This window comes from Pseudomonas gingeri (assembly GCF_013385425.1).
Taxonomy (GTDB): Bacteria; Pseudomonadota; Gammaproteobacteria; order Pseudomonadales; family Pseudomonadaceae; genus Aquipseudomonas; species Aquipseudomonas gingeri_D.
Map to the genome: position 1 here is coordinate 345,847 of NZ_JACAQA010000002.1, position 57,671 is coordinate 403,517.

Consider the following 57,671-nt stretch of genomic DNA (forward strand, 5'->3'; position numbering starts at 1 on the left):
CCAGCAGCGTCTGACTGTGGGAGAAGGTATAGAACTTATCCTCGAAGATACTGGACAGGTAAGTAGCATCGACCCTGACAAAGCGGGCACTTTGCAAGTCCTGGCCGCTGTTGATCTGTCTTTCCAGCGCCTGGACCAGAAGTGGCGTACAGAACACATCAATCTTCTGCAACTGCGCCATGATCCGCCGGACTTCATGTCTCGACGTTTCCAGGGCCAGCAGATGTTCGCGAAATAACAGGCGTATTTCCGGAGCGGCTCGGTAGAGCCAACTGGGAATCTTCTCTTTGATCGTATCGAAATGAATACCTGCCTCGGCAGGTATCCGGCTGTACTCAACGACGTTTGTTTCTTCCATGGCAATCAACCTGGATATCCATTAGAGATTCCAGCTTATTGAGTGTTTGCCATGGAGGGGGGGGTACTTATTTGAGGGTCGGATGGTTTCTGTCCGAGACGATTGACAGAAACCATCGAGGTAGCGGTTTACCAGAAACGTTGCTGGGTCAAACGACTCCACCCATTGACCAGCACACGCTCCAGCGAGCTGCTGGCCGCCAGCCCGACGCGCTCTTGCAGGCTCTTGCGTTCGGCATAGTGCAGATGGAACAACTCGGCATGTTTTGCGCGGTCGGACAGGTATTCATCGCTGGTCTTCAGTTCGTCCACCAACTGCTTGTCCAGGGCCGCGACACCCAGCCAGATTTCGCCGGTGGCCACTTCATCGATGGCCAGTTGCGGGCGGTACTGCGAGACAAAGTTCTTGAACAGGCGATGGGTGATATCCAGGTCCTGCTGAAACTTCTCACGGCCTTTTTCAGTGTTTTCGCCAAACACGGTCAAGGTGCGCTTGTACTCGCCGGCGGTCAGCACTTCAAAATCGATATCGTGCTTCTTCAGCAGCTTGTTGACGTTGGGCAACTGCGCCACCACGCCGATAGAACCGAGAATGGCAAAGGGCGCGCTGATGATCTTGTCGCCGATGCAGGCCATCATGTAGCCGCCGCTGGCCGCGACCTTGTCGATGCAGATGGTCAGCGGTACGCCGGCCTCGCGGATACGCGCCAGTTGCGAGGAGGCCAGGCCATAACTGTGGACCATGCCGCCGCCGCTCTCCAGGCGCAACACCACTTCATCCCTGGGCGTGGCCAGGCTGAGCAGTGCGGTGATCTCATGACGCAGGCTTTCAGTGGCCGAAGCTTTGATATCGCCGTCGAAATCCAGCACGAATACCCGTGGCTTGGACTCCGGCTGCTTCTTGTGTTTTTTCTCGCTCTTGGCCTGCTGCTTGCGCAGGACCTTGAGCTGGTCCTTGTCGAGCAGGCTCTGCTCCAGGCGCTCGCGCAGACCCTTGTAGAAATCGTTGAGCTTGCTGACCTGCAACTGCCCCGCCGACCGGCGCCGACCTTTGCTGCGTAGCGTGGCCGCGGTCACCAGGACCACGACGATCGCGATAACCAGGGTAACGGTTTTAGCCAGAAAACTTGCGTACTCGGCAAGAAACTCCACGGTGACTCCTTACAAAATCAGGCGGCCCCCGTCTGTGGGGGCTCACGACCGGTCCAGCATACCGTCGAGGCGGCCTTGCGGCCAGTTGTGGCACCGCCTGAATTGTGTCTCTAACAAACATTTCAAACGAGCGTATGTTTTTTTATTGACAGGCTTCCGCCATCCTCATAACCTCGCCAGACCTTCAACGTACCGGGACGACGCGGACGTGGGCAGCATTTATCTGATTCGACATGGCCAGGCCTCCTTCGGTGCGGACGACTACGACGTGCTCTCGCCGATCGGTATTCGCCAGGCCGAGGTCCTCGGTAAGCACCTGGCCGACCTGGGCCTGAGCTTCGACCGTTGCCTGGCCGGCGACCTGCGCCGCCAGCAGGATACCGCGCTCACCGCCCTGGCGCAGTGCGACGGCGCCGGCCTGTTGGTCCCGCCCCTGGAAACCGATACAGCCTTCAACGAGTTCGACGCCGACGCGGTGATCCGCGCGCTGTTGCCCGGCTTGCTGCCGGATGAACCCGAAGCCCTGCACATCCTGCGCAACGCCGCGCAAAACCGTGGCGAGTTCCAGCGCCTGTTCGCCCTGATCATCGAGCGCTGGCTCAGTGGCCAGCATGACACCCCGGAGCTGGAAAGCTGGCTGGGGTTTGTCGCCCGGGTCGAGGGCGGGCTGCGGCGGATTCTCGAACAGGCCGACAACAGCCAGAAAATCGCCGTGTTCACCTCCGGCGGAACCATCACCGCCCTGCTTCACCTGATCACCCGAATTCCAGCCAGGGAAGCCTTCGAGCTGAACTGGCAGATCGTCAACACCTCGCTCAACCAGCTCAAGTTTCGCGGTCGCGAGGTGGCCCTGGCGTCCTTCAACAGTCAAGCGCACCTGCAACTGCTGAAGGCCCCGGAGCTGATCACCTTCCGATAAGCTCCGGCCCACCGTGACCCTTGTGGGGTCGTCGCCGTATTTACCCATAAAAGGATCGAACCATGACCTCTGTAGCCCATGCTGCAAAAGCAATGAAAGACAAGTTCAAGCCGGCCGCCGCTGCCGGCCTGGACGTTGTCTTCGGTTTCCGTATCGACAATGACCAGCACTTCTCGCTGATCGTCAAGAACGGTACCTGCGAACTGCTGGAAGGCGAAAACCCGGACGCCAACGTGACCCTGGTCACCGACGGCGAAACCATGAAAGGCATCGTCAGCGGCGAAACCGATGGCATGCAGGCATTCATGGGCGGCAAACTGAAAGTTGAAGGCGACATGATGCTGTCGATGAAGCTGAGCGAACTGTTCTCGGACTGATCCACGCCAGCAAGCGATTGCAGCAACAGCCGAGCCCCATGTGGGAATGGAGCTTGCCCGCGAAGCTTTTGGCCGCCTCAAGGGCCTCTTCGCGGGCAAGCTCCGCTCCCACATGGGTTATCCGTTCCTCAGTGAACAACAGCGCACACCTCCCATTCCCCCCGCTCTTGCCAAGCAGCGCTTTCCCTCTACGCTGGCCTATCAGGCACGCTGATCATCCTGCAACACCCCGGCCTATAACAGCGGACCGCGCTTGTAGGCAGACAGGGCGAGCATTAGATTAGTCAATAATCTCTGGCCTCCAGAATAAGCAGAAGGGATAAGCATGACGCTTACTGACCAGTCCACCCGTATCCGTGCCGGCGAAGAGCTGGATGCCGGTTTGATAGACCCGTACCTCAAGGCCCATATTCCGGGCCTGCACGGCCTGCCGACGATCAGCCAGTTCCCCGGCGGCGCCTCGAACCTGACCTACCTGATCCGCTACCCGGAACAGGAATTTGTCCTGCGTCGGCCGCCGTTCGGTCACAAGGCCAAGTCCGCCCACGACATGGGTCGCGAGTTCCGCATCCTCAACCAGCTCAAGGACGGTTTCCCGTACTGCCCCAAGGCTTATGTGCACTGCACCGACGAGTCGGTGATCGGCGCCGAGTTCTATGTGATGCAGCGGGTCGAGGGCATCATCCTGCGCTCCGACCTGCCACCGCAGCTGGGCCTGGATGCCGCGCAGACCGAAACCCTGTGCAAGAGCTTTATCGACCGTCTGGTCGAACTGCACCAGGTCGACTACACGGCCTGCGGCCTGGCTGACCTGGGCAAACCCGAGGGTTACGTCGAGCGGCAGATCCGTGGCTGGAGCGAGCGTTACGAAAAAGCCCTGACCCCTGACGCCCCGAGCTGGGAAGCGGTACGGACCTGGCTCAAGGACAAGATGCCCGCCGACCATCCGACCTCGAGCATCGTGCACAACGACTATCGCTTCGACAACGTGATCCTCGATCCCCACAACCCGATGCAGATCATCGGCGTGCTCGACTGGGAACTGACCACTATCGGCAACCCGCTGATGGACCTGGGCAACACCCTGGCCTACTGGATCGAGGCGGGCGACCCGGCCCCGGTGCAATTGATGCGCCGCCAGCCCAGCCACGCCCCCGGCATGCTGACCCGCCGCCAGTTTGTCGACTACTACGCCGAACGCTCGGGGATCGCCATCGACAACTTCGATTTCTACTACACCTACGGCCTGTTCCGCCTGGCCGGCATCGTGCAGCAGATCTACTACCGCTTCTTCCACGGCCAGACCCAGGACAAACGCTTTGCGCAGTTCATTCACATGAACAAGCTGCTGGAGCAGATGAGCCTGAAAGTCATCCAGTCGTCCAGCCTCTGACCGCGCCTACAACCAGGAAAATCACCATGTCCAAGACCCAGTTGTTCGACCTCGATGGCAAGATCGCCTTTGTTTCCGGCGCCAGCCGTGGTATCGGCGAGGCCATTGCCAAGCTGCTGGCCCAGCAAGGCGCCCATGTGATTGTCTCGAGCCGCAAGCTCGAAGGCTGCCAGCACGTGGCCGATGCGATCATCGCCGACGGCGGCAAGGCCACCGCCATCGCCTGCCATATCGGTGAAATGGAACAGATCAGCCAGGTCTTCGCCGGTATCCGCGAGCAGTTCGGGCGTCTGGACATCCTGGTCAACAACGCCGCTACCAACCCGCAGTTCTGCAATGTGCTGGACACCGATCTCAGCGCGTTCCAGAAAACCGTCGACGTGAATATCCGCGGCTACTTCTTCATGTCGGTGGAAGCCGGCAAGCTGATGCGCGAGCACGGCGGTGGCAGCATCATCAACGTGGCCTCGATCAACGGCATTTCCCCGGGCATCTTCCAGGGCATCTACTCGGTGACCAAGGCCGCCGTGATCAACATGACCAAGGTCTTCGCCAAGGAGTGCGCGCAGTTCGGCATTCGTTGCAACGCCCTGCTCCCGGGCCTGACCGACACCAAGTTCGCCTCGGCCCTGGTCAGCAACGAAGCGATCCTCAAGACCGCCCTGCAACAGATCCCCCTCAAGCGCGTCGCCGCGCCGAGCGAAATGGCCGGGGCCGTGCTGTACCTGGCCAGCGATGCCTCCAGCTACACCACCGGGGTAGCGCTGAACGTGGACGGTGGTTTCCTGTCCTGATCACGAAATAAAAATTCCACCAGTTGAATTTATTGAATTTAAATTCTATAAATAGCCCTTCCTGAAAATAATAATCAGAGGGCGTGGTGATGGACGAGTTGGGAATAGGCTTGATCGGCACGGGCTTTATGGGCCGTGCCCACGCGCTGGCATTTCACAATGCCAGCGCCGTATTCGAACTGCCGCTGAAGCTGCGCCTGGTGGCACTGGCGGATGCCGACGCCCGGCGTGCCGAATCCTGCGCCCAGGCCTGGGGTTTCGAGCAGGCCTACGGCGACTGGCAACAACTGATTGACGATCCTCGGGTCGGGGTGGTGGCGATCACCACGCCCAATCACCTGCATTTCCCCATGGCCATGGCCGCCCTTGCGGCGGGCAAGGCGGTGTACTGCGAAAAACCCCTGGCGGTCGACCTGGATCAGGCAACGCAAATGCGTGACGCGGCCCGACAGGCCGGCGTGGTCACCCGCGTGGGCTACAACTATCAGCACAACCCGATGATCGACCTGGCCCGGGAGCTGATACAGAGCGGCGAACTGGGGGAAATCGTCGGCTTCCAGGGCGAATTCAGCGAAGACTTCATGGCCGACCCCGCCTCGCCCTGGTCCTGGCGTTGCGAAGCCCAGCATGCCGGCGGCGCCCTGGCCGACCTGGGCAGCCATCTGCTGGCCATGGCTCGTTATCTGCTCGGCGATATCAGCGCCGTGTGTGCCGACACCCGCACCGTCCATGCACAGCGCCCGGCCAGTGCCGGCAGCCTGGAGACCCGTGGGATTGCCGTCGACGACCAGGTCCACGCCCTGCTGCGCTTCGCCAATGGCGCCCGGGGCACCTTCAGCAGCAGCTGGCTCAAGCACGGCTACAAGAACCACCTGAGCTTCGAGATCAGCGGCACCCGGGGCACCCTGGCCTTCGACCAGGAGCGCCTGAACGAACTGCAACTCTGCCGCGCCGGCCAGAGCGGTTTCCAGCGCCTGCTGGCCGGGCCGCATCTACCGCGTTACGCAGCCTTCAGCCCGGCCGCCGGCCATCAGTTGGGTTACAACGAACTCAAGGCCCTGGAGGTCCAGGCATTGATCGAGGCGCTGGCCGGTCGAAGCCAGACGGGGACCGACTTCGAAGAGGCCTGGCAAGTGGAGCGCCTGGCGACAACAATTCGCCGGGCGGCCAGGGAGCAGCGCTGGGTCGATGTCAGCGAGCTGTAGAACCTGTGGACTGCAGAACCTGTAGAACCTGTGGGAGCGGAGCTTGCCCGCGAAGAGGCCCGTCAGGACGCCAGAAGCTTCGCGGCGGTGCGGCGATCCGACAAGCTCCGCTCCCACACACCCACACAGAACGATGCATTACTTGAGGCTGGCGGCAACCTTGTTGGCCACATCCACGGGCAACCAGGCCTTCCAGACCTCCGGATGCCCCTTGAGGAAAGCCTCCGTCACCTGGCGTGGCGGCAGGCGCTCCTCGCTCATTTTCGCCAGCGCCTGGTTCAACACATCAATCGGCAGGTCGACCTTGGCGAAAAACGCCAGTATCTGCGGGTATTGCGTCTTGAACGGCGTAGACACGCCAATGCTCAGCTTCGAAGCCAAAGAACGACTCGGCTTGGGATCGGGATTCTCCGGGTCGGTCAGGGTCTTCCAGGCCTCGGCATCAAAGGCCGGCTCCTGCAACTGGACCAGCTTGAACTTGCCCAACAGCGGCGTCGGCGACCAGTAATAGAACAGGATCGGTTTGCCACGCCGGATCGATGAGGTGATCTCCGCATCCAGCGCCGCTCCGGAGCCACTGCGAAAGTTCACATAACTGTCGGTCAGGCCGTAGGCCTTGAGTTTCTGCTGGTTGACGATTTCCGATGTCCAGCCGATCGGGCTGTTGAGAAAACGACCCTTATCCGGGGACTCAGGGTCGCGGAACACATCCTTGTAGCGGGCCAGGTCCGCGACCCCGTGCAGATCCGGCGCCAGGGGCTTGATGCCACGCTCCGGATCGCCCTTGATCACGTACTCCGGCACCCACCAGCCCTCGGTGGCACCCTTGACGGTATCGCCAACGGCTGCAACCTCACCCGCCGCTTCAGCCTTGACCCACACCGGACTGCGTCCGGCCCACTCTTCGCCAATCACCTGGATATCATTCTTGGCCAGGGCCGTTTCCAGGGTCACCGTGGTGCCGGGCAGCATATCGGTCGGCAGGCCGTAACCTTTTTCGACGATATACCGCAGGATGTCGGTGATCAGGCTGCCACTTTCCCAGTTCAGGTCGGCAAAGTGGATCGGCTGGGGCGCGGCTCGAACCGCCAGCGGCATGGCGCCGATACAGAAAACAGCCAGGGCGCTGGCGAACAGCGCGCGAAATCCCTTCATGGAATCACCTCAATCGCAGATCGTTTTTCGGCGAAAAGTCCGAAAACCCGGAAATATTCAGTCAGCAGAACTGTAGTCGAGGTTCCCGGAATGATGCGCCAGCGATCAATGAGTATCTGGCGACTGAAGTTGCTGCAACTCACGTCGGACCATGCTGACATACTCCGCAGGCCCCAGTGCATACAATTGCGCCGCGACCCAGTTGAACCAGGCGCCCTGCAGTTCGGCCTTGCGTTCGAACAACCGGCGGGCCTCGGCACTGGCCTGCCGCACATGCTGTTGATGGAACTCGGCCCGGGTCAAACCCATTACTCGCTGGCCTTGAAGGTCAGTTCGCCCTTGCGCCAGCGCGCGGCCTTCTTGGTCACGTCCTTGAGGGTCTTGCTCAAGGTGCCCTGCAACTGTTCATGGGCGGCAAACACCATCACCACGGTATGCCCTTCCTTGAACACAATGCCATGGCCTTCCGGTACGGTGATATAGGCATAGTCGCCCAGGCCATAGACCGTCAGTTTGATCTCGCGAAACTTGATGTCGAACTTGCCGCCTTCGCGGCTGGGCAATACCGCGGCACGAAAATGATCGCCGACCTTGAGCTCCAGGTGCTGCTTGTCATCGACCACCAGGGAGGTTTCGGTGTCGATCTCGGCGATGTAGATGCCTTCGGCGGTTTGTTCGGTGATATAGACGAAACGCGATTGAAACTGCTTGACCAGCTTGGCCCGAAGATCACCCAGTACAAACAGTGCATGCATATCCAGATTACTGACTGCCAACGAAAAGTCCTCAAACTCGAAAAATGAAGCCGCCCGGCAAGTGTCAGGCAACACAAAACGATCGGTCACCGCCGTCGGTTACTGAATAGAAAGCCCTGATGTTTGCCCGCGCGGCCTGGCGATGCTCACCGGTGCGCAGCAAGCCTAATGGATGCAAGGTCCCATGACTTCTGCGAAGTGTCATCAGCGCTTGAAGGAAAACACCGCATTGCACCGATCACGGGAAACCGGCAACTGAATTTGCGAGGGAAGGCCTTCCTGAAAAAAAGTAATTTCCGACATGCAGGTTGCAAAAAATGCCCTGGATGAAATCAGCCCCTGGACACTGGAAGTGATTCTAGAACACGTCAGGCCATTCGGGCCAATCAAACTACCCGTGAGCAGCATCTTACAAGACAAAAAGTACTCAATTGTGTCCAGTCTGTCGCAAATACCCTGTAGAAGCGCTCGTCGAGACTACAGAATGCCATCCCGCGGTCGATAATCTGGCAAGCGTCATTCCCGGAGTATCGCCGATGATCAACTTGAATGTTTCCTTGATCCCACCCGCCTTCCTCCTGTCGTCCCCCGAAGAGAGCGGCAGTGCCGCCAGCCGTCTTTCGTCCGACCCTTTGCTGGATGGCGACAGTGGCTTGAATCTGCTGAGCGACAGCCTGGCGGCCAATGCAAAGGCGGCGCAGGATCGGGTCAAGAAACTCCGGGCACAGATCGAGCAGTTGCAACAACGACTGCGCAAGGCCAATGCGCACCTGGCCGCGACCAAAAGCGGCCACCACCCCAACGCAGCGGCGCGCGAAGCTGCTGTCCAGCCGGCCAAGGCCCAGGTCGCAGCCCTCGGCGCCGCACTGAACGGCACCAGCACCGCGCTGTTCATGGCGGAAAAGCTGATGGCCGGGATGACTGATACTTCGGCCTGAGCAACTCCCACAGTCTTGCAGTGGTTGAACCGGCCTCTTCGCGGGCAAGCCCTGCTCCTACAGTTTTTTGTCGAACACTCTCTTGAGTACGACACAACACTGTAGGAGCAGGGCTTGTCGGGACGCCGCACCGCCGCGAAGAGCCCCTTGAGTACACCATCACCCTTTTTTGGGTGCACTTTCCGGCTTGTAGCCCAGGCGCAGCCCGCCCCAATGGCGGCCCCTGACCATGATCGGCACCGACAGGTCATGCATCAGCTCACCCGTGTCGCGGGTATAGGTCTGCAACAACAGCGGCTGCTGGTGGCTGCCACAGCGAATCCCCGTACGGTCATCGAACTTGCGCTTGGTCCGGTTGTGCAGCGTGTCCTGCTGCGGGTTACCCGTCAGGGGCTGGCAAAACGCCTGGTTATGGGTCGGCACATAGCCCTGGGGCGTACAGGCGATGGCAAACACCAATCCTTCATGGCGCGCCAGCAACGGCTCCTGGATCGCCGGCAGGACCTGATCGGTATAACGGTCGAAACGCGTCTGGTATTTGGCCGGCGAGGTATTGGCGATCGGCTGGTACGTCCGGTCGAACAGGTCATCAAGACTGATGCGGTTCTGTTCGATATCCGCCTCGAAACGCGCGGAAATCTGTCCGGCCCCTTCACGGGCGAGGTCGTAGACCCGCTGGTGGTAATCGTCCAGGCCGACCTCGGCCAGGCGCTGGCTGATGGTCTCGGCCTGCCCTTCCATCTGGGTCGCCGCCTGGGTCAGGTGGCGGGTCTGCTGGTCGCTGACGGCCAGGTCGCCGCGCATCTGCTCCACCGCCGTGAACAGGCTGTCCAGTTGCTCGCGGTTGCTCTGTGCACCGCGGGCGATCTCGCCCACCTGCGCTTCGACACTGGCCGCCAGGCCGGCGATATTCGCCAGGTGCCGGCCGGTATCCTCGACCTGCTCCACACCGCCGTCCAGGTCCTGGGCCAGTTGACGGATCTGCTCGACGACCTGGGTGGTGCGCTGCTGGATATCGGCCACCATGACCCCGACCTCATCGGTCGCCGTGGCCGTGCGCCCGGCCAGCCCGCGTACTTCGTCGGCGACCACGGCAAAACCGCGACCATGCTCGCCGGCGCGGGCCGCCTCGATGGCGGCGTTAAGGGCCAGCAGGTTGGTCTGGCTGGCGATCGCCTGGATCACCAGGGTCACCCGCTGGATTTCTTCGCTGCGCTGGCTCAGGGCCTCGATTGTCTGGCGACTGGCATTGGCCTGCTGGCTGAGCCGGTGCATGCGGCCGATGGACTCCGCCAGCACCGTATGCCCTTCGGCGCTGCTGCTGCGGGCCTGACTGGCCGAGCCGAGGGCCTGCTGGCTCAAGTGCGAGGTGGTCTGCTCGGTGCTGATCACCTGTTCGGCACTGGCGACAATCTGCGCGGCGGCACTGAGCTGCGACTGCACCTTGCCGGCCAGCTGCTTGACCGCAAAGGCCACGCCGGCGGCGGACAGGGCGTTATGGCTGGTGGTATGGGAAAGGTCGCGGGTCAATTGCGCCAGGGTATCGCCGCCGCTCTGCACGGCTGACGCCGGGGCCTGGCGCATCCGCAGGCGCGGCAGCCAGATCAACAACAGCGCCAGGGGCAGGCAAACGCCCAGAGACCAGCCGGCAAAGGCCATGGCCGACAACAACAGCGCCAGCCCCACGCTCTGTATCAGGGGTGTCAGCCAGCGCGCCGGTTTCGATGGCACGTCCACGTGCGACCCGACCCCAGGCAGAATTCCTTCTCCAGACATGTACTTACCCACCGTGAGCTTCTAGTTGTTTTTTTGCATTAAACGCCACTATCGGGCCATTAGCCATGGTCCGTTAGTTGTAGGGCGTATGCATCAACGATAGCTGGTATGGGGCGGGTGTGGAGGCGGGTTTACCGACGATGAACGATGACGTGGCGTGACAGAAACACCGCGTCGTCCGGATCGCCGGCAAGCCGGCACCTGCAGGGGGCAGCGATCAGGCCTGGCGCTGATGCTTGTCGATCTGCTCGTGACGTTCCTGAGCTTCGATGCAGTACTTGGTGGTCGGGCTGATCAGCAGGCGCTTGAGGCCGATCGCCTCGCCGCTGTCGTCGCACCAGCCGAAGGAGTCGTCGTTGATGCGCAGCAGTGCCTGTTCCAACTGCGGCAGCATGCGCTGGTCGCGGTCGATGGCGTTCACCAGCCAGGTACGTTCTTCTTCAACGGAAGCGGCGTCAGCCGGGTCAGCCGGGGTATCGAGACTCTCGATGGCAATACGGTTCTGCTCGATACGCTCGTGGGTTTCGACTTTCATCGCTTGCAACAGCTCGGTAAAGAAAGCCAGTTGCTCGGCGTTCATGTAGTCGTCCGCCGGCATGGCCAGCAACTTTTCCTTTGTCATTGATTTCTCTATAGAAAATACGTGCATTAAGGCGAATTAGGGAGCGTTCTGCGCACCTGAGGGGATGCACAGAAAGGCGCCGTCCATTCCAAGCGCCACCCGGCACTCAATTTACGAGGGGCGGCAGTCTAAGGCCGAGTTATCGAGTCAGCAACTGAAATGACAGCAAAAACGTCCGATGCGCCCACACAGGCGCTCTGGCGCCGGTCCCGTGGAGACGTATCGGAGTGTGTTTATAACAAGAAATTCACTGCAAAGCGTCAGTTAAGGAGACAAATGGTCACGCAGCGCACGACGTAGCACTTTGCCCACCGTGGTCTTGGGCAGTTCTTCAGTGCGAAACTCGACAATCCGCGGCACCTTGTACCCTGTCAGGTACTCCCGGCAATGCGCCAGCAACTGGGCCTCGGTCAAGGCCGGGTCCTTGCGCACCACGAAGATCTTCACCCGCTCCCCGGTGACCTGATCGGCAACGCCGATGGCCGCCACTTCGGCGACGCCGGGGTGCAGGGCGACCACATCCTCGATTTCGTTGGGGTACACATTGAAGCCCGACACCAGGATCATGTCCTTCTTGCGATCCACCAGGCGGATAAAGCCCCGCTCGTTCATTACCCCGATATCGCCGGTCGACAGCCAGCCGTGCCGGTCCAGCACCAGGGCGGTTTCCTCCGGCCGCTGCCAGTAGCCTTTCATCACCTGCGGGCCGCGGACCTGCAACTCGCCCTCCTCGCCCAGTTGCGCCAGCTCGCCGTCTTCGCGCATGAAACGCACCCAAGTCGAGGGCAAGGGCACGCCGATGGTCCCGCTGAAATCCCCCTCGCGCATCCGCGCAATATCGATGGGGCTGATGCTGACCACCGGCGAACACTCGGTCAGCCCGTAGCCTTCGATGATCGGCACCCCGGTCACCTCTTTCCAGCGCCGGGCCACGGCGGTGTGGGTGGCCATGCCACCGGCAATCGCCAGCTTCAGATCGGAAAAATCGCGGCCGCGAAAGGCTTCGTTTTCCAGCAGCCCGTTGAACAGGGTATTGACCCCGACAATGCCGCTGAACTTCTCCTTGCGCAGGATCATCTGGACCCGCTTTACGTCACGGGGGTTGGCGATCAGGATATTGCGCCCGCCCAGGCACATGAACATCAGGCAGTTCACCGTCAGCGACAGCACGTGATACAGCGGCAACAGGGTGACGTTGGTTTCCTGCTGGTTCTCATCCAGCTGATTGCCGACCCAGGCCTTGGCCTGCATCAGGTTGGCGAGGATATTACGGTGGGTGAGCATCGCCCCCTTGGCATCGCCCGTGGTACCGCCGGTGTATTGCAGGAAGGCAATGTCATCGTGGGCCAGCTTGACCTTCCTGACCCGCAGCGTTGCGGCCTGCTTCATCATCCGTGGAAAACGGATCGCCCCCGGCAGATGGAAACGCGGCACCTGTTTCTGGACATGCCGCAGCACAAAGTTCAGGGCCGCGCCCTTGAGCGTCCCCACCAGGTCGCCGATGGCCGCCACCACGATATTTTTCAGCGCGCTGCCGGGTAGCGCCTGTTCCAGGGTATGGGCGAAGTTCTCGAAGACCACCACGGTCTCGGCGCCGCTGTCCTTGAGCAGGTGCCGGAGTTCATGGGCGGTATACAACGGGTTGACGTTGACCACCACCGCGCCCACCAGCAAGGTGCCGAACAGACAGATCGGATATTGCAGGCAGTTGGGCATCATCAGCGCCACGCGATCGCCCTTCTTCACCCCTCGGGACTGCAGCCAGGCCGCGAAGGCAAAGGCGCGCCGCTCCCATTCGAGATACCCCATCTCAGTGCCGATGCTGACGTAGGCGACGCGTTCACGGTACTTCTCCATATGCTCGAGAAACACCTCGCGCAGTGACGGATAACGGTCGATCTCGCTTTCGATATCGGCGGGAACCCCCGGCAGGTAGGCGTTCAACCAGATGCGCTGGTCAATGCTGTGCAGGCTTGCGACGCTCATGGCACTTTCCTTGTTGTTGTTTTATTTTTCGACGATGGCGGTCACACCCAGCCCGCCGGCGGCACATACGGAGATCAGTCCACGGCCCTGGCCGCGCTCGTCAATCGCCTTGGCCAGGGTCGCCAGCAAGCGCCCACCAGTGGCGGCAAACGGATGCCCGCAGGCCAGGGAACCGCCGTTGACGTTGAGTTTGCCACGGTCGATCGAACCCAACGCCGCATCCAGGCCAAGGCGCTCACGGCAATAGTCGGGGTCTTCCCAGGCCTTCAGGGTGCAGAGCACCTGGGCGGCAAAGGCCTCGTGGATCTCGTAGAAGTCAAAGTCCTGCAAACCCAGGCCTTCGCGGGCGAGCATCCGTGGCACGGCGTAGGCCGGCGCCATCAGCAGGCCCTCGGTGCCGTCGACAAAATTCACCGCCGCGGTTTCGCCGGTACGCAGGTAAGCCAGCACCCGCTGGTTGTTCGCCTGCGCCCATTCCTCGCTTGCCAGCAGGACCACCGAGGCGCCATCGGTCAATGGCGTCGAGTTGCCGGCGGTCAGGGTGCCGCTGCGTTGGTCGTAGACCGGCCCCAGGCCGGCCAGTCTCTCCAGGCTGGCATCGGCGCGCAGGTTGTTATCGCGTTTCAGCCCGCGATAGGGGCTGATCAGATCATCGAAGAAACCGCGTTTGTAGGCGGCATCGAGGCGTTGGTGACTGGTCAGCGCCAGTTCGTCCTGGGCCAGTCGGCGGATCTGCCAACGCTTGGCCATCTCCTCGCAATGCTCGCCCATGGACAACCCGGTGCGCGGTTCGCCGTTGCGCGGCAGCAGGGGTTTGAAGAACATCCCCGGACGTACCCCGAGCAGGCTGCGCAGCTTGTCGCCCAGGCTTTTGGAGCGATTGGCCCGCAGGAGGATCTGGCGCAAGGCTTCGTTGATCGCGATGGGCGCGTCCGAGGTGGTATCGGCGCCACCGGCAATCCCCACGTCGATCTGCCCCAGGGCAATCTTGTTGGCCACCAGCAACGCCGCCTCAAGGCCGGTGCCACAGGCTTGCTGCACATCGTAGGCCGGGGTCTCTGGCGACAAGGTGGTGGACAGCAGGGACTCGCGGGCCAGGTTGAAGTCCCGCGAATGCTTGATCACCGCCCCGGCGGCGAATTCCCCCAGGCGCTTGCCCTCAAGGCCGTGGCGATCGATCAGGCCCTGCAAGGCCGCCACCAGCAGGTCCTGGTTGCTGTCCTGGGCGTACACCGTATTGGAGCGGGCAAATGGAATGCGATTGCCACCGAGGATGGCGACCCGACGCACCGGCGCCGGGTTGAAAGCGTAGGTACTCATGACTGATCTCCCCGGATAAAGAGTCCACGCATATGCGGTTTGTCACCTGCCGCGTTGCGCACTTCGAATTTGTGACGCGAGCCTGTCGGCGGCACATTCCACAGCGTGGCACTGCCGGGCAGGAAGATTGGCAGCTTGAACTCGCAGGTCAGCTCCGCGGCGGCCAACGGCTGTGGCGGTTGTTGCGCCGCCAGTGCGCGGCCCAGGGTCCACATGCCATGGGCAATAGGCCGCCGGAACCCGAACAGGCGCGCCCCCAGCCAGGAGATATGGATCGGGTTGTAATCGCCGCAGATCCGGGCAAAACGCCGCCCCAGGTCCGCTGGCAAGGACCAGCGCTGAGTGCGCACCAGGGCAGCTTCATCCAGGTCCAATACGCCCTGCCAGGGCTCACCCTGGGGAGCGGCCACCCCACGGCGCAGATACAGGCTTTCGCCTTCCCACACCAGGCCGCCGCCACCTTTGGCCCGCGTCACGATCAGTACCGCCTGGCCCTTGGGGTGCGCCACCCAGCGCTCGCAATGCACTTCCAGACGCAAGGCCTGCCCGGCCTCCAGGCGTTGGTACTGGCGAATGCGATTGGCCAGATGGACCATGCCGCTGGCCGGCCAGGGAAAGGCCGGACTGGTCAGCAACAGCAGGTGCAGAGGCAAGGCCAGGTTATGGGGAAACGACAGCGGCACCCCGTGCTCGGGACGAAAACCGCAGGCCCGGGCGTAACGGACGATGTCCGCCTCCAACAGCTCCACCGCCGGCCGCACCAGTTGCTCGTCGGGCAAGCGCGGTAGGCCTTCGAGCTTGGGCTTGCGCAAGCTGCACAGGCCGAGCCAGAGCAAACGGACGCCGGAAGGCGGCGGGTCGATAAGACGAATGGAGGAATCGGCTTTCATCATTCAGGCCCCCAGCAGGCTTTGCCCGCAGACGCGGACCACCTGTCCATTGATCCCGCCGGAAGCCGGATGCACCAGCCAGGCAATGGTCTGGGCGACGTCCTCGGGCTGTCCGCCCTGAGAGAGTGAGTTCATCCGTCGCCCCGCTTCACGGATCAGCAACGGAATTTTCGCGGTCATCTGCGTCTCGATAAACCCCGGTGCCACCGCATTGACCGTGACCTGCTGGCGCGCCGCCAACGGTGCCAGGCCCTGCACCAGGCCGATCACACCAGCCTTGGACGTGGCGTAGTTGCTTTGCCCCAGGTTGCCGGCGATACCGGAAATCGACGACACCCCGATAATACGCCCGCCGGGACTGATCGCCTGGCCCTCCAGTAAAGCCGTGCTCAACCGCAACGGTGCCTCCAGGTTCACCGCCAGGACCTTGCGCCAGGCGGCTTCGGTCATTTTCGCCAGGGTCTTGTCCTGGGTGATGCCGGCGTTGTGCACGACGATATCGAACGCACCTTGCTCGCCGGCGAATGCCAGCAGTTGTTCGGCCGCCTGGGGCGCGGTGATGTCCAGGGCCAGCGCGGTGCCCCCGAGGGAGGCCGCCACCTCCTGCAACTCGGCTTCCACGGCGGGGATATCCAGGCAGACGACCTGGGCGCCCTCACCCGCCAACACCTGGGCGATAGACAGGCCGATACCGCGACACGCCCCAGTGACCAGCGCACGGCGCCCGGTCAGCGGTTTGTCCCAGAGGATATCCCTGGGCACGTCCACCGGTTCGGCGATCCGCACCACCTGGCCAGAGACAAAGGCGGAACGCCGGGACAGGAAGAAACGCAGGCTGCTGTCCATTTCCGCTTCGGCCCCCGGCTCGACATACAGCAGTTGCGCGGTGATCGCCCGCCGCAGCTCCTTGCCCAGGGAGCGCACGAAGCCCTCCAGGGCCCGCTGCGCCACCGTCTGGGCGAGCGACGTGCAGTGTTCCGGCGGCGTGCCGAGGACCAGCACCCGGCCGTGGGCGCTCAGGCGCCGGACATTGGCGTGGAAGAAGCGGTACAACTCGTCCAACTGCTGCACATCAGCCAGGCCGCTGGCATCGAACACCAGCCCCCGGACCTTGACCGTCGACGGCGCATCGAGGCTCGCGGGGAGCGCCGCCACAGTCTCGGTGGCCGCAAAAATCCGTTGCAGCTCGCCCAACAAGCGGCCCTGGGGCCCGGTGGCCAGCACCACCGGATTGAGCAGGTTGCCCGCTTGACCTGGGCGATAACGTTGCAACGGCAGCGGTTGCGGCAGGCCCAGGGTCCGGGCCAGCCAGTGGCCCCAGGGGGTATTGACGAATGAAAGGTAACCGTCAGCCATGAATAGATTCCGATAAAAACCCGAGAAACATCATTAAACCGGGTTGCCCGCGGCCACCCGACGCTTGCCCAGGCTCTTGTCCGCCTGATCGATATGCGCCTGGCGCCGCTGCAACGCCTCCAACAGACCAAAGTCCTGGGGAAAATCATCCACCTGGATTGCATGGTCGGCATATTCAACATAGCGCCCGAGCAGCTCACCCTCCTCGCCGCTGATCAGTTGCGCGGCCAGGGCCTGGGTCCGCCAGGGCGCAAATGCCTCGCGGGAAATCGGCAACGGCGCGAGCAGCCCTTGGCGCACGGCCGGTTTCAGGTGTGCTTCGATCAGATCCACCTGGGGCTGCAGCCGGAATGCCAGTTCACCGTAGGCCAGCTTGTCGATATCCGGCTGCGGCATATAGGAGTCGGCCAACAGCCGGTCGCGGCTCTCGCCGGGGGTTTGCACCAGCTCGGCGACTTCCGCCAGCAACCGGTCGGAAGGTTTGCGCAGGACAATGCCGAACGGAAACGCCAGGCCGCGAATCACTCGGCTGGCGGCTTTCGAAGGATAGTTGTCGAGGGTTTCACTCAAGGCTTCATGGGCCCGCCACAGGGCATCCTGAGCCGCCCAGTGCACCAGGGGCAGGTCCGCCCGGGGCCGGCCGTCGTCCTCGAAGCGCTTGAGGACGCAGGACAGGATGTACAGCTGCGAGAGAATATCGCCGAGCCGCCCGGTGATGCTTTCCTTGCGTTTCAGCGCCCCGCCCAGCACGCCCATGGAAATATCCGAAACCAGCGCCAGCACCACCGACAGGCGTTCGATCTGCCGGTAGTAAGGGGCCAGGGCCGGATCGGTTTTAACCGGGGCCTTGAGCAACCGCCCCGCCGTCAACCCGTGCACAGCGGCCCGGACGGTGTTGGCCAGGACAAAGCCGATATGCCCGAACATCGCCCTGTCGAAAGCTTCCAGCCCTTCAGGCCCCTGGCGCCGCGCCGCCTCCATTTCACGCAACACGTAGGGATGGCAGCGAATCAGCCCCTGGCCGTAGATGATCAGGCAGCGGGTCATGATATTCGCGCCCTCCACCGTGATGGCAATCGGGCTTTGCTGGTAGGCCCGGGCCAGGAAATTGTTCGGCCCCATGCAGATGCCCTTGCCGGCGGCGATGTCCATGCCGTCGTTGACAATGGCCCGGGCCCGCTCGGTCACGTGGTACTTGGCGATAGCGGAGATCACCGAGGGTTTCTCGCCGGCATCCAGGGCCGCCACCGAAACCTTGCGCACCGCATCACAGGCATACAGATGCCCGGCCATGCGCGCCAGTGGCGCCTGCACGCCTTCGAACTTGCCGATGGGCAGGCCGAACTGTTTACGCATCGCGGCATAGGCCGTGGTCCCGCGCACGGCGACCTTGCCCAGGCCGACATTCGCCGAGGGCAACGAAATCGCCCGGCCGGCGGCCAGGCACTCCATCAGCATGCGCCAGCCATTGCCGACCTGCTCACGACCGCCAATCACCCATTCCAGGGGAATAAAGACATCCTTGCCCTGGGTCGGCCCGTTCTGGAACACCGCGTTGAGCGGCCAGTGCCGGCGACCGTGCTGTACCCCCGGATGGGACGTGGGGATCAGCGCGCAGGTAATCCCCAGGCTGCCCGGACTGCCCAGCAGGCCATCCGGGTCTTCGGCGCGGAACGCCAGGCCGAGCACCGTGGCAATCGGCCCCAGGGTGATATAGCGCTTGTCCCAGGTCACGCTGAAACCCAGCACTTCCTGGCCTTCGAAAGTGCCCTTGCAGACCACCCCGAGATCGGGAATCGCCCCGGCGTCGGAACCGGCGTAGGGGCTGGTGAGGGCGAAACAGGGAATGTCCTCGCCCCGGGCCAGGCGCGGCAGATAGTACTGGCGCTGGGCCTCGGTGCCGTAATGCAGGAGCAGTTCGGCCGGGCCCAGGGAATTGGGCACCATCACCGAGATCGCCGCCGCCGAGCAGCGGGTCGAGAGCTTCATCACCACCTGGGAGTGCGCGTAGTGGGAGAAGCCTTTGCCGCCGTATTGGCGGGGAATGATCATGCCGAGAAAGCCGGCCTCCTTGGTGTACTGCCAGGCCTGGGGCGACAGGTCCTGCCAGACCTGGGTGGTTTCCCAGTCGTTGGCCATGTCGCAGAGGGTTTCCACCTCGTTGTCGAGGAAGGCTTGCTCCTGCGCGCTCAAACGTGCCGGCGCGGCGCCCAGCAGGCGCTGCCAACGGGGTTTGCCGCTGAACAGCTCGGCGTCCCACCAGACGGTCCCGGACTCGATCGCCGCGCGTTCGGTGTCGGACATGGCCGGCATGATCTGGCGGAACAGGACCAGGGCCCGGCGCGAGAGCAAGGCCCGGCGCAAGGGCCTGACCGCCAGCACCATGGCCGGGACCAGGAGCAACAGAGCACCGATGGCGGTGCCCAGTGGCCCGACCACGCCGAACAGATAACCACCGGCCAGCCAGACCAGCACGCCCGCCAACCACAAGCGCGCGGACGCCTGCCGATACCCCAGGGCCAAGGCCCCCGCCACAGCCAGCAACAACCAGAAAGTCATGAGCACACCTCTTTGAACAGTCAGGGGAAACCACGGGCACCGATCGTAAATGGCACCTTGGGCCAGTCATCGCCACGACGACCCATTGGCTCTACCTTACAAAGAATAGGCATGATTTAAAATTATTTTTTAAAATAAATATTTAATCATTCTGAATGAACAGGGCACGGTGGCAAGACGACACATACAAAAAAAGCCCGACCTGATTGCTCAGGTCGGGCTCTTCAGAAGACTGCCCGGATCAGGCCGCCATACGCATCAGACCTTGACGATCCAACCCGCCGGGGCTTCGACGTCACCGGTCTGCACGCCGGTCAGTTCGTTGTACAGGCGCTGGGTCACCGGACCGACTTCAGTCTCGCTGTGGAACACGTGCAGCTTGCCGTTGTACTCGATGCCACCGATCGGCGTGATCACCGCGGCGGTACCGCAGGCACCGGCTTCCTTGAAGTCGGCGATCTTGTCGATCAGCACATCGCCTTCGATGACCTTCAGGCCCAGGCGCGATTCGGCCAGTTCGATCAGCGACAGACGGGTGATACCCGGCAAGACCGAAGGCGACTTCGGCGTGACGAACTCGTTGTTGCGGGTGATGCCGAAGAAGTTGGCCGAACCGACTTCCTCGATCTTCGAGTGGGTCAGCGGGTCCAGGTAGATGCTGTCGGCGAAGCCGCGCTTCTTGGCCTCGGCGCCCGGCATCAGGCTGGCGGCATAGTTGCCACCGACCTTGGCCGCGCCGGTGCCTTGCGGAGCGGCACGGTCATAGCTGGAGATCACGAAGTTGTGCGGCTTCATGCCGCCCTTGAAGTAGGCGCCGACCGGAATGCAGAAGATCGAGAAGATGAACTCGGGCGCGGTACGCACGCCGATGTTGTCGCCCACGCCGATCACGAACGGGCGCAGGTACAGCGCGCCGCCGGTGCCGTAAGGCGGGATGAAACGTTCGTTGGCGCGGACCACCTGCTTGCAGGCTTCGATAAACACATCGGTCGGTACGTGCGGCATCAGCAGGCGCGAGCAGCTGCGTTGCATGCGCGCGGCGTTCTGGTCAGGACGGAACAGGTTGATCGAACCGTCCTTGCAACGGTAGGCCTTCATGCCTTCGAAGCACTGCTGGCCGTAGTGCAGCGCGGTCGAACCTTCGCTGATATGCAGGACGTTGTCTTCGGTCAGCACACCGTTGTCCCACTCACCGTTACGGTAGTACGACAGGTAGCGCTTGTCGGTCTTGACGTAATCGAAACCCAGCTTGTCCCAGTTAATGCTTTCCTGACCCATGGCACCCTCAATCATCTGATAACCGCCTGAATCGCTCAGGCTTATGACATTTTTTTCGCAGGCAACCACAATACTCTATTCAGACAGGAAATCGCAGCCTGGACGACGTGCATGTCCCACATGCGTTTATGCCCGGTCCTCCACGCCGCACGCCGGCGGGAGACCTTCAGTCGGCATGCACGGCCTGGCGTCCGAAGCGGTATTGGTTGTTGCCGCTGCGCTTGGCTTCGTACATCGCCAGGTCGGCGGTATGGATCAGCGTATCCATGCTCGGCGCATGATCCGGGAATACCCCCACCCCCAGGCTGCAGCCGATCTGCACCGGTTGAGCGCCAAGAATAATCGGCATCGATAACTCGACGAGGATTTTCTCGCACAGCAGGTGAACCTCCTCCAACCGGCCGTTGCCCTGCTGGGCCAGCCCTTCGAGGACCAACACGAACTCATCGCCACCGATGCGCGCCACCGTATCCGAGGTCCGCATCAGGTTTTTCAGGCGGGTTGCCGTGGTGACCAGGATCCGATCACCGGCCGCATGCCCGTGTACATCGTTGATGTCCTTGAAACCGTTGAGGTCGAGGAACACCAGGATCACCCGGGAGGCCTGGGTACGGGCACGTTCCAGAGCCCTGGACAAACGCTCCTCCAGCACCAGCCGATTGGGCAGCCCGGTCAGTGCGTCGTGGTGGGCCAGGGTATGCAACTGGCTGGCCCAGGCCTTTTCCTCGGTGATATCACGCACCACCCCCATCATCTTGATCGCCGAGTCATGGATGTTCTTCACCACATTGCCGGTCTCGCGCAACCAGTGGACGCTGCCGTCCGGCCAGATCACCCGGTATTCCTCGTCGTGGTTCTCGCCGGTCTCGATGCAACGCGCCTCCCCGGCCCGCACCCTGGCCCGGTCTTCGGGGTGCACGCTGGCGCAGAACAGTTCGTAGGACGGGATCACCTCGCCCACCTTGTAGCCGAACATGCCGTAGATGGCCTCCGACCAGTAGAGCTTCTCGGTATCGACGTCCCAGTCCCAGGTGCCGATGCGGGCAAAGTACTGGCTGCGCTTGAAACGTTCGACATCGTCGGCGGCTTCGACCCGTCGGTGACATTCGTTCACCTGCTGCAACAGTGCCCGGCATTCGGCCAGTTCCCGACGAGCCTTGCGCTCACGACGAAACAGCACCGCGATCAAGGCGATCACGGGCACGACGACAACGACCTCAAGCCATGGGGTCATGATTGAAAACCAAGGGATTTGAACATGGACACACGATGACTAAATGGCCAGTGGCTATCTTAATCCACACTGAACGTGCGCCCATGTTTTTTTAGTGGGCCGCCGTTTCGGCCATCAACGACTGATGAACGCCGAAACCGGCCATGACTCCGGCCGCCGCTCAAACGCACCGCCTCAAGCACCGTGCTACCCCAACGCTCCTGCAGGCCGGGAATTGCCGACAACTCATTGCTAAATCAGCCTTATTCTGAGAAAACGCCTGCCAGACAGGGCCCCTGCGCCAATTAACGGGAGAGGAACCAATGAATAACGAATTACAGATCACCGACGTCCGCCCAGGCGACGGCAAGGCCGTGGTCAAGGGCGCGCTGATCACCACGCATTATCGCGGTACGCTCGAAGATGGCAGCGAGTTCGACTCGTCCCACAGCCGTGGCAAGCCGTTCCAGTGCGTGATCGGCACAGGACGAGTGATAAAGGGCTGGGATATCGGCCTGATGGGCATGAAAGTCGGCGGCAAACGCCGATTGTTCGTGCCGGCGCACCTGGCCTACGGAGAATGCGGCATGGGCTCACTCGTCGCACCAGGTGCCGACCTGACCTTTGAAATCGAGTTGCTGGAAGTGCTGACACGGGACGATTGAGCACACCTGCGTCTATCCTTGAGCTTCGATCACGACGACATGCACGGCCCCATCACCGCCGTGTCAGCCGCTCGATAACCGGAGATGTCCCCATGCCCGATCCGCAAGTCAGCGCGGCCCTGGAAACGCTCTTGCCACTGATGGCCGAGCAGCCCTTTCTGGTGCTCACCGGCGCCGGTATCAGCACCTCTTCCGGCATCCCGGATTACCGTGACAGCGACGGCGTGCGCAGGGGTAAACCGCCGATGATGATTCAGGAATTCCTCGGCTCGCCCCAGGCCCGGCGCCGCTACTGGGCCAGGGCCATGCTCGGCTGGCCGCGGGTGCGCATGGCCCGGCCGAACGCCGCCCACCGGGCGCTGGCCAGCCTGCAGGCGCAACACCGCCTCAGCGGCCTGATCACCCAGAACGTCGATACCCTGCATGAGCAGGCCGGCAGTCACGATGTCATCGAGCTGCATGGCAGCCTGCACAAGGTCCTGTGCCTGGATTGCGGCGCTCGCCTGGAGCGTGACGCCGTCCAGCTTATGCTGGAGGCGCAGAACCCCTATCTCACGGGGATCGAGGCGGTCCAGGCGCCCGACGGCGACACCCTGCTGGACGCCGCCTTCGAGTCGCGCTTCCAAGTACCCCACTGCCCGCAGTGCGATGGCGATCGCTTGAAACCCGACGTAGTGTTCTTCGGCGAAAACGTCGCCCCGCTCACCGCTGCCAGGGCCCTGGCCAGCGCCGAGCAGGCGGCGGGGTTGCTGGTGATCGGCTCGTCGCTGATGGCCTACTCGGCCTTTCGCCTGTGCAAGCTGATGGCCGAGCGCGGCAAGCCACTGATCGCCATCAACCTGGGCAAGACCCGCGCCGATGAGTTGCTGAACTTCAAGTTCGAAGCCTCGTGCGAACAGTTGCTGCCGCTGCTGGCCGAGCGCCTGGGCTGATCAGCAACGGATGGGCAACGCCTCGATCAGCGCCTGGGTCGAACGGACCCGGGCAATGCGCGGCATGACCTTCTCCATGGAGAAACGATGGGTGTCTTCGCCGAGGCCCGCGCAGGCGTCTTCGGCCACCACCACGGCGTAGTTGTGGTGCCAGGCATCCCGAGCGGTGGATTCGACCCCGGAGTTACTGGCGATACCACAGACAATCACAGTGGTAATCCCGCGACGACGCAATTGCAGATCCAGTTCGGTGCCGTAGAAGGCACTCCAGTTATGCTTGGTGATCTGCACCGGGGCGTTCAAGGCAGCGATCACAGGGGTCAGCAGCGCCCAGTCTTCCGGCAGGCCGCCCGGCGGCACGGCCATCGGCATATCCACCGGCTGGTTGAGCTTGTCGGCGTAGTCGCTGGCGAAACCCACACGCACCGCAACCACCAAACCACCCGCCTGGGTCAGGTGTTTACCGAGCCGCGCGGCCCGTTCGGCGACCGCCTCCGAGGTATGGGGGGCAACCGGCATGGCCATGATCCCCTGCTGCAGGTCGATGATCACAAGGGCACAGGTACGAGGATCGAGGGTAAGCGACATGATGATCTCCTGATCGACGGACGTCGACTTGCGCAACCAGGCAAGCGCGAACGGCGAAGCTGCGGTTAGAATATGAGGATAGCCTCACAATCAGGATATGAGGATGCCCTCACAAACTTCAAGTAAAAAAAATGTCAGCATCCACACGCCGCGCCTGGAACGCGGCAAGCAGCGCGTGGCCGAGCTGATGGCCGCCGCTGCCCGGGTCTTTGCCGAACAAGGTTATGACGCGGCGACCATGACCGAAGTGGCCGCCCTGGCCCAGGCGTCGATTGGTTCGCTGTACCAGTACTTTCCCACCAAGGCGCTGCTGGCCCAGGCCCTGCACAGCGCGCAACTGGAGATGCTCCGAGGCCGGCTCGAAAGCCTGGCGCCACAGGCACCCAACCTGAGCCCACGACAGATAGCCGAGCGGATACTGGAGGAGTTGTCGCTGTTTCTGGAGGAGAATCCGGCGTTTATCGCCCTGGCTGAGCGGCGCGATATCGACAAGAAAGCCAAGGCCGCCACGCGCTCAGGCTTGCTGTCGCTGCTGACCGGGCTGCTGGCCCAGGCACAACCGCCGCTGCCGGCCGAGCGCCATGCACTGACGGCGGTGATGCTGCTGGAACTGATGAAAATCGCCGTATCGCTCAAGGCCCGTGAGCCCGCCGAGATCGCCGAAGACGTCCTCCAGACGTTCAAGAGCATGTTGGGCCAGCATCTGGACTCACTGTAGAAACTGCCGAAGGCCCTTCGGCAGTTCCCCTGTGCTCCCTGGGTGACAGTGCCGCGCGATCTTTTTATGCCGACGGAATGGTCAGGCCCTTGATCACCGCCGGGCGCGCCACGAACTGCTCCAGGGCGCGGAGCACATGGGGGAAGTCCTGGATGCCCACCAGGTCGCCGGCCTCGTAGAAACCGATCAGGTTGCGAATCCACGGGAAGGTGGCGATATCGGCGATGCTGTAGTCGTCGCCCATGATCCAGCGGCGGCTTTCCAGGCGCTGGTCCAGCACCCCCAGCAGGCGCTTGCTCTCGGCCACGTAACGGTCGCGCGGGCGCTTGTCCTCGTAGTCCTTGCCGGCGAATTTATTGAAGAAACCGAGCTGGCCGAACATCGGTCCGATACCGCCCATCTGAAACATCACCCACTGGATGGTTTCATAGCGCCGCGTCAGGTCCTTGGACATGAAGCGCCCGGTTTTCTCGGCGAGGTAGATCAGGATCGCCCCGGACTCGAACAACGGCAGCGGCTGGCCGTCGGGACCGTTGGGGTCGATGATGGCCGGGATCTTGTTGTTGGGGTTCAACGCCATGAATTCCGGCGTCAGCTGGTCATTGCTGGCGAAACTGACCAGGTGCGCTTCATAGGGCAGGCCCAGCTCTTCGAGCAGGATCGAAACCTTGACGCCGTTGGGCGTAGGCAACGAATAGAGCTGGAGGCGGTCTGGATGTTGTGCAGGCCATTTATGCGTGATGGTGAACTCGGAAAGATCAGTCATGGAAAGCTTCCAGCAAGCGGTAGGGAATGCGGCAACGGGTCAGGACCTTCCACCCGTCCGGGCGCTGATTATAGGCACAGCCGGTGGCCGTGCCTGTAGCGCCGGGCATGAGATTTTTCTGCGCCATGGACCGTCAATCACTGAAACAGAGAGGGCATCATGTATCTGAAAATTCTCAGTCTGCCATTGCTGGCAGCAACATTCCTGAGCGTGGCGGGCTGTTCGACGCCTACGGTGGTGACCTTGCAGAACGGCACCGAGTACATCACCAGGGATACACCCCAAACCCACTCCGCCGATGGTTTCTATGAGTTCAAGGATATTTCCGGCAAAGAGGTGCGGGTCAAGGCGTCCGATGTGGCGACGGTCAAACCGAAGGATTGATATCCAGACCTCAGCGAAAATCCCGGCTGCGCACGGTGATATCCGCCAGCAGTGAACCCAGGTCGCCCAGGCGTCCGGCAATCACATGCCGGACGTCGCCCTCGGATTCCAGGCGCCCGTCGACTTTCAGCAACTGCGCGCCCACCAGCACTTGCCGTTGCCGCTCGGCCAGGTCGCGCCAGACCACCACATTGACGTTGCCGAATTCGTCCTCCAGGGTGACAAAGGTCACCCCGCTGGCCGTGCCCGGTCGCTGGCGTCCGGTGACCAGGCCGACAATGCTCACCGGCCGCCCGTGTTCGACCTCCAGCAGTTCCCGCGAACTGCGACAGCGCATGGCTTGCAATTGCCCGCGCAACAACGCCAGCGGATGCGGCCCCAAGGTCGTGCCGAGACTGGCGTAATCCGCTTGCAGGTCCTCGCCGACACTCGGGCGCGGCAAGGCCACCGGGGTTTCGGTTTGCCTCGACAACCCGGCAAACAGCCCAAGCTGCGCCTCGACCCCAGCCACTTCCCAGCGCGCCTGATAACGGTCGCCCGCCAACCCCTGCAAGGCACCGGCATCGGCCAGCAGTTCCTGAGCCCGGGTATCCAGTCGCGCCCGCTCACCCAGGTCGGCGATATCCTCGAAGCCCCCTGCCTTGCGTGCCACCTCGATCCGCCGCGCGTCCTCCTCGCGAAACCCGCGAATCATACGTAAACCCAGGCGCAACGCCGGCTGCAGGCCATCGGCAGGCTCCAGGCTGCACTCCCAATCGCTGGCCCGCACATCCACCGGACGGATCTGCAACTGATGCCGCCGGGCATCCTGGAGGATCTGATCCGGGCTGTAGAAGCCCATCGGCCAGCTGTTGATCAGCGCACAAGCGAACGCCGCCGGCTCATGGCACTTCAACCAGCAACTGGCGTAGGTCAGCAAGGCAAAGCTGGCGGCATGGGACTCGGGGAAACCGTAGCTGCCAAAACCCTTGATCTGCTCGAAAATCTGCGCGGCAAATTCCGGCGCATAACCGTTCTTCGCCATGCCCTCGGCCAGTCGCAGACGGTGCGGCTCAAGCCCGCCATGGCGTTTCCAGGCGGCCATGGAGCGGCGCAACTGATCGGCCTCGCCCGGGGTGTAGTCCGCCGCCACCACCGCGATCTGCATGACCTGTTCCTGAAACAGCGGCACCCCCAGGGTGCGTTTCAGGACCTCTTCCAGCTCCGGCGACGGGTAGGTCGCAAGCTCCTCCTTGTTTCGCCGGCGCAGGTACGGGTGCACCATGCCGCCCTGGATCGGCCCCGGCCGGACAATCGCCACCTCGATCACCAGGTCGTAGAAATTCTTCGGTTTGAGCCGTGGCAGCATCGACATCTGCGCCCGCGACTCGATCTGGAACACGCCGATGGTGTCGGCCCGGCCGATCATTTCATAGGTCGGCTTATCGTCCGGCGGCAGGCTCGCCAGGGTCCAGCGCGGCCCGCCGCGATACTGATGCACCAGGTCGAAACAGCGACGCAGCGCGCTGAGCATGCCCAGGGCCAGGACATCGACCTTGAGCAGACCGACCTTGTCCAGGTCGTCCTTGTCCCACTGGATAATCGTCCGTTCGGCCATGGTGGCGTTTTCCACCGGGACCAGGGTCTCCAGCGGTTGCTCGGAAATCACGAAACCGCCCGGATGCTGGGACAGGTGCCGGGGAAAGCCGATCAGTTGCCGGGTCAGCCCCAGGACCCGGCGCAGCACCGGGCTGTCGGGATCGAAACCGTTTTCGCGCAGGCGTTCCGCTGCCGGCGGCTCATCGCTCCAGTGGCCACAGGCGTCGGCCAGGGCATTGATCTGATCCGGCGGCAGGCCCAGCGCCTTGGCCACATCGCGCACCGCCCCCGCGCCGTGATAGGTGCTGACCACCGCCGTCAACGCCGCGCGGTTTCGGCCATAACGCCGAAATACGTATTGCAGTACCTCTTCGCGGCGATCGTGCTCGAAGTCGACATCGATATCCGGTGGTTCGTTGCGCTCGCGGGAGAGGAAGCGCTCGAACAGCATGTTGGTGCGATCCGGGTTCAACTCGGTGATCCCCAGGGCATAACACACCACCGAGTTCGCCGCCGAACCGCGCCCCTGGCAGAGAATGCCCTGCCTGCGGGCGAAGTCGACGATATCCTGCACCGTCAGGAAATAACTGTCGTAGTCCAGCTCGGCGATCAGTGTCAGCTCTTTTTCGATCAGGTCGCGAACCCGGGTATTGATCTCTTCCGGCCAACGTCGACGGATGCCCTCCTCCGTCAGATGCCGCAGCCAGGATGTCGGGGTCTGCCCTTCCGGCACCAGCTCACGGGGGTACTGGTAGCGCAGCTGGCCGAGGTCGAAGGTGCAACGCCGGGCAATGACCTGGGTTTCGGCCAGCAAGGACGTCGGATAAATCTCGCGCAAGGCCTCAAGGCTGCGCAGATGTCGCTCGCCATTGGCATGCAACTGCTGCCCGGCATCGGCCACCCGGGTGTGCAGGCGAATGGCGGTCATGGTGTCCTGCAGGGCACGGCGGGCCCGCACATGCATATGCACATCGCCGCTGGCCACGGCGCGAATCGCCAGTTCGTCGGCCAGGGCCAGCAAGCGCGCCAAACGTCGATCATCATCCTGGCCGCAATGCAGTTCCACCGCCAGCCATAGCCGTTCGGGAAAACGCTCGCGCAACCAGCGGCCATCGACGTCGCTAATGCTCTGTTCAGGCAGCCACAACGCCAGTAGCCCAGGCAGCGCCTGCTCGAAGTCCGCCCGCAGCACTTGATAACAACCCTTGTCCGAACGACGCCGGGCCTGGGTGATCAATCGGCAAAGGGCCTGGTAACCCAGCAGGTCTTCCACCAGCAACACTACCCGAGGTCCATTCTCGATCCGCATTTCACTGCCGATGATCAGCGGCAGACCGCTGTCCTGCGCGGCCTGCCAGGCCCGGACAATCCCGGCCAGGGTGCATTCATCGGTGATCGCCAGGGCTTGATAGCCCTGCTCCTTGGCCCGTTCGAACAACTCCCGGACACTGGAAGCCCCGCGCTGGAAACTGAAGTTCGACAGGCAATGCAGCTCGGCGTATTCGCCACTCATGCGAACCAGCCCTGCAACAGCAAGGGGCCACTTTCCCCCACCGTGCGATAGGCCCAGGCGTGGCGACCGGCACGGGTCTCGATCAGGTAATAATCGCGGCGCACATCCGAGCCGTCCCACCAGCCCGACTCGATCCGCTCCGGCCCCAGCAGGACCCGCGCCGCCTGTTCGGGCAATGGCAACGGCGTTTTGAGCAGCCAGCCGGGGCGCAATGGTCCGGCGGCCGCCAGTGGCTCGGCGGTGCTTGCCGGCAGCGGCTGCCAGGCGCATTCGGGGCGGTGATCGGCCTGGAAACGCAGGCCCTGAACAGCGTCATCACCCAACCGGGCGCGCAGGCGCTCGCGCAGTTGCTCCCAGGGCAGAGACTGTTGCGGGCGTTCGTCGAAGAGTTCGCGATGCTGCGGGACAAAGGCCGGCAGGTCCTCGGCCTCCAGGCGAAAACCACGCACCGCCGCCTCGACCTGGACCTGCTCCAGTCGCCCACGGGCCAGTTCGAAGAGCATCGAAGGGTCACGCTCGGCACTCAGCAGGCCGACCTTGATCCGCGTGTCCGCGACCCCGGCATGTTCCAGGATCAATTCGAAGCGCTGCACACCGCTGTCACGCCCACAGAGAAACGCCGACAGATCTCCGGTCAGGCGACGCAAGGGAAACAGCAAGGCCTGATTCGAGGTCACGTCGAAATTCAACTCGATCCGCGCCACGAAGCGATCCGGCGGCAGGTAGAACGCCAGGGCCAGCGGCCGCTCGCCGAGCAAGGTGTCGAGGTGTTTGAGCAACGACGCCTCGAAGCGCCGCGCCAGGCTATGCCGGGGCAAGGCCAGCACTTGCGCCAGGGTCCGCAGTCCCATGCGCGACAAAGCCGTGGCCGCCTCTTTTTCCAACCCGACCCGGTCGATCGGCATCTGCCCCAGGGCCTGGCGCAAGGACCCGTTGTCCGCCAGGGCCAGACCATCGTAGGCATTGGCCAGGACCCGGGCCGCCGCCGGATTGGGCGCGACCACGATCCGGTGACGAAAGCCCAGGCCGGTCAGTTCTTCACGCAAGCGCGCTTCCAATTGCGGCCAGGGTCCGAACAGGCCCAGGCTGGATTCGATCTCGAACAGCAAGGCCCGCGGATACCGCAGGCTGACCTGGGAACTGAAGCGATAGGCCCAGGCGGCGAGAAACTGCTGCCACTGTTCGATTTCGGCGGGATCGTATTCGGCGCTGGCAAAGGCCTTGGTCAAGGCATGGGCGGCGGTCAGCGATTGACCGGGACACAGGCCCAAGGCCCGCGCCGACGCATTCACCGCCTGCACCACCCGGCGTTGCGGCGAACCCGTCAACAGTGCCAGCGGCGCGTCAGGCTCAGGGGTTCGCCGCAGCACCCCGTCCAGTGCCAATTGCGGAAAAACAATACAGACCCAACGCATACCCGCCTCAATGCCCGGTGCTGAAGGCAATCGGCGCCGAATGGGCCAACCCGCCCCGGCACTTGAGCACCCGCAATTGCGCGGGCCGGCCCTCGACGGCAATCCGCAGGGCCGCCGGCGACGGGTTGATCGCCTCCTCCAGCGAGCGATAGGCGAAGGCCAGGGTCTGGCCGGTTTCCGCCGCCACCTGCAAACGCCGCAGAGCCCGGTCATCCGCCTGTTGCGGCCAGCACAGGACCGCGCCGCAACTGCCGGAACGCAGGCATTGTTCGGCGGCCCACAAGGCATCCCGCGGCGGCGCCTGGATCACCGACAACTGCCGCAGGTCCACCCCCGCGTTCAACCACGCCTGGGGATAGGGCACATGGGGCGGTGCCACCAGGACAATGCGCTCGCCCCGAGCCGACAGCCGCGCCAGGGTCGGCCAGACCAGTTGCAACTCACCGACACCCTCCCCGGCAATCAGGATTTCCGTCAACGCTGCCGGCGGCCAGCCACCGCCGGGCAAAGCGGCGTCGAGGGTCGCGTGGCCGCTGGGCTGGCGATCGGACTGCGGCTCAGCCAGCGGCGCGCCCGCCCGGCCTCTCCACACCCGCCGCTCGTCGAGCAGCGTATCCAAGGCCACCACCGCGCCCCTCATGCCGGCCGTACCAGACCGCAGAACACGCCTTCGATGGACAACTCCTGGTGCTCGGGATCGACAACGATAGGCTCATAGGCCGGGTTGCGCGGCAACAGGCGGATGCCCGCGGCCGTCCGTTCGAAGCGCTTGATGGTGACCTCGCCTTCCAGCCGGGCCACGACGATCTGGCCGTTGCGCACCTCGCCCGTGCGGCGTACCGCCACCAGGTCACCGTCAAGAATGCCATCGCCGATCATCGAGTCGCCCTGCACCTGCAGCAGGTAATCCGGCGCCCGGGAAAACAGGGCGGGGTCGAGCAGCAGGCGGCGATGCTCCTGGGCATCGACATCGATCGGCCGGCCCGCCGCGACCCGGCCCAGCAGCGGGATATCCAGCAACGCGGCCCGGGGCGCCTGATCGAGCAGGCGGATGCCTCGCGCCTGATGGGCGTTGACCTCGATAAAACCGCCCTCGGCCAAAGCCACCACGTGCTTGCGTGCCACGCTGCGGGAGGCGAAACCAAAGGCCTCGGCGATCTCGGCAAGGCTCGGGGGCTGGCCGTTACGCACGATGCGCTCGCGGATAAAGGTCAGGATGGCGGTACGGCGGGGAGTTAAAGTCGTCATGGAGTACATTTGTACTCCTGTGGGATTTCCCTGACAAGAGCCATCAGTCGAGACACGGGCTTACCCATACCCGCTTCGTGAAAGCCAATGGCCAGGTCCGAATATCGGAATAGGTTTCCACTTTTTATATAAGAATAAAGCTACAGAACTATCTCACCCATAAAATATTGAAGCTTCTTTCTTACAACCATAACCAACAACTCTTCGAATCCACCCTATTCAGACTCCATAAAATCAATAAGCACATATTGAAAAATGAAATCATCTTGCTATATTCACTCGGGCATCCTCCATTGAAAACAGCCCCCCTGGCCTGCTCTTCTATAAAAGTTTCAACCGTTATCCGGAGACCGACATGCCCCATTCCAACATCCACTCTCAGGAACGTCTCGCCATTATGTTGAACAGAGCAATAAGCGATGAATCATTCGCCGCGCAGTTGCATATCAATCCAGGCAACGCCGGTAAAGACCTGGATATGCCCCTGCGGATCGACGAAGTGGTGGCGCTCAAGGGCCTGGACCTTGCGCAATTGGTGGCGGCCTCGAAAGCCCTGCACAGCCCGCTCACGGCTCGCGCCAGTTTCGACCAGCAACAGGTTCGAACCGATTAAGCCCGCGCCAGCGTCCGAGACATATCGCCGATATAAATATCATGAAGCGTTTGTCAGGCCTTATTAAATAAATTTTCAACGAACGGCTATTAATGTTCGCCTCCCCGAGCACTGCCGACACTTTACATTCTGACGCCTCTCTTTCCTGAAGGAGGGTTATTGCGCGCCCGTCATCTATCGAGTGATATCCCGAGGACACCGACATGACCACCCGATTGCAATCCCAGCTCGACGAACTGTTCCAATACAACACGTTCTTGCCCGATGCCACCCCGGACCGTTTTCACCGTTTGCTCGATCGACTCAGCCAACAGCGCTACAGCACCTTCGCCGCACTCTATGCCGAATGCTTCCAGCGTTTCGAGGGCAATCCCAGGCTCGATCCGTTTTTCTCCAGTGCGGTGCACCTGATCCTGCTGCCGGTCACCCAGCGCCGCCTGATCATCAACGATCCGGTGTTCCAGATCTGGATGGCCCTGGCGTTTCAACATGCCAACGCGGTACTGACCAAACAGGCGGACAACACCGCTTCCTTGCAGGATATGCTCCTGGAGTTGCCGGCAGTGCTGCAACGCATTACCCAGACGGCGGTCGATCACAAGTATTCGAACCATCCGCCGATCCGCCGCTTCAATGTCGATCCGCTGATCGCCGCCGCGACACCGCCCAGCTATGAGTTCCCCGAAGACGAAAGCACCCGCAAACACCTGGAGCACAGTGGTTACTCCCTGCACTTTTTCCGCGACGTGGTCAGCGTTGCCCTGTCGCGTATCGCCAATACCTGGCCGGCCTGCTACGAGCAGTTCCGGCACCTGGTCAAGCTGATCTGCTACCTGCCCGACAGCACCTTCCGCAGCTGTTCGGCGGCGCGCTACACCGGCGTTATCCTGCTTTCGGCCAAGGACCACTCGATTCTTGAAATCGAAGAATCGCTGGTCCATGAAACCACCCACCAACTGTTGTACAGCCTGGTCGAGGTCTGCCCGATCATCGATGAGCAACGCGCCGGGGAACGCCTGTTCAGCCTGCCCTGGTCCGGCCTGCAGCGCGATCTCCATGGTTATGTCCATGCCTTCTTCGCCGCGCTTGCCCAGGTCAAATACCTGGAGCGCGTGCGCCAGCGCCCGGCCTCGGAAATGCAACGGGCCGAAGAGCGGATGCTCGACATCCTGCGTGGCCTGATCAAGGCCCTGCCGGAACTTGAGGCCTGTGACGAGTTCACGCCCCGGGGCCGGACCTTCATGGACAATCTTGCCCTGGAGGTGCACGCCCTGCGCAGTCGCCATGCCGGCCTGCTGAGCCAGTCGAGCGCAACGACGGGCAACAAGCCGGCCATGGGCATGGCCGTGTAAAAAACAGGGTTGCCGGCGGGCTAGTTGGGATCGAGCAATCCGCCCGTCCAGTTGTGCGACACCCGGCTGCCAGTGAATTTCGCCGCCACCGAACCTTGCGCGATCAGGCGGTCGCGGTGGCGGGTGACCATTCGCCCGGCCTGGGCCGCCTGCAGGATCACCTCGGAAGCGGCGTCCCCGGGGCGCCCGACGATCCGGGCAAAACGCTGCCCTTCCTCGACGAAGTCACCCAGTTCCTTTTCAAAGACCAGCACCCCTGGCCGTGGCGCCAGGATTGTCTCCATATGCCCCATCTCCACCGCCTGCACCGGCCAATCCAGCAACGGCGGTGCCTCGTCGATCACCCCGACGGCACACAGCCAGGCATACAGGCCATCAGCATCCTGCCCGGCCAGGTGATCGCTGACATCGCCCTGTCCGCGCAACTCCAGGGTCGCGGCAAAACGTTGCGCGGTATCGCCGTCGCGCAGCCAGGGGGCGATAAGGGTTTCCTCGAAGGAACCGTCGCCGCCGTCATCCCAGATGATCGCCAGGTCCATCTTCAGCGCCGCCGCCAATGCCTGGCCCTTGGGCCAGAACGCACGGTGGATATAGACATAGGGCAACGCTTCGTCGTCGGTGTGCAGGTCGAGCACCAGGTCCGCCGTGGCCGCCAGTTCCACCAGGCATTTTTGCCAGTGCTGGACATTGGTCGCCGGCCGCACCAGCGCCTGCGACTGGTCGAATGAGCGATTGAAGTTCTGCCCGGTGCCCTCATGAAAGCGCCCGAGAATCCGTCCATGGCGAAACTGCCCGATACCCAACGGGTTGGCCTGGGGCACCACGGTTACACGGCCCTTGAGGCGGCCCTCGGACTCGGCTTGTTGAAGGCGTGGCATCAACAGGTGCAGCACCAGCATGCCGGCGATCTCATCGGCATGTACCCCGGCCTGTAAATGCACCTTCGGCCCCTCGCCGCGGCCCTCGAAACGCCAGGCGCCAACCTTCAAGTCCTCACCGTTATTGCCCCGGATGCTGAACGAAATATCCCGCGCCATAACCTTGCCCTCTTCTCATAAACGTTGAAAATCAATCCATCGTCAGCCTCGACAGTGGAAATTGAACGTACGTTCAACTAAGCTCGCCAACCTGGCCTCGAACCCAAGGATTCCCGTGAGCACCGACACCCGAAAATTTCGCCGCGCCGAACCTGACGAGCGTCGCGACCTCTTGATCGCCGCCGCCCTGCGCTGCCTGGCCCGGGACGGACATGCCGGCATTTCCGTCCGGCGTATCGCCACCGAGGCCGGCGTCTCCGTCGGCCTGCTCAACCACCATTTCGGCAGCATCGATGCACTGATCGCCGACACCTACCACAAGCTCGCCAGCGAACTGACCAGCACCCTGCTCGAAGAGGTCCGCCAGGCCGGCAGCGCCGCGGACAAGCTCGAAGCCTTCCTGGTCGGGTCCTTCTCGCCACGGATCATGGACCCGCAATTGCTCGGGGTCTGGGTGGTGTTCTGGAGCCTGATCCGCCACTCCGAACACGTCAGCCAGTCCCATGAAAAAAGCTACCGCGCCTACCTCGACCTGATCCGCCAACTGCTCGACGACCTGGCCAGCACCGAAGGTTTCACGATCCATGACAGCCGCCTGGCCGCCATCGGCCTATCGGCGATGCTCGACGGACTCTGGCTCGAGTGGTGCCTCAACCCCGAGACCTTCAGTCCCGCCAACGGGCTGCACATCTGCCGCTGCTGGGTAAAGGGGTTGCGTCACGGAGCATTCGGCGCCGACGACGTCCTGTGAGGCGTGGCGGCCGAAGACCATCGCCAGGGTGCCGCTGAGGGCAATCAGCCCGGCACCGATAATCAGCGACAGGTCCATCAGCGTGCCCCAGATCAGGCTCGAGAGCAGGAATGCCCAGATCAGCCCGGTGTACTCGAACGGCGCCAGCAGGGTCGCGGTGGCCCGCTGGAAACTGGCGAACAACAGGAACTGGCCGATCCCGCCCACCAGCCCCGCGCCGAGCATCCCCAGCCAGGCCGGGGTCGATGGTGGTGTATGGGTCCAGGGCAGCGCCAGGGCCATGCAGATGACAAACACCACGTTGGTGATCAGCATCTGTTCCAGCACCGAGGTCTGCTCATCCACCTGCCGTAGCTGGATGTAGGTAAAGGCCCAGCACAGCGCCGCCAGCAGCGTCAGCACGATGGGCCAGGGGTCGGTCATATTGCTCGGGCGACAAGCGATCATCACACCGACAAAACCGATGATCAGGGTGAACCATTGCCAGCCCGTGGCGCGCTCCTTGAGGATCAGCGCCGCCAGCACCGTGACCATGATCGGCGCGGAGAAATACAGGGTGGTCATCTCCGCCAGGGTCAGGTCCCGCGCCGCCGTGTAATACAGCAGCCAGGCGACGATCGAGAGCAACCCGCGCACCACCAGCAGGCGTCGGCTCGGCGACTGCCAGGCACTGCGCACCAGACGCAGGCGCCCGGCCAGCAGGCAGGCCGCGACCACCACCAGGCCGCGCCAGAACAGCACGGTAATGACCGAATAATCCGCCACCAGCCACTTGATGGCCGCATCCTGCAAGGCCAGGAAGGCATAGCCCAGCGTGCACAGGCCAATGCCCTGCAACGAACGGTCGACCCGTGGCGTATGGTTCATCACACCGACCTGCGCATCGGCGTTCCGCGCCGTTCGGCAAAGGCAAACAGCGCCTCGATCAGAAAGGTCAGGCAGACATAGACCCCGGCCACCAGCAGCAACGGCTGGTAGACCTGCAATGTCTGCGCCCGGACCACGTTGGCCGCCCCCAGCAGATCGATCACCGCAATGGTCGAAGCCAGCGCCGTGGACTTGAGCAGCATCACCGTCTCCCCGGCCAGGGTCGGCAGCAACAAGCGCATGGCCCGCGGCAGGCGCACCCGCAACAACGACTGGCGCGGGGTCATGCCGAAGGCCGAGGCCGCTTCCATCTCGCCCTTGGGCACCGCCAGCAACCCGCCACGAATCACCTCGCCGACATAGGCGCCCACCGACAGCACCAGGGCGAACACGATGTACCAGTAGCCGTCCCGCAGGTAAGGCCAGAGAAAGCTGCCGCGCATCAACGGAAACTGCGCGAACAGACTGCCCAGCCCGTAGTAGAAGATGTAGATCTGGATCAGCAGCGGCGTCCCGCGCAGCACGCTGGTGTAGAACAGGCTGGCCTTGGCGACCAGGCGGTTTTTCGACATCCGGGCCAGGGCCACCAGCACCGCCAGCCCGAAGCCCAGCACGCTGGAAATCAGCAACAGGCTGATGGTCGTTTGCAGTCCACGGCCCAACAACGCCGCGTATTCGAGTGTCCACTCTGGAATCATTTCATTCACTCAGCCAAAGGCATCCAGCGACGGATCCGTCGCTCAAGCCGTCCCGACAGGTAGTTGGACACCAGCGTCACCGCGTAATACAGCGCGGCAGCCGTGAGGTAGAACAACAGGTAGTGGCGCGTCGATCCCGCGCCCTGCTTGGCGGTGTACAACAGCTCGTTGGTGCCGACCACGCTGATCAACGCACTGTCCTTGATCAGGTTGATCCACAGGTTGGCCATCCCGGCCATGGCGTAGGGCGCCATGATCGGCAAGGTGACCCGGCGGAACAGACCGAAACCGCTCAAGCCGAAGGCCTTCGCCGCTTCGATCTGACCGAAGGGAATCGCCTGGATCGCCGCGCGGAAAATCTCCGAGGCATAGGCACCCTGGACCAGCCCCAGCACCAGGATCGCCGCCAGCGGGCCGCTGACATTCAGCGCGTCATAGCCGAGCCGGGCCATCAGCGAGTTGAGCAGCATGGAACCGACGTAGTACAGCAAGAGGATCAGCAACAACTCCGGAACCGCCCGGAACAACGTGGTGTAGCCGCGCATCAGCGCCGCGATCGGTTTCGGCGCGCCCAGCTTGAGGCAGGCCACCACCAAACCGATGAACAGCCCGACCGCAAAGGCCCCGGCCGATATCTGCAGGGTCATCCAGAGCCCCTTCAACAGCGCACTGCCCCATCCCTGTTCGCTGAAATCGATCAATTCGAACATCGCTGGCTCTCCAGTCGGTGGTCTTGAAAGCGCCACCTCAGTCTGTAGGAGCAGGGCTTGCCCGCGAAGCTTCTGGCGCCCTCGAGGGCCCCTTCGCGGGCAAGCCCTGCTCCTACAGGTTCTGCGTTTTCCGTAGGTTGTGTGTTTAGGCCGGGCCGAACAGCATCACCGTCAGAACGCAGGTTTCACACTGGTACCAAAATAGTGCTGGGAGAGATCGTCGTAGTCCTTGCTCGCCAGCAAGGTCTTGATCGCCTTGTCGAGACGCGCCTTGAGGTCGGTGTCTTCCTTGCGCAGACCGGCGCCCACGCCCTTGCCGAAGATCGGGTCATAGGGCACCGCGCCCAGGTAGGCCAGGTCCTTGGCATCCGGAGTCTGGACGAAGGCCGTCATGGCCGTGCCGTCCGCCATCATCAGGTCGATACGCCCGGCAATCAGGTCGGCGTTGGCCGAGTCCTGGGTGTCGTAGTACTTCACGTCGGCGATCTTCTCGTAGTAGGCCTTCAGGTAGCTGGCACTCACGGTGGAGTTCTGTACACCGATGATCTTGCCCTTGAGGTCATCCGGGTACTTCTTCACCGAAGCGCCCTTGGGCCCGACAATCGCGATCACCGAATCGTAGTAGGCCTTGCTGAAGGCGATCTGCTTTTCCCGCTCCTCGGTCACCGACATGGAGGAGAAGATCACATCGATCTTCTTCGCCAGCAGCGAGGGGATGATCCCGTCCCAGGCCACTTCCTTGATCTCGCACTCGGCTTTCATTTCACTGCACAGCTTGTGGATCAGGTCGACTTCAAAACCCTTCCACTCACCGTTGGCCTGCTTCTCGGTGTACGGCGGATAGGGTTCGGCCGCGACCGCGAAGCGGATAGGCGCGGCCTGCGCCGCACTCATGCCGGCCAGCAGGACACAGGCCACGCCCGTCAACCAGTTTGCCAAACGTCGATTTCCCATGATGTTGTCCCGTCTTTTTATGTTGCGTTAGCGAGTCTGATGAGCGTTGACGAATTGTCGGCAACGCTCGCTGCGTGGGTGTACGAACACGTCATCCGGCGAACCGGTTTCCTCGATCAGCCCTTGATGCAGAAAGGCGACTTTGGAAGAGACATCGCGTGCGAAGGCCATCTCATGGGTCACCAGGATCATGGTCCGGCCTTCTTCGGCGAGGGAGCGGATCACCCGCAGCACTTCCCCGACCAGTTCCGGGTCGAGTGCCGAGGTGGGTTCATCGAACAGCATGACCTTGGGCCGCATGGCCAGGGCCCGGGCGATGGCCACCCGTTGTTGCTGTCCCCCGGAGAGAAACGCCGGGTACTCGTTGCGCTTGGCCGCGAGGCCCACACGCTCAAGCAAGGCTTCGGCCCGTTCAATGGCCTCGGCCCGACTCTCACGCAGGACCTGGGTCGGCGCTTCGATGAGGTTTTCCAGCACCGTGCGATGGGGCCAGAGATTGAAGTTCTGGAACACCATGCCCAGGCTGGAGCGGATGCGTACCAGTTGCTTGGCGTCGGCCACCAACGGCGCGCCGGGGCGGTCGAAGTTCAGGTGGATGCTTTCGCCGTCCACCAGGATACGGCCCTGGTCCGGCACTTCGAGCATATTGATACAGCGCAGCAAGGTACTCTTGCCCGAGCCGCTGGCGCCGATCAGCGAGATCACCTCGCCCTCGCGGGCCGTCAGGGACACGCCCTTGAGCACCTCGATATTGCCGAAGCGTTTGTGCAGGCGGTCGACCTCGATCATGGTCCTGGTCGCGACAGGTTGCGCAAGGCTTTCAACCTTCACGCCATTGATCACTGGCCGCGGGGGCTCGCCCTTGAGCACCCGGACAAACTCGCGGATACGCTGGCAGGCCTGGGCCAGGCGTTCTTCACCGAGGGTGAAGGAGATCCGCACAAAACCTTGCGCCGGCTCACCGAAAGCCGCCGCATCGAGTACCGAGACCCCGGCTTCGCGAAACAGCCGCCAGGCGAATTCCAGGGAGGTCAGGCCGGTCTCGCGCACGTCCACCAGCACGAACATGCCGGCATCGGGCTTGAGTACGGTAATGCCTGGACAATCGGACAAACCCGCCACCACCAGATCACGGCGGCGGCGATAGATCTCGCTCATCCCCCGGGTCACTTCGTCATGGGCCAGTACCGCCTTGAGCGCGGCCTCCATGACAAATCCCGGCAGGCCGTAGAGCATGCTCAACACCAGGTTTTCGGCATGGGCGACCAGCACCGGGTCGGCGATGATCCAGCCGATCCGCCAGCCGGTCATGGCGTGGGACTTGGACAGGCTGCCGACGGTCACGCAGCGCTCGGCCATGCCCGGCAGCGCCGCCAGGCTGACATGCTCGCGCTCGAATGCCAGGCTTTCGTACACCTCGTCGACCACCACCCAGAGATCATGGGCGATGGCCAGGTCGGCGATGCCTTGCAGCTCTTCGCGGCTGAGTACCACGCCGGTGGGGTTGTTCGGATTGGAGAAAAAGATCGCCCGGGTGCGTGGCGTGATGGCCTTGGCCAGCCGCGCGGCATCGAGGCGAAAACCGCCGTCCGCCGCGCAGGGCACCCGCACCAGGGTCGCGCCGGAAGCCTTGAGGGTCGCCTCGTAGGTCACGTACATCGGGTCCAGGGCAATCACCTCGTCACCGGCGCTGAGCAGGCACAGCGAGGTGATGAACAAGGCGTTCTGCGCACCGGCCACGGTGATGACGTTTTCAGCTTGCAGCGGGCGCTCCAGGCGCTGGCTGTAGCGCGCGGCGATGGCTTCGCGCAGGGCCAGGCGACCGGCGATTTCGGTGTAGTGGGTGTCGCCTTCGCGAAGGGCCTGGATGGCCGCTTCAGTGATGAAATCGGGGGTGGGGAAATCCGGATCGCCGACGCTGAGGATGATCACATCCTCGCCGCGACGCTGGGCTTCGAACGCCGCGTGATGAATGTCCCAGGCGGCCACACCGTCACCCGAGATCCGCTCAACAAAAGGTGAAAACCGCATGCCAGTGCCTCGTTCGAATTTGAAGAAACGCAAGCCCGCAACCCGCCGGGATGGAGCCAACATAGACGAAGCTGAACAGTCGTTCAACAGGAAAAATAGGTCCGCTTCGTGTTCAGCGTAAACAGGTCGTTTTCACGACAGTCGCGCCGTTTTTCAGCACTGGATCGCTTTGGTTTCGATAAACTCCGCCAGCCCTTCCTCACCCCATTCGCGACCGTTGCCCGATTGCTTGTAGCCGCCGAATGGCGCGCGGTAGTTGAAGGCCGCGCCATTGACGAAGCACTGGCCGGCGCGCAACCCGCGCGCCAGTTCCAGGGCCCGGGCCGGGGTGCCGGCCCAGACCGCGCTGGACAGGCCGAAGGGCGATTCATTGGCCAGGCGTATGGCCTGTTCCTCGTCCTCGTAGGGCATCAGGCAGAGTACCGGGCCGAAGATTTCTTCCTGGGCGATGCGCATGCCGTTATCGACATCGGCAAACAGCGTGGGGCGCACGTAGAAGCCGCGCTCCAGCTCGCTTGGCAAGGCATCGCCGCCACTCAACAGCCGGGCGCCCTCCTGCTGGCCGACACGGATGTAATCGAGCACGGTGCGGCGCTGGGACGCCGAGCACATGGGCCCGAGAAAGCTCCGTGGGTCCAGGGGATCGCCGACCTTGAGGCTTTCGCTTTCGGCCCGCGCCAGTTCCAGCGCCTCGGCGTAGCGACTGCGGGGAATCAGCATGCGGGTCAAGGCGGTGCAGGTCTGCCCGGAGTTGATCATCACGTCCTGCACGCCATGGCGCACGGCGGCGCCGAGATCGGCATCGGCGGTGATCAGAAAGGGCGACTTGCCCCCCAGCTCCAGGCAGACCCGCTTGACCGTCGGTGCGGCGGCCATCGATACCCGCACACCGGCGGCGGTAGAGCCGGTGAACGAGACCATGTCCACGTCCGGGTGCCGGGCCAGGGCTTCGCCGACCTTGGCGCCGGGGCCGCTGACCAGGTTGAAGACCCCGCCCGGCAGGCCGATGGCGTCAATCATTTCAGCCAGCAGGAACGCATGCAGCGGGGTTTCCTGGCTCGGCTTGACCACCACCGTGCAGCCTGCCGCGAGAGCCGGCGCGAGCTTGCCGATCAATTGATGCAGCGGGTAATTCCATGGATTGATAAAGGCGCAGACGCCCACCGCCTCGCGGATCACCAGGGAGTTGCCGACTTCCCGTTGTTGCTCCATCAGCGCGGCTATTTCGGTGTAGCTGAGCAGGCCTTCCAGCGGGCCGTCGACCTGGACCGACTGGCACCATTGCACCGGCATACCCAGTTCGGCGGTGATCAGCGCGGCCATTTCGCCGGCGCGGGCCTTGAGTTGTTGGCCCAGTGCGCGGATATAGCCGGCACGTTCACTGGCCGGGGTTCGTGACCAGTTGGAGAAAGCCCGGCGGGCGGCGGTGACGGCGCGTTCGACGTCACGCTCATCGCCGAGGGGGACTTGTCCGGTCACGGCTTCGGTGGCCGGGTTGATGACTTCGGCGACGCCGCTGCCATGGGGGACGACCCAGTCGCCGTTGATATAAAGATGGGTGTAGGTGGTCATTGTTATTGTTTTCCATCATCGGGGGAGGACGAAGTTTGCCGGTGGAGTTTTGTCAGGCTTGAGGACCTCTTCGCGGCGGTGCGGCGATCCGACAAGCCCTGCTCCTACAGGTTTCGGTCGTACACATGATCCGGGACCGACTCCGAACTGTAGGAGCAGGGCTTGCCCGCGAAGACGTCAGCCCAGACAAAACAGCTTCAACGGGCGCAGGCGTGCTTCAGCTCAATCAGGGTCACCCCCGCATGGCCAAACCCCGTCCGCAGATCGCGCTCCAACTCATCCAGGCTCTGCGGTTCACACACACGGCAACCAAACGCCCGGGCCAGCAGGGCAAAATCCGGGTTACGCGGCAACACCCCCACCGGCTCGATATCCAGGCTGAGCATGTCATCGCGAATCTGCCCAAGGGCATCGTTGTTCCACAGCAGCACCACCAACGGGCTGTCCAACTCCTCGACAGCCGTCGCCAGCTCCTGGACCGTGTAGAGAAAACCGCCGTCCCCCACCAGCACCAAACCTGGCCGTTGCGGGGCACCAAACTTGGCCCCGATCCCCGCCGGCAAGCCATAACCCAGGGTGCCGTAGCCAGTGGGATGCAACCAACTGCGCGGGGCCCGGCTGGCAAAGGCGTAATTGCCCGTATAAGCCAACTGGGTCATATCGCTGCTGATAACGGTGTCAGCCGGCATCGCCGCCGCAATACGGTCGAGAATCCGCTGATGGATCGTCTGTAACGGACCGTGGCCAGCGCGCAAAGCCACCCGCAATGCCGCCACTGCCTTGACCGACTCATGGGAGTCCCGGGCCTGCACCGGCAGACGTTCCAGTAAATCAGCGAGGGTCTGCTGTGCATCCCCCCGCAACGCCACGGCGCAGGGATAGAAGTCGTTGAATTTGCGCGAGTCGATATCGACCCGGATCAACTCGCCGCTCAACGGCAGGCGTTCACGCCAATAATCGGTATCGGCCATTTCGGTGCCGACCGCGAGCACCACATCGGCCTGCGCGATCAGCGCCCAGCCGGGTTCGACACACAGGCTGGAACCGGCATTCAACGGCGCATCCGGCGCCAACAGACCTTTGCCGGCAACACTGGTGAACAGCGGCGCGGCCAGGCGTTCGCTCAAGGCCTGCAACTCGGCCCCGGCGGCCAGCGCACCTCCCCCCGCGATAATCATCGGGCGCTTGGCCTGTTGCAGCCGTCGGGCAGCCTCTTCCAGGGCTTGCACACTCGGCAACCCACGTCCGGGACGACGCACTACCTCGCCACTCCAGTCACGGCTGATCGGCCCGGCCAGCACATCCAGAGGCACCGAAATATGCACCGGCCGTGGCCGCTCGCTGTCGAACACGGCAAAGGCACGGGCGATCAGTTCCGGCAGGTCGTCGGTGCTCAGGGCCACCGCCGAAAATGCGGTGATAGGCGCGGTGATCGCCCGCTGGTCCTGGGTCTCGTGCAGGCAACCCCAGCCCTTGCCCAGGCTAGCGGTGTGGTTGACGCTGGAAATCACCAGCAGCGCAATCGAGTCGGCGTAGGCCTGGCCGATGGCGGTCGCGGCGTTGGTCACGCCAGGGCCGGTGATGATAAAGCAGACGCCGGGCTTGCCACTGACCCGGGCATAGCCGTCGGCCATGAAACCGGCGCCCTGCTCATGGCGGGTCAGCACATGGCGGATGCCGCTGCCGGGCAGGCCGCGATACAGCTCCAGGGTGTGCACGCCGGGAATACCGAACACCGTGTCGACACCATAATGGGCCAGCAGGCGCACCAGGGCCTGGCCGCCGGTGAGCGTGGTGGAAGAAGCTTGCAGGGTCGATTGGGAGCTCATGCTAGCCCTCGTCTTGTTGTTGTGGAGTGATAGGGGACCGCCCGACGATATTAAACACTTGTTCAATAGCGTGACAATCCTTTTGAGGCACTCGAAAAAAAGCCACACGATCAACCCAACTTATTGTTTTTAAAAACAATAAATCCATATCTGGTGTCTCTCGACGCAGACCTGTTACATCTTTGAACATCCCTGTCCTCAGCATTAATTACCACCTCATGCCTTCGGCTTGCGCGTTGAATAACGGCCATCACGCAACGACAAGGATGCTCAGCATGACCCCTCTGATCACTTCGGCCGATCCCCCCGCAAGCGCCCCCGCCTCGGTTTCACTGGAACAGGCCATCAAGCATTTCCTCAGCGACCTGCCCGCCGAGACCGCCCGCCGCATTCGCCTGGTCAGCGGTATCGACACCCCCGCTTTGCGTACCGTCTACGCCGAATCCCGACAGGTGCCGGCGCTGCTGCTCGACGCCCGCCTGCGCTTCGAGCTGGAGCAGGAGATACAGGACTTCATCGACGGGCTGAGCCATGACGCCGCCCCAGCATCCGGGGTGAAGGCCCTGTACTGGCAGTTGCAACTGCTCGGCCTGGAGCTGATCTGGCCAACGACAAGTGTGCTGCAGATATACGATCCCGCCGGGGATTCGACAGCCGCCGAGTACGGCCCTGACCTGTCGTCCGGCCTGCCGAGGGTGCGGGTCAGCCGGGCGCAGGTGCTCGATGGCACGCTGTGGAGCAGCGTTCTGCAAACCATGAGCACGGCACAGAAGTCCGAATGGCTGGGCACACGATGCTTAACCCTCGATGCCCAGTTGTGGGAGCTCAAGCGCAGGGCTGTCCGTCTACTGTCCTCTCGCCGAAAGGACCTGTTCGACAACCTCCTGGCCTTCAGGCAGCAATCCCGTGATCCGCTGGTGAATCTGCTGCGAACCCGAATCCCCCTGCTCTCCCAGGCGGCGGCCCATGAACTGCTCGCCAATTCGACCGAGCATGAGCTGCAGTCGATGCAACTGTCCGAGGGCGAACTGAGCGAGCGTCAACTGCTCGACGCCCACTGGTATCTACAGGAGGAACGCCTGAGCCAGGCCTATGAAGGGCTCTTTCTGCAGAGCCGGCAGCGCAACGACGATACTCAGCGGCTGATGCTGTACACCCTGGCCACCCTGCCGAACTGGCCGTCGAGCGGTGTGCGCCTGGAACTGCGCGAGCAGACGCCGGACGGCACCTTGCTGGCCAGCATCGGTGACCTGCAGGCCCAACAGGTCCACACCCTCCTGCGCCGTCATGACCGCTTCACCCTGAATGCCCTGCAAGAACCACAGCCCGACCTGCCCGCGGTCCTGGCGACCCTGCCCGACAGCCTGCGCAACCCGCTCGGTCTGACGGACCGCGAGGCCATCCTGCGCCTGCTGCGCCAACACCCTCCTCTTTCACGCGCCCATCTACGCGCCTTGCTGGAGCTTTCCCCCATGGAACCATCGCAACGTCTTTCCAACGGCAACGGCTACCTGAAGGACTCCCCCACCGGCTTCGCCGCCCCCGACCAACTGGCCCAGAGCCAGCGGGAAGCCTTCGATGCCCTGGCCGCCACCAATGAGCGGACCCTGTTGCTGGCGCGCCAACAGCCTAATTTCCGCTGGTTCGCCGCCCTGCTCCTGGCCCGGCAACTGGCACGTGACTTCCCCCAGGCGGCCTCGAAGGATCCCGATGCGATCTTCCTCAACACCTATGAGGAAACCCTGTACTGGCCCCTGTCGGACAGCGGTGAACGCGGCGAGCAGGTACGCTATCGCGGTGTCAGGCAGTCACACACGCTGACGGAGGTCTTTACCCAGTACCTGGCCGGCAATGACCAGACGTTCGACCCGGCCACGAGCGGCTTCTACGCCAGCGCCACCGCCGCCTACGACGAAGAACAACTGAGCGGCCTGGACCTCGGACGCTTGAAAAAAAACCTCGAGGATGCGGGCCTTGGCTTCGACACGCGCTTCAGCGAAAACGTCGACAGTTTCTGGGCCAGCGCCGCGACGCTGCTGCGGGAAAACCTGCAGACCCAGATCCGCCTGGAAGCACAGTTGCGCGAACTGGATCTGAACCTGGATAAAAGCAACCGGCAGGACCTGGAACGGGTGCTGGACCACCCGACCCATAAGCAACGCCTGAAACATTTCCCCCTGGGCGGACCGGTGCATGTCTATCGGATCGCCCTGCAACCGCAAGGCCTGATTCTGCAAGGCTGCCTGATCATCACCCGCAGTCCCGACGAGGACACTTACAAACTACCGGCATTGCTCTATCAGATCGGCCATGGCCTGGAGCAGTTCGCGTCGTTGCAGGCACTGAAGAAGAACCTGACCCAGCGCCTCGATGACGATATCGAACGTGAATCGCTGCTCGATCTGCTGCCGCAGCGCCAGCGCACCTGGCGTCCCGCGAGCGCTGCCGAGCGCGGCGCACTGTTCAACTACCAGCTCGAAGAAGGCGATCCCTTCCAGCTCCTGGTGGACGGACTGCTCGCCAAGCAGAAAGAGGACTTCACCGACACCTGGCGTTTCGCCAGAGGTGCTCCAGGCCTGTACAGCGACGTCAACGAGTTCGCCCGGCAAGTGGACGGTTCCATCAGCCTGGTCAGATTGCTGGATATCGTCCCGGTCCTCAGGCGACGCAATCGCGACCTGATGTTCAGCGACCTGTTGAGCCGAATCAACAGCATCAGCCCGGACGAACAGGCCCAGCTCGCCACCTTGTGGCGACCAACCCTGGAAGACAACCCGGTGCCCGCTTCGCTCAGCGACCTGCCGGCCCTCAAGGCCTACGCGGCCGGTCTGCTCAAGACCCATCTGCAACAGCACTATCCCCAGGTCCTGGCCGACCCTGACAACATCGTCGTGCATGTCACTCGCATCACCCACCACCTGAGCCCGGCCTGGCAAAGCCAGCCGCCGATCGATCGGCTACGCCCTCCCCGCACGCTGTCGTTGACGGCCCTGGCACTGGAAAACATCAAGGGCGTGCGCCTGGGCGAAACGGTCAGTTTCAAGGCCCAGATCAACAACCCGAACGGGTCCACACTCAGCCTGTCGGACAAGCAGGTACAGGCTATCGTCAGTGCCGTGGACGCGCCTGGCCAGTACAAGACGTTGCTCGAACAGAAACTGCTCGGCCCGGGCCAGGCGGCGTTGCGCGCGACCTGGCTCGAAGGGCAACGGGCACGGATGAAGCTGCAGGCCTATGTCGCACGTCTGAGCGGAGATTTTCTCGATCCCAAGGACAGCGCCCTGGAGCGTGGCTACCGACGTATCGAACACCTGCTCAAATACCCGTCGGCACAGCGCCGCCCGCTGCTGGACGGCTACAAGGTCCAGGCCAACTACCTGATGCTCGGCGGCACGGAGCAGGCACACAACGGCATGAGCATCGACGAGGTACTGGTCATCAGCACCGATGCCCCCGCTGGCAGCCTGCTGCTCTACACGCCGCAAGGCCCCGATGGCAAAGCCTGGCGCGAGCTGGCGGATGCCGCGGCAATCAAGGCCTTGCTGCGCCAGCAAGACTGGAAGGACTACTGCATCGCCCGGGCCGCCCGCAACGAACAGTGGGATCCGGCCCGGTTGTTCACGCGGCAATTCCCGCTGGTCCGTTACCTTCCCATCGAAGGCGACCTGTTCAGCACGCTGTACGAGGCCAGGGCCAAGCATCTGATCCACAGCGTGGAATACTTCGCGGCCAGCAACCAACGGGTGGGCCGTGACACCCTCTGGTACTGGATCAATGTGGGATCGCGCTTCGCCCTGGAGTTCGTCCTCGGCGGCGCCTCCTTGCATCTCAGCCTGCCGGTCTACCTGTTGCGTGGCCTGTACGGCCTGGCCAACTTCGGCCAGGCACTTGCCCTGGGTCATCATCAGGAAGCCGAGGAGGCGCTGATCCAGACGCTCCTTGATGCCGTGGCGCCCTTCCCGCTGCAACTGATCAAACCCGCGTTGCGGCAGATACGGCCACTTCCCGGCGAGAAAGTTTCCCGCCTGGTCAAGACCAGCCGGGTCAGCCTGGACGGCAGCCGGCAATCGCTGCTGACCGCGGAGCCTTCGACGGCGTCATCCCTCAGGTCCCTGGCCGCGGACCTCAAGGACTATGAAATCCGTACACCGCCGGAACTGAACTATATGCGTGACGGACTGTTCGTCGACCGCACGGCACGCATGGACCAGTACGTGAAACTGGAGGGCAAGTGGTACCGCACCGGCTCCCGGGACGGCAAGCGCTACGTGCTCAAGGAACACCAATGGGCGGAAGACATCGAGCTCATAAAGGTTGGCAGCCATTGGCAGGCCTTGCCCAGGAATCGCCTGTTGGGCGGCGCACCCGAGAAGGTCGGTGCCGCACGTTATGAAATCCCGGCCACCTACCGGAACACGCTCGAGGAGCTGATTCGCACCACCAGCAGAGCCCTTGATCCCGCTTGGGTCTCTCCGGCTCCTTCCGCACTGGAGCGCCAGGCCGCCCCTCACGTGTACTCACTCTCAAAACGGATGCTTGAAGACGCCCGAAGTTTCTTCGTCGAAAACCCGCCCCCCGTGGCCAAGACACTGGCGCCCGACCTTCTGGACGCCGCGCTGGCGACACAACTGTTCGAACGTGGCTACCGGAACGGGAACGGTATTGTCCTCGGCGCAGCCTACCAGTCAAGGAGCGGCCGCCAGCTCCTGATCGACAACATGCAGTCGCTTGCCACGGAACACCAGGTCAAGACCCTGTACCTGGAAAACCTCCTGACGGACTTCGATCAGGTTCACCTCAACAACTTCCATCGTAGCGGCGTCATGTCCCAACGCCTGAGGGACACCCTGAGACGGCAAGATATCGAACATCACATCGACCCGAACGGCCCCCATGCCTTGCATGAGGTGATTAGCAGCGCACATGCCAACGGCATTCGCGTCCAGGCGATCGACTGCGCCGCCAGTTACCGCCAAGGCCTGCGCAACTACAGCCCGGACCGGGCCAGGGCCCTGAAATACTATGCCCGCCAAGTGATCAATGCGGACCAACTGCAGCAAGGCCCCCATCGCTGGATTGCCCTGAGCCAGGATTCACATGCCAGCGGCGTAAACGGCGAGACGGGCCTGGCCGACCTGTTGGGGGCGGCCAACCTGCGGACCGTCGATGTCGGCGGACAACCCTTGCCGTTGCGCGTCCTGCGTGATCCGGGAGAGTTCACCCAAGGCCAATATGCACGTGATATTCAGTTCGTCCAGGCCGATGCGAAGCTGGAAGTGAACGTGGCGCCCCAAGCGTTGCCACAAATCAGCAAACCTCACAGGGGGCTGCTGGTCAAGCAAGGGGATTTCCTGATCGAACAAAGCGGCGATCAGTACACGCTCGTCTACCGGCCGGTCGATCCCCAGCACCCTGGCCGCCAGTTGATCACGACGGAACAGCCAGTGACACGGAGTCGGCCTGCCGGCAGCTCACACGATGTATTTCATCTCGAGGCCCCTATAAACCTCAACATCCGAGGAATCAAATACAGAAGCATCGACGACCTGATATGGGGACTCAGGCAAGGCAATATGAGGCAGGTGGTCGAGCTCAACAGCGTCACCTACCTGCGCCAGCCCAGGCTCGACACCCATCCGCAGCTCAGTCGCGCGGGTATGTTCACGGTCGAAACTTCCCCGCAAGGACCTGTACTGATCAATCGCTCCAAGGATCGATCCCTGGTCACGACGGTCATCCGAACCGACAGGGGCACCGGCAAGTTCTATATCGTTCATCCGCGCTGGGGATTCAACGAGGCGCGGCTGTTCGCCAGCATCGACGAACTGACCCAGGCACTGGTCCATGAGGTGGGGCTGACGCGTCTGGTCGAATCCACCAGTGTCTGATTCAAGCAGCCCTTGAGGTCCGGGCGGTAAACAGGTAGCCCGCCCCATGGATGGTCATGATCAGTTCCGGCGCGGCCGGGTTGTCATGGAGCTTGCGCCGCAGGCGCCCGACCAGGACATCGATGGAGCGGTCGCTGGGTAGCCATTCACGGTTGCGCAGTTGCTCCATCAACTGGTCGCGGCTCAGTGTGTGACCGCTGTTGCGCATAAACACGTTGAGCAACTGGAACTCGCCGTGGCTGAGCAGGGTTTCACTGCCGTCGCAGGCTTTCAGGCGACGGCGGTCGGCGTCCAGGGTCCAGTCGGCGAAATGTTCGAGGCGCGGGCTGGGCAGCGTTGGCGTGGCCGGTTGCAGGTGACACACCCGGCGCGTCAGGTTGCGGGCGCGGGAAACCAGCTCGCGGGGATTCAGGGGCGTATCCAGGTAGTCGTCGGCACCACATTCCAGGGCGGTGATCCGCTCGGCATCGTCGTCGCGCCCACCGATCAGGATGATCCCGACCTCAGAGCGCCCACGCCATTGGCGGGTCAGGTGCAGGCTGTCCGAACCCGGCAACTGCACATCAAGCAAGACCAGCGCCACCGGGAAGCGGCTCAGACAGGCCTCGGCCTGCTCAGCGGACTCGACGCAATGGACTTCATACCCATCCTGGGTCAGACACGCCTCCAGCTGTTCACGGATCAGCGGATCGTCCTCGACGATCAGCACGCGCGGCATCACCGTCATTACCTGGCTCCTGTTCGTGCCGCGAGCGGCCGATTCTTGGAATTATGCGAAGCGGTAGGAATTTGCGATGCACTGTAGCGCTAACTGAACAGTTGATCAATAAGCCATGAAAGCCTAGGAGATGAAACGTCGGTAGCCGCCCATTTGCAGGCCATCGACCCAGGCTTCGCAGATCTGTACGCCCTGGGCCGGGGTGAAGGTGCTGGGGTTGAGCCCGCATTCCAACCACAAGCCATCGAGCAAGGCACTCAGGCCGATGGCCGCCAGGCCGCTGTCGAAACCGCTCCAGCCTTCCTCTTCGGCCAGCAGGGTCAGGGCCTTGCCCATGATGGTGCGGTACTCGCCATAGGAGTGATCGTGGGCGCGGTTGATCGCCTCGGCGGTTTTCACCGCGCCCCAGAACGCCAGCCAGGCTTCGAGCAGTTCGGGGTCGAGCATGCCTTCGGAAAACGACGCCTCGAAAAACGCCGACAAGTGCCGGCGGGCGCCGCTGCCCGCCTTCGCCACCGACTCGCGCAGCAGGCTCATGACTTGCCCGGTGATATGCAGGTAGGCATCGGCCACCAGTTCGTCCTTGCCGGAGTAGTGATGGCTGATCAAGCCCACCGACACCCCGGCCTCGGCGCAGATCTTGCGGATCGAGGTGCCGACAAAGCCGTACTTCTTCAGGCAGCGTAAAGTCGCCGCCACCAGATTGGCCTTGCGCAATTCAGGGTCCATACGCAGAAAACGCGTTTCCTCGGCCATAGTGCTCCTGCCCTCTTCAACGTCGATGGCTGACTGTACAGCGTGCGGTCAGCGGATGGGATACAGCGCCTCGTCGAACTGTGACAAGCGCGGGAAGACCAGGGGACTGTCCTGTTCGAGATTTTCCAGGCGCTCATGGTAACCGACCAGGAATTGCTCGCGAGCCTCGGCACTGATATAGGGCACATGCCAGGCCACGAAGGGTGGCAGCACCTCGAGACCGACATAGGCCAGGGTGCCACGTAGCAAGGGGCGCAGCATGTCTTCCAGCGGGCCATGGATCGCGCCTTCGCCGAACATGTGTTCACGGCCGCCGAGGGTGACGGTGACCAGCGCCTTCTTGCCCGCCAGGCCGCCCTGGTCGTAGAAGCGCTTGCCGCCGTAGCAGACGCCGGAGACCAGCACGCGGTCGATCCAGCCCTTGAGAATGGCCGGCACGGAGAACCAGTAGATCGGGAAGTTGAGGATCAGCAGGTCGGCCCAGAGCAGTTTGTCGAGTTCTTCCTGGATGTCCGGTGCCAGGCTTTGGGTCTTGACGCCGAGGCGTTGTTCCAGGGCGTAGACCAGGTAGTCGGGGTTGTCCCGGTCGGAGAAGTCCGCGGCGCTGGCCACCGGGTTCCAGTGCATGGCGTAGAGGTCGGATACCTGGACGCTGTGGCCTTGGGCTTGCAGGGTCTCGACGGCCTGATCACGTAGAGCGGCGGTGAAGGATTGCGGTTCGGGGTGGGCGTGGATGATCAGTACGTTCATCAAGGGTCCTTATACGATTCTGAAGTCAAATAACCCTGTAGGAGCAGGGCTTGTCGGGACGTCGCACCGCCGCGAAGGGGCCCTCGATATCGCTAAAAGCTTCGCGGGCAAGCCCTGCTCCTACAGGACAGTGGTGTTCTGAAGAATAGTGTCGGTCAGGCGCTGGCCCGTTGCTGGAGAATCCGGTCCAACCAATCCGGGTCCATCTCCGGCTCCGAGGAAAACAGCAGGCCGGTGTAGTCGCGGTGTGGCGGCGTGAAGATCACGTCCCGCGAGCCGGCGTCGACCACCTTCCCGCGCTGCATCACCACCACTTCATCGGCAATCGCCCGCACCGTCGCCACATCGTGGGTGATAAACAGGTAGGACACGCCCAACTGCCGCTGCACCCGATCCAGCAACTTGAGGATGCCCTCGGCCACCAATTGGTCCAACGCCGAAGTCACCTCATCGCAAATGATCACCTGCGGCTCCGCAGCCAGGGCCCGGGCGATGCAGACCCGCTGCTTCTGCCCGCCGGACAGCTCCGACGGCAGCCGCTCCATGAACTTTCCCGGGTCGAGCTCGATCATCTCCAGCAACTCGGCCACCCGCTGGCGCAGGGCCTTGCCCTTGAGCCCGAGGTAGAACGCCAGCGGCCGGCCGATAATGTCGACGATGCGCTGGCGCGGATTGAGGGCCGTGTCGGGGATCTGGTAGATCATCTGGATACTGCGCAATTGCGCCTTGCTACGGTGGCGATAATCAGCCGGCAACACTTCAGCGTCGAACAACACCTGCCCGCTGCTCGGTTGCAACAGGCCGGTAATCAGCCGTGCCGTGGTGCTCTTGCCGCTGCCCGACTCACCGATCACCGCCAGGGTCTGGCCCCGATAGAGACGCATCGAGACATCGTGCAGCACCGGCTGCTGGCTGTAGCTGGCCGAGGCATTGCGCACTTCGAGCAACGGCCCGCCCTGCTCTGGCCGGCCCTTGGGGTCGGTGCGGAAACAACGCACCGCCCACAGCGACTTGGTGTAGTCCTCGGTCGGTGCCTGGAGCATCTGCCGGGTCGCCGCCTCCTCCACCAACTTGCCATGGCGCAGCACCATGATCCGGTCGGCCATCTGCGAGACCACCGCCAGGTCGTGGGTGATGTAAATCGCCGCCATGCCGAAGCGCTTCACCGCATCGCGAATCGCCGCCAGCACTTCGATCTGGGTGGTGACGTCGAGGGCCGTGGTCGGCTCGTCGAAGATGATCAGGTCCGGCTGGCAGGCCATGGCCATGGCGGTCATCGCCCGTTGCAACTGACCGCCGGAGACCTGGTGCGGATAACGCCGGCCGATGCTTTCCGGGTTCGGCAGGCGCAACACCCGGTACAGTTCCACCGCCTGGGCCTCGGCCTCGGTGCGCTTCATCCCGCCATTGATCACCGCGGTTTCCACATGCTGGTCGATCAGCCGTTGCGCCGGGTTGAACGAGGCCGCCGCGCTCTGCGCCACATAGGCGATGCGCAGGCCACGCAGTTTACGCAGGGCCTCGGCGGAACACTGGCGCAGGTCCTGGCCGTCGAAATGAATCGAGCCGCCGGTGATCCGGCAACCGTCGCGGGTGTAGCCCATGGCGGCCAGGCCCAGGGTCGACTTACCCGCACCGGATTCACCGATCAGGCCCAGCACTTCGCCCCGGGCCAGGCTCAGGTCGATGCCCTGCACCAATGGATGCCAGGCATCGTCGTAGTGCCCTTCGATATGCAGGTCGCGGATCTGCAACAAACTCGGGTTCGCTTCGTTCATGCTCAACATTCCTTCAGCCCGCTGGAGCGATAGAGCATCCAGTCGACGACAAAATTGACCCCTACCGTGAGCAACGCCACCGCCAGTGCCGGGAGCAAGGGCGTGAGGTCGCCGAAGGTGATCAGCACCGCGTTGTCGCGCACCATGCTGCCCCAGTCGGCGGTCGGCGGCTGGATGCCCAGGCCGAGAAACGACAGCGCACTGATAAACAGGAAGACGAAGCAGAAGCGCAGGCCGAACTCGGCGATCAGCGGCGCCGCGGCGTTGGGCAGGATCTCCCGGGTCACCAGCCAGAGCGTGCCCTCGCCCCGCAGCCGGGCCGCCTCGACAAAGTCCTGGACCACCACGTTCATCGCCACCGCCCGCGCCAGGCGGAATACCCGGGTCGAATCCAGCAGCGCGATCACCAGCACCAGCGAGGTCGCGGTGGTGCCCACCACGCTGAGGATCAGCAAGGCGAAGATCAGTTGCGGAATCGCCATAAGGATATCCACCAGCCGCGACAGGCCCATGTCGACCCAACCGCCCTTGAGCGCCGCGATCAGGCCGGCCAGGCCGCCCACCAGGAACGCCAGCGCGGTGGTGAGAAAAGCAATGCCCACGGTATTGCGCGCGCCATAGAGCAGGCGGCTGAGCATGTCGCGCCCGAGGTTGTCGGTGCCCAGCGGGAACTGCGCGCCCCAGGCGGCGAAGCCATCGCCGACCACCTGGGTTTCTCCATAAGGCGCCAGGTGCGGGGCCAATAGCGCCACCGCGACATACAGGACAATCACGCAGAACCCGAATTTCGCACTCCAGGGCGCGAGGATCAGATCTTTGAACACGGATTTCATGGGCTACCCCTTCGGATGCATCAGGCGTGGGTTGCTGGCGATGGACAGCACGTCGGCCAGGGTGTTGAGCACGATATAGGTCGCGGCGAAGATCAGGCTGCAGGCCTGGACCACCGGGATATCGCGCTTGGCCACCGAGTCCACCAGCAACTGCCCCAGCCCCGGATAGACGAACACCACTTCGACCACCACCACGCCCACCACCAGGTACGCCAGGTTCAGCGCGACCACGTTGACGATGGGGGCCAGGGCATTGGGCAAGGCATGGCGAAAGATGATCCGGCCCTGGCTGATACCCTTGAGCCGGGCCATTTCGATATAGGGGCTGGCCAGCAGGTTGATCAGCGCGGCGCGGGTCATGCGCATCATCTGCGCGACCACCACCAGGCTCAGGGTCGCTACCGGTAGCACCGAGCGCTCCAGGAGCATGCCGAAGGAGGCATCCGGCGGCAGGTTCGACAGGCTCGGCAACCAGCCCAGCTTGACCGAGAACAGCAGGATCAGCAGGTAGGCGACGAAGAACTCGGGGAACGACACCGCACTCAGGGCCACGCTATTGAGCAGCCGGTCGAACCACGAATTGCGGTACAGCGCGGCGAGCATCCCCAGCAACAGCGCCAGAGGCACCGACACCAGCGCCGCCAGGCCGGCCAGGCACAGGGTGTTGCCCAGGCGACCGCCGACCAGTTCGGCGATGGGCCGCTGGTTGGCCAGCGAAGTGCCCAGGTCGCCCCGCAGGAGATGCCCGACCCAATGCACGAAACGCCAGAATGGCGGTTGGTCCAGGCCCAGTTGGGTGCGGAACGCCGCCAGGGTCTCAGGGGTTGCCGACTGCCCGAGCATGGCCTGGGCGATATCCCCCGGCAGCAACCCCACCGCCAGGAAGATGATCACCGACACCGCGAACAACGACAGCAGCCCCAGCGCCAGGCGCTGGGAGAGCAGTTTCAGAATACTGTTCATCTCGCGCTCCCGCCTCAGGCCTGCCACCAGCGCTCGATCAACCGCAGGCCGTCCAGTTCGCCATAGGGTGCGGTGAGCCCGCCGTGGGCTACACGGGTCGAGCGCGCCGCCACGGAGCTGGCGAACAACGGGATGATCGCGCCGCAATCGTCACGGCAGATCGCCTGCATTTCGTTGTACATCTCGCGCCGCAACGGGTCGTTGAGTTCGCCCCGGGCCTGGTTGAGCAGGACGTTGAAGCGCGGGTTGTCCCAATGGGACTCGTTCCACGCCGCACCCTTGGCGTAACCGATGCTGAACATGCGGTCGGCGGTCAGGCTGCTGTACCAGAACGAGGTGGTGAATGGCTGTTTGTTCCAGACATTGGAGAAGAATCCGTCCGCCGGCTCGCGTACCACATCGATATCGATGCCGCCCGCCCTGGCCTGTTCCTTGAACAGCACCGACGCGTCCACCGCCCCGGAATACGCCGCATCGCTGGCTTGCAGACGGACCTTGAGCGAATCCACCCCGGCCTTGCGCAGGTAGAACCTAGCCTGGTCGGGGTCGTATTTGCGCTGTGGCAGTTGGGTATTGAGGAAGCGGCTGCCGGGCTGGATCGGATGGTCGTTGCCCACCGCGCCATAGCCCTTGAGCACCGAGGAGAGCAGCACTTCACGGTCGATACCGTGTTTCATCGCCATACGGATATCGTTGTTCTTGAACGCATCGCTGTCGCAGAGCATCGGGAAGGTGTACTGCTGGGCGCCCTTGGTTTCCTCGATGACCATGTTCGGGTTGCGCTTGAGCAGGCCGACGGTCTTCAAGTCGACCTTGTTGATCACATCGACCTGCCCGGTGATCAGTGCGTTGACCCGTGCCGCGCCGTCGGAGATGGCCAGCAGTTCCGCCGCGTCGAAATGCGCGCGACCGGTTTTCCAATAACCGGGGTTGCGCTCCAGGGCCATGCGCACGCCGGGCTCGAAGGACTTGAGGCGATAACCGCTGGTGCCGACGCCGGCGCGCCAGTCGGCCAGGCCGTCCTTGGCGGGCATGATCACCAGGTGATAGTCGGCGACCACATAGGGGAAGTCGGCATTGCCCGAATGCAGTTCGAAGGCCACGCTGTCGTTGCCGGCGGCGCGTACCGCGACCACTTCACCGAGCACGGTCTTGGCCGCGGAGGTGGATTTCTCACCGAGGTGATGCTGGATCGAGGCGATCACATCTTCGACGGCAAGAGGCTTGCCGTTGTGGAATTGCACCCCTGGGCGCAGTTTGAAGGTCCAGATCCTGGCATCCGGCGAGGATTCCCAGCTTTCGGCCAGCTCCGGGATGGCGGAACCGTCCACGGCGATTTCCACCAGGGTGTTGTAGATCGCCGAGAAGCCGACGAAGGTGAAGGTGTCGCTCCAGGAACCGGGATCATAGGAGTCGGAGGTGCTGCCGCCGGCCAGCCCCAGGCGCAGGGTGCCGCCGGGTTTTGGCGTGGCGTCGGCGGCCCAGGCGCTGAGCGGGAAGCCCATGGAAGCGGCAGCGCCGGCCAGCCCGGCCACAGCGCCGAGCTTGAGGAAGTCGCGGCGCTCCAGTGAAAGGCCGTGGGAAAACTGAGGAATCTTGTTGTTATTATCGCTCATCGAATTGCCCCTGTTACGTTGCGGGAAAAGGGTTCGTTTGCTGATGTTGTATTACGGTAAATCCCCGTTCCTTCGGATGGTCACGGTCCTTCGGATCGCCGGG

General features: G+C 63.0%; 48 protein-coding genes and 1 pseudogene (1 of these 49 running past the window's edge). 14 read left to right on the forward strand and 35 right to left on the reverse strand.

The features are described 5' to 3' along the window. Together HX830_RS02075 and sohB are read right to left on the reverse strand one after the other, a co-directional pair. Positions 1-358, reverse strand: the 5' portion of a protein-coding gene (locus HX830_RS02075) for an NEL-type E3 ubiquitin ligase domain-containing protein (RefSeq protein ID WP_256350370.1). 4,496 nt of this gene lie to the left of the window's left edge; only the first 358 of its 4,854 coding nucleotides appear in the window; it begins with the start codon at positions 356-358; the stop codon falls past the left edge of the window. Positions 359-486: 128 nt separating this feature from the next. Further along, on the reverse strand, positions 487-1,509 hold the full coding sequence (sohB, locus tag HX830_RS02080; protein ID WP_177098820.1) for a protease SohB: 1,023 nt from the start codon (positions 1,507-1,509) through the stop codon (positions 487-489). Between the two features lie 208 nt (positions 1,510-1,717). Between sohB and HX830_RS02085 the strand changes: the two genes are divergently transcribed. The 5 genes from HX830_RS02085 (at position 1,718) to HX830_RS02105 (ending at position 6,197) form a co-directional block, all read left to right on the forward strand. Continuing rightward, entirely contained in the window at positions 1,718-2,428 is a 711-nt protein-coding gene (locus HX830_RS02085) for a histidine phosphatase family protein (protein WP_103498880.1), read from the forward strand. Between the two features lie 62 nt (positions 2,429-2,490). Beyond that, positions 2,491-2,805, forward strand: a complete 315-nt coding sequence (locus tag HX830_RS02090) for an SCP2 sterol-binding domain-containing protein (RefSeq protein WP_177098821.1) — start codon at positions 2,491-2,493, stop codon at positions 2,803-2,805. 325 nt (positions 2,806-3,130) lie between these two features. Then, complete coding sequence (locus tag HX830_RS02095; RefSeq protein WP_177098822.1) at positions 3,131-4,198, forward strand: phosphotransferase family protein; 1,068 nt, start codon at positions 3,131-3,133, stop codon at positions 4,196-4,198. Between the two features lie 26 nt (positions 4,199-4,224). Then, positions 4,225-4,992 carry an SDR family oxidoreductase gene (locus HX830_RS02100; protein WP_103498883.1) on the forward strand — a complete coding sequence of 256 codons (768 nt, stop codon included), beginning with the start codon at positions 4,225-4,227 and terminating at the stop codon, positions 4,990-4,992. An 89-nt stretch (positions 4,993-5,081) separates the two neighbouring features. Further along, a complete protein-coding gene (locus HX830_RS02105) occupies positions 5,082-6,197 on the forward strand; it encodes a Gfo/Idh/MocA family protein (protein WP_152739541.1) in 1,116 nt (371 codons plus the stop codon). Between the two features lie 138 nt (positions 6,198-6,335). Here HX830_RS02105 and HX830_RS02110 read toward each other — a convergent pair whose 3' ends face one another. The 3 genes from HX830_RS02110 to HX830_RS02120 form a co-directional block, all read right to left on the reverse strand. Next, the gene (locus HX830_RS02110) at positions 6,336-7,352 is read right to left on the reverse strand and encodes an ABC transporter substrate-binding protein (RefSeq protein WP_103498885.1); all 1,017 of its coding nucleotides are present in this window, start codon (positions 7,350-7,352) and stop codon (positions 6,336-6,338) included. A 105-nt stretch (positions 7,353-7,457) separates the two neighbouring features. Further along, positions 7,458-7,661: a hypothetical protein gene (locus tag HX830_RS02115; protein WP_177098823.1), complete on the reverse strand. Its 204-nt coding sequence runs from the start codon at positions 7,659-7,661 to the stop codon at positions 7,458-7,460. After that, positions 7,661-8,128, reverse strand: a complete 468-nt coding sequence (locus HX830_RS02120) for a hypothetical protein (protein ID WP_100943867.1) — start codon at positions 8,126-8,128, stop codon at positions 7,661-7,663. Before HX830_RS02120 ends, HX830_RS02115 begins: the two co-directional genes overlap by 1 nt. 515 nt (positions 8,129-8,643) lie before the next feature. Between HX830_RS02120 and HX830_RS02125 the strand changes: the two genes are divergently transcribed. Continuing rightward, complete coding sequence (locus tag HX830_RS02125; RefSeq protein ID WP_177098824.1) at positions 8,644-9,045, forward strand: hypothetical protein; 402 nt, start codon at positions 8,644-8,646, stop codon at positions 9,043-9,045. A 159-nt stretch (positions 9,046-9,204) separates the two neighbouring features. Here HX830_RS02125 and HX830_RS02130 read toward each other — a convergent pair whose 3' ends face one another. The 9 genes from HX830_RS02130 to HX830_RS02170 form a co-directional block, all read right to left on the reverse strand. Continuing rightward, complete coding sequence (locus HX830_RS02130) at positions 9,205-10,821, reverse strand: methyl-accepting chemotaxis protein (protein ID WP_177098825.1); 1,617 nt, start codon at positions 10,819-10,821, stop codon at positions 9,205-9,207. A gap of 217 nt (positions 10,822-11,038) precedes the next feature. Beyond that, positions 11,039-11,443 (reverse strand): TraR/DksA family transcriptional regulator, encoded by a 405-nt coding sequence (locus HX830_RS02135; protein ID WP_100943636.1) that lies wholly within the window; start codon positions 11,441-11,443, stop codon positions 11,039-11,041. A 264-nt stretch (positions 11,444-11,707) separates the two neighbouring features. Beyond that, positions 11,708-13,429, reverse strand: coding sequence for an AMP-binding protein (locus HX830_RS02140; protein WP_177098826.1), 1,722 nt, complete (start codon positions 13,427-13,429; stop codon positions 11,708-11,710). Positions 13,430-13,450: 21 nt separating this feature from the next. Further along, on the reverse strand, positions 13,451-14,749 hold the full coding sequence (locus HX830_RS02145; protein WP_177098827.1) for an acetyl-CoA C-acetyltransferase: 1,299 nt from the start codon (positions 14,747-14,749) through the stop codon (positions 13,451-13,453). Beyond that, complete coding sequence (locus HX830_RS02150) at positions 14,746-15,639, reverse strand: MaoC/PaaZ C-terminal domain-containing protein (protein WP_177098895.1); 894 nt, start codon at positions 15,637-15,639, stop codon at positions 14,746-14,748. The genes HX830_RS02145 and HX830_RS02150 overlap by 4 nt, the downstream gene beginning before the upstream one ends. Before the next feature lie 3 nt (positions 15,640-15,642). Beyond that, positions 15,643-16,995: a 3-oxoacyl-ACP reductase gene (locus tag HX830_RS02155; RefSeq protein WP_103497228.1), complete on the reverse strand. Its 1,353-nt coding sequence runs from the start codon at positions 16,993-16,995 to the stop codon at positions 15,643-15,645. 33 nt (positions 16,996-17,028) lie between these two features. After that, positions 17,029-19,554, reverse strand: a complete 2,526-nt coding sequence (locus tag HX830_RS02160) for an acyl-CoA dehydrogenase (protein WP_103497227.1) — start codon at positions 19,552-19,554, stop codon at positions 17,029-17,031. Between the two features lie 258 nt (positions 19,555-19,812). Then, positions 19,813-20,832 (reverse strand): branched-chain amino acid aminotransferase, encoded by a 1,020-nt coding sequence (locus HX830_RS02165; protein ID WP_103497233.1) that lies wholly within the window; start codon positions 20,830-20,832, stop codon positions 19,813-19,815. Between the two features lie 166 nt (positions 20,833-20,998). After that, complete coding sequence (locus HX830_RS02170) at positions 20,999-22,066, reverse strand: sensor domain-containing diguanylate cyclase (protein ID WP_103497226.1); 1,068 nt, start codon at positions 22,064-22,066, stop codon at positions 20,999-21,001. A 302-nt stretch (positions 22,067-22,368) separates the two neighbouring features. Here HX830_RS02170 and HX830_RS02175 point away from each other — a divergent pair, with 302 nt between their 5' ends. Both HX830_RS02175 and HX830_RS02180 read left to right on the forward strand, forming a co-directional pair. Then, the gene (locus HX830_RS02175; protein WP_103497225.1) at positions 22,369-22,710 is read left to right on the forward strand and encodes an FKBP-type peptidyl-prolyl cis-trans isomerase; all 342 of its coding nucleotides are present in this window, start codon (positions 22,369-22,371) and stop codon (positions 22,708-22,710) included. A gap of 92 nt (positions 22,711-22,802) precedes the next feature. Then, positions 22,803-23,642 carry an NAD-dependent protein deacetylase gene (locus HX830_RS02180; RefSeq protein WP_152739550.1) on the forward strand — a complete coding sequence of 280 codons (840 nt, stop codon included), beginning with the start codon at positions 22,803-22,805 and terminating at the stop codon, positions 23,640-23,642. Here HX830_RS02180 and HX830_RS02185 read toward each other — a convergent pair whose 3' ends face one another. After that, positions 23,643-24,230 carry a hydrolase gene (locus HX830_RS02185; RefSeq protein WP_177098828.1) on the reverse strand — a complete coding sequence of 196 codons (588 nt, stop codon included), beginning with the start codon at positions 24,228-24,230 and terminating at the stop codon, positions 23,643-23,645. It abuts the gene before it with no gap. Between the two features lie 103 nt (positions 24,231-24,333). On the opposite strand from HX830_RS02185, the gene HX830_RS02190 reads away from it, so the two are divergent. Then, entirely contained in the window at positions 24,334-24,948 is a 615-nt protein-coding gene (locus tag HX830_RS02190; protein WP_177098829.1) for a TetR/AcrR family transcriptional regulator, read from the forward strand. A 64-nt stretch (positions 24,949-25,012) separates the two neighbouring features. Here HX830_RS02190 and HX830_RS02195 read toward each other — a convergent pair whose 3' ends face one another. Next, positions 25,013-25,714 (reverse strand): glutathione S-transferase N-terminal domain-containing protein, encoded by a 702-nt coding sequence (locus HX830_RS02195; protein WP_103497221.1) that lies wholly within the window; start codon positions 25,712-25,714, stop codon positions 25,013-25,015. A gap of 159 nt (positions 25,715-25,873) precedes the next feature. Between HX830_RS02195 and HX830_RS02200 the strand changes: the two genes are divergently transcribed. Then, on the forward strand, positions 25,874-26,098 hold the full coding sequence (locus HX830_RS02200; protein ID WP_103497220.1) for a YgdI/YgdR family lipoprotein: 225 nt from the start codon (positions 25,874-25,876) through the stop codon (positions 26,096-26,098). A 10-nt stretch (positions 26,099-26,108) separates the two neighbouring features. Here HX830_RS02200 and HX830_RS02205 read toward each other — a convergent pair whose 3' ends face one another. Genes HX830_RS02205 through lexA form a run of 4 tightly spaced genes read right to left on the reverse strand, consistent with a single transcriptional unit; the run spans position 26,109 to position 31,861 of the window. Beyond that, positions 26,109-29,189 carry an error-prone DNA polymerase gene (locus HX830_RS02205; protein ID WP_177098830.1) on the reverse strand — a complete coding sequence of 1,027 codons (3,081 nt, stop codon included), beginning with the start codon at positions 29,187-29,189 and terminating at the stop codon, positions 26,109-26,111. Then, a complete protein-coding gene (locus HX830_RS02210; RefSeq protein ID WP_177098831.1) occupies positions 29,186-30,604 on the reverse strand; it encodes a Y-family DNA polymerase in 1,419 nt (472 codons plus the stop codon). Before HX830_RS02210 ends, HX830_RS02205 begins: the two co-directional genes overlap by 4 nt. Before the next feature lie 7 nt (positions 30,605-30,611). Continuing rightward, entirely contained in the window at positions 30,612-31,244 is a 633-nt protein-coding gene (gene imuA / locus HX830_RS02215; RefSeq protein WP_177098832.1) for a translesion DNA synthesis-associated protein ImuA, read from the reverse strand. Next, entirely contained in the window at positions 31,241-31,861 is a 621-nt protein-coding gene (gene lexA / locus HX830_RS02220; RefSeq protein WP_103497216.1) for a transcriptional repressor LexA, read from the reverse strand. The genes imuA and lexA overlap by 4 nt, the downstream gene beginning before the upstream one ends. Positions 31,862-32,207: 346 nt before the next feature. Here lexA and HX830_RS02225 point away from each other — a divergent pair, with 346 nt between their 5' ends. Together HX830_RS02225 and HX830_RS02230 are read left to right on the forward strand one after the other, a co-directional pair. Further along, positions 32,208-32,465 carry an Os1348 family NHLP clan protein gene (locus HX830_RS02225; protein WP_177098833.1) on the forward strand — a complete coding sequence of 86 codons (258 nt, stop codon included), beginning with the start codon at positions 32,208-32,210 and terminating at the stop codon, positions 32,463-32,465. 203 nt (positions 32,466-32,668) lie between these two features. Next, positions 32,669-33,817, forward strand: a complete 1,149-nt coding sequence (locus HX830_RS02230) for an aKG-HExxH-type peptide beta-hydroxylase (RefSeq protein ID WP_177098834.1) — start codon at positions 32,669-32,671, stop codon at positions 33,815-33,817. Between the two features lie 20 nt (positions 33,818-33,837). Here HX830_RS02230 and HX830_RS02235 read toward each other — a convergent pair whose 3' ends face one another. Next, on the reverse strand, positions 33,838-34,854 hold the full coding sequence (locus tag HX830_RS02235) for a succinylglutamate desuccinylase/aspartoacylase domain-containing protein (protein WP_177098835.1): 1,017 nt from the start codon (positions 34,852-34,854) through the stop codon (positions 33,838-33,840). Between the two features lie 115 nt (positions 34,855-34,969). Here HX830_RS02235 and HX830_RS02240 point away from each other — a divergent pair. Beyond that, a pseudogene (locus HX830_RS02240) lies at positions 34,970-35,509 on the forward strand (TetR/AcrR family transcriptional regulator); the annotation flags it as partial. Here the strand turns inward: HX830_RS02240 and HX830_RS32000 are convergent. The 7 genes from HX830_RS32000 to HX830_RS02270 form a co-directional block, all read right to left on the reverse strand. Further along, a complete protein-coding gene (locus HX830_RS32000) occupies positions 35,465-36,472 on the reverse strand; it encodes a DMT family transporter (RefSeq protein ID WP_256350371.1) in 1,008 nt (335 codons plus the stop codon). The pseudogene HX830_RS02240 and the gene HX830_RS32000 overlap by 45 nt on opposite strands. Continuing rightward, the gene (locus HX830_RS02245) at positions 36,472-37,170 is read right to left on the reverse strand and encodes an ABC transporter permease (protein ID WP_103497232.1); all 699 of its coding nucleotides are present in this window, start codon (positions 37,168-37,170) and stop codon (positions 36,472-36,474) included. Before HX830_RS02245 ends, HX830_RS32000 begins: the two co-directional genes overlap by 1 nt. A gap of 5 nt (positions 37,171-37,175) precedes the next feature. Beyond that, the gene (locus tag HX830_RS02250) at positions 37,176-37,880 is read right to left on the reverse strand and encodes an ABC transporter permease (RefSeq protein WP_103497210.1); all 705 of its coding nucleotides are present in this window, start codon (positions 37,878-37,880) and stop codon (positions 37,176-37,178) included. A 171-nt stretch (positions 37,881-38,051) separates the two neighbouring features. Beyond that, on the reverse strand, positions 38,052-38,834 hold the full coding sequence (locus tag HX830_RS02255) for a transporter substrate-binding domain-containing protein (protein WP_152739563.1): 783 nt from the start codon (positions 38,832-38,834) through the stop codon (positions 38,052-38,054). A gap of 27 nt (positions 38,835-38,861) precedes the next feature. Further along, the gene (locus tag HX830_RS32315) at positions 38,862-40,865 is read right to left on the reverse strand and encodes an aminotransferase class I/II-fold pyridoxal phosphate-dependent enzyme (RefSeq protein ID WP_177098837.1); all 2,004 of its coding nucleotides are present in this window, start codon (positions 40,863-40,865) and stop codon (positions 38,862-38,864) included. 153 nt (positions 40,866-41,018) lie between these two features. Then, positions 41,019-42,437 carry an aldehyde dehydrogenase family protein gene (locus HX830_RS02265; RefSeq protein ID WP_177098838.1) on the reverse strand — a complete coding sequence of 473 codons (1,419 nt, stop codon included), beginning with the start codon at positions 42,435-42,437 and terminating at the stop codon, positions 41,019-41,021. 197 nt (positions 42,438-42,634) lie between these two features. Further along, on the reverse strand, positions 42,635-44,266 hold the full coding sequence (locus HX830_RS02270; protein WP_177098839.1) for a 5-guanidino-2-oxopentanoate decarboxylase: 1,632 nt from the start codon (positions 44,264-44,266) through the stop codon (positions 42,635-42,637). A gap of 275 nt (positions 44,267-44,541) precedes the next feature. Here HX830_RS02270 and HX830_RS02275 point away from each other — a divergent pair, with 275 nt between their 5' ends. Continuing rightward, positions 44,542-50,154 (forward strand): membrane-targeted effector domain-containing toxin, encoded by a 5,613-nt coding sequence (locus tag HX830_RS02275; RefSeq protein ID WP_177098840.1) that lies wholly within the window; start codon positions 44,542-44,544, stop codon positions 50,152-50,154. Between the two features lies 1 nt (position 50,155). On the opposite strand, the gene HX830_RS02280 is transcribed toward HX830_RS02275, so the two are convergent. The 7 genes from HX830_RS02280 to HX830_RS02310 all read right to left on the reverse strand — a co-directional run bounded on the left by HX830_RS02280 (position 50,156) and on the right by HX830_RS02310 (position 57,568). Continuing rightward, positions 50,156-50,875, reverse strand: coding sequence for a winged helix-turn-helix domain-containing protein (locus HX830_RS02280; protein WP_177098896.1), 720 nt, complete (start codon positions 50,873-50,875; stop codon positions 50,156-50,158). Positions 50,876-50,995: 120 nt separating this feature from the next. Then, the gene (locus HX830_RS02285; RefSeq protein WP_100943607.1) at positions 50,996-51,628 is read right to left on the reverse strand and encodes a TetR family transcriptional regulator C-terminal domain-containing protein; all 633 of its coding nucleotides are present in this window, start codon (positions 51,626-51,628) and stop codon (positions 50,996-50,998) included. A gap of 48 nt (positions 51,629-51,676) precedes the next feature. Continuing rightward, positions 51,677-52,378: an NAD(P)H-dependent oxidoreductase gene (locus HX830_RS02290; protein WP_177098841.1), complete on the reverse strand. Its 702-nt coding sequence runs from the start codon at positions 52,376-52,378 to the stop codon at positions 51,677-51,679. 155 nt (positions 52,379-52,533) lie between these two features. Further along, positions 52,534-54,156, reverse strand: a complete 1,623-nt coding sequence (locus HX830_RS02295) for an ABC transporter ATP-binding protein (RefSeq protein WP_371317465.1) — start codon at positions 54,154-54,156, stop codon at positions 52,534-52,536. 2 nt (positions 54,157-54,158) lie between these two features. Beyond that, positions 54,159-54,989 carry an ABC transporter permease gene (locus tag HX830_RS02300; protein ID WP_152739570.1) on the reverse strand — a complete coding sequence of 277 codons (831 nt, stop codon included), beginning with the start codon at positions 54,987-54,989 and terminating at the stop codon, positions 54,159-54,161. A gap of 3 nt (positions 54,990-54,992) precedes the next feature. Continuing rightward, complete coding sequence (locus HX830_RS02305) at positions 54,993-55,952, reverse strand: ABC transporter permease (RefSeq protein ID WP_103498734.1); 960 nt, start codon at positions 55,950-55,952, stop codon at positions 54,993-54,995. 14 nt (positions 55,953-55,966) lie between these two features. Continuing rightward, positions 55,967-57,568: an ABC transporter substrate-binding protein gene (locus HX830_RS02310; RefSeq protein WP_177098843.1), complete on the reverse strand. Its 1,602-nt coding sequence runs from the start codon at positions 57,566-57,568 to the stop codon at positions 55,967-55,969. Positions 57,569-57,671 lie beyond the last annotated feature (103 nt).

Bases quoted from the DNA above. Each gene is read 5' to 3' on its own strand.
- HX830_RS02265 (WP_177098838.1), bottom strand. From the start codon at position 42,437: ATGACCACCTACACCCATCTTTATATCAACGGCGACTGGGTCGTCCCC.
- HX830_RS02285 (WP_100943607.1), bottom strand. From the start codon at position 51,628: ATGGCCGAGGAAACGCGTTTTCTGCGTATGGACCCTGAATTGCGCAAG.
- HX830_RS02225 (WP_177098833.1), top strand. From the start codon at position 32,208: ATGCCCCATTCCAACATCCACTCTCAGGAACGTCTCGCCATTATGTTG.
- HX830_RS02175 (WP_103497225.1), top strand. From the start codon at position 22,369: ATGAATAACGAATTACAGATCACCGACGTCCGCCCAGGCGACGGCAAG.
- HX830_RS02115 (WP_177098823.1), bottom strand. From the start codon at position 7,661: ATGGGTTTGACCCGGGCCGAGTTCCATCAACAGCATGTGCGGCAGGCC.
- HX830_RS02150 (WP_177098895.1), bottom strand. From the start codon at position 15,639: ATGAAAGCCGATTCCTCCATTCGTCTTATCGACCCGCCGCCTTCCGGC.
- HX830_RS02255 (WP_152739563.1), bottom strand. From the start codon at position 38,834: ATGGGAAATCGACGTTTGGCAAACTGGTTGACGGGCGTGGCCTGTGTC.
- HX830_RS02180 (WP_152739550.1), top strand. From the start codon at position 22,803: ATGCCCGATCCGCAAGTCAGCGCGGCCCTGGAAACGCTCTTGCCACTG.
- HX830_RS02195 (WP_103497221.1), bottom strand. From the start codon at position 25,714: ATGACTGATCTTTCCGAGTTCACCATCACGCATAAATGGCCTGCACAA.
- HX830_RS02105 (WP_152739541.1), top strand. From the start codon at position 5,082: ATGGACGAGTTGGGAATAGGCTTGATCGGCACGGGCTTTATGGGCCGT.
- HX830_RS02200 (WP_103497220.1), top strand. From the start codon at position 25,874: ATGTATCTGAAAATTCTCAGTCTGCCATTGCTGGCAGCAACATTCCTG.
- HX830_RS02205 (WP_177098830.1), bottom strand. From the start codon at position 29,189: ATGAGTGGCGAATACGCCGAGCTGCATTGCCTGTCGAACTTCAGTTTC.
- HX830_RS02155 (WP_103497228.1), bottom strand. From the start codon at position 16,995: ATGGCTGACGGTTACCTTTCATTCGTCAATACCCCCTGGGGCCACTGG.
- HX830_RS02145 (WP_177098827.1), bottom strand. From the start codon at position 14,749: ATGAGTACCTACGCTTTCAACCCGGCGCCGGTGCGTCGGGTCGCCATC.
- HX830_RS02235 (WP_177098835.1), bottom strand. From the start codon at position 34,854: ATGGCGCGGGATATTTCGTTCAGCATCCGGGGCAATAACGGTGAGGAC.
- HX830_RS02300 (WP_152739570.1), bottom strand. From the start codon at position 54,989: ATGAAATCCGTGTTCAAAGATCTGATCCTCGCGCCCTGGAGTGCGAAA.
- HX830_RS32000 (WP_256350371.1), bottom strand. From the start codon at position 36,472: ATGAACCATACGCCACGGGTCGACCGTTCGTTGCAGGGCATTGGCCTG.
- HX830_RS02275 (WP_177098840.1), top strand. From the start codon at position 44,542: ATGACCCCTCTGATCACTTCGGCCGATCCCCCCGCAAGCGCCCCCGCC.
- HX830_RS02230 (WP_177098834.1), top strand. From the start codon at position 32,669: ATGACCACCCGATTGCAATCCCAGCTCGACGAACTGTTCCAATACAAC.
- HX830_RS02250 (WP_103497210.1), bottom strand. From the start codon at position 37,880: ATGTTCGAATTGATCGATTTCAGCGAACAGGGATGGGGCAGTGCGCTG.
- HX830_RS02310 (WP_177098843.1), bottom strand. From the start codon at position 57,568: ATGAGCGATAATAACAACAAGATTCCTCAGTTTTCCCACGGCCTTTCA.
- HX830_RS32315 (WP_177098837.1), bottom strand. From the start codon at position 40,865: ATGCGGTTTTCACCTTTTGTTGAGCGGATCTCGGGTGACGGTGTGGCC.
- HX830_RS02130 (WP_177098825.1), bottom strand. From the start codon at position 10,821: ATGTCTGGAGAAGGAATTCTGCCTGGGGTCGGGTCGCACGTGGACGTG.
- HX830_RS02245 (WP_103497232.1), bottom strand. From the start codon at position 37,170: ATGATTCCAGAGTGGACACTCGAATACGCGGCGTTGTTGGGCCGTGGA.
- HX830_RS02185 (WP_177098828.1), bottom strand. From the start codon at position 24,230: ATGTCGCTTACCCTCGATCCTCGTACCTGTGCCCTTGTGATCATCGAC.
- HX830_RS02165 (WP_103497233.1), bottom strand. From the start codon at position 20,832: ATGGGTCAGGAAAGCATTAACTGGGACAAGCTGGGTTTCGATTACGTC.
- HX830_RS02170 (WP_103497226.1), bottom strand. From the start codon at position 22,066: ATGACCCCATGGCTTGAGGTCGTTGTCGTCGTGCCCGTGATCGCCTTG.
- HX830_RS02110 (WP_103498885.1), bottom strand. From the start codon at position 7,352: ATGAAGGGATTTCGCGCGCTGTTCGCCAGCGCCCTGGCTGTTTTCTGT.
- imuA (WP_177098832.1), bottom strand. From the start codon at position 31,244: ATGAGGGGCGCGGTGGTGGCCTTGGATACGCTGCTCGACGAGCGGCGG.
- HX830_RS02100 (WP_103498883.1), top strand. From the start codon at position 4,225: ATGTCCAAGACCCAGTTGTTCGACCTCGATGGCAAGATCGCCTTTGTT.
- HX830_RS02090 (WP_177098821.1), top strand. From the start codon at position 2,491: ATGACCTCTGTAGCCCATGCTGCAAAAGCAATGAAAGACAAGTTCAAG.
- HX830_RS02125 (WP_177098824.1), top strand. From the start codon at position 8,644: ATGATCAACTTGAATGTTTCCTTGATCCCACCCGCCTTCCTCCTGTCG.
- HX830_RS02140 (WP_177098826.1), bottom strand. From the start codon at position 13,429: ATGAGCGTCGCAAGCCTGCACAGCATTGACCAGCGCATCTGGTTGAAC.
- HX830_RS02270 (WP_177098839.1), bottom strand. From the start codon at position 44,266: ATGAGCTCCCAATCGACCCTGCAAGCTTCTTCCACCACGCTCACCGGC.
- lexA (WP_103497216.1), bottom strand. From the start codon at position 31,861: ATGTACTCCATGACGACTTTAACTCCCCGCCGTACCGCCATCCTGACC.
- HX830_RS02290 (WP_177098841.1), bottom strand. From the start codon at position 52,378: ATGAACGTACTGATCATCCACGCCCACCCCGAACCGCAATCCTTCACC.
- HX830_RS02295 (WP_371317465.1), bottom strand. From the start codon at position 54,156: ATGAACGAAGCGAACCCGAGTTTGTTGCAGATCCGCGACCTGCATATC.
- HX830_RS02135 (WP_100943636.1), bottom strand. From the start codon at position 11,443: ATGACAAAGGAAAAGTTGCTGGCCATGCCGGCGGACGACTACATGAAC.
- HX830_RS02210 (WP_177098831.1), bottom strand. From the start codon at position 30,604: ATGCGTTGGGTCTGTATTGTTTTTCCGCAATTGGCACTGGACGGGGTG.
- HX830_RS02190 (WP_177098829.1), top strand. From the start codon at position 24,334: ATGCCCTCACAAACTTCAAGTAAAAAAAATGTCAGCATCCACACGCCG.
- HX830_RS02160 (WP_103497227.1), bottom strand. From the start codon at position 19,554: ATGACTTTCTGGTTGTTGCTGGCTGTGGCGGGGGCCTTGGCCCTGGGG.
- HX830_RS02095 (WP_177098822.1), top strand. From the start codon at position 3,131: ATGACGCTTACTGACCAGTCCACCCGTATCCGTGCCGGCGAAGAGCTG.
- HX830_RS02305 (WP_103498734.1), bottom strand. From the start codon at position 55,952: ATGAACAGTATTCTGAAACTGCTCTCCCAGCGCCTGGCGCTGGGGCTG.